This window comes from Cedecea neteri NBRC 105707 = ATCC 33855, from assembly GCF_001571265.1.
GTDB lineage: Bacteria > Pseudomonadota > Gammaproteobacteria > Enterobacterales > Enterobacteriaceae > Cedecea > Cedecea neteri.
This window is the reverse complement of the sequence record NZ_BCTL01000009.1, coordinates 1-57395: the sequence shown is the minus strand read 5'-3', so window position 1 is coordinate 57395 and position 57395 is coordinate 1. Positions and strand designations below refer to the sequence as shown.

The 57395-nt window shown below is 54.3% G+C and carries 50 protein-coding genes (1 of these 50 running past the window's edge); 20 read left to right on the top strand and 30 right to left on the bottom strand.

What is annotated here, in order from left to right:
* The 3 genes from rsxA to ydgT all read right to left on the bottom strand — a co-directional run.
* A protein-coding gene (rsxA, locus tag CNE01S_RS04950; protein WP_008456422.1) for an electron transport complex subunit RsxA crosses the window boundary here: on the bottom strand, positions 1-5 show its beginning. The gene continues 577 nt to the left of window position 1, outside the view; 5 of the gene's 582 nt are visible here — the first part of the coding sequence; the start codon lies at positions 3-5; its stop codon lies beyond the left edge, outside the window.
* Positions 6-82: 77 nt separating this feature from the next.
* A complete protein-coding gene (locus tag CNE01S_RS04945; RefSeq protein WP_061273970.1) occupies positions 83-523 on the bottom strand; it encodes a DUF2569 family protein in 441 nt (146 codons plus the stop codon).
* A 78-nt stretch (positions 524-601) separates the two neighbouring features.
* Entirely contained in the window at positions 602-835 is a 234-nt protein-coding gene (gene ydgT, locus CNE01S_RS04940) for a transcription modulator YdgT (RefSeq protein ID WP_045782289.1), read from the bottom strand.
* 338 nt (positions 836-1173) lie between these two features.
* Between ydgT and CNE01S_RS04935 the strand changes: the two genes are divergently transcribed.
* Entirely contained in the window at positions 1174-2214 is a 1041-nt protein-coding gene (locus tag CNE01S_RS04935; protein WP_061273968.1) for an oxidoreductase, read from the top strand.
* Positions 2215-2250: 36 nt separating this feature from the next.
* Here the strand turns inward: CNE01S_RS04935 and CNE01S_RS04930 are convergent, their stop codons facing one another.
* Both CNE01S_RS04930 and CNE01S_RS24290 read right to left on the bottom strand, forming a co-directional pair.
* The gene (locus CNE01S_RS04930; RefSeq protein ID WP_061273966.1) at positions 2251-3969 is read right to left on the bottom strand and encodes a ShlB/FhaC/HecB family hemolysin secretion/activation protein; all 1719 of its coding nucleotides are present in this window, start codon (positions 3967-3969) and stop codon (positions 2251-2253) included.
* Between the two features lie 89 nt (positions 3970-4058).
* The gene (locus tag CNE01S_RS24290) at positions 4059-5294 is read right to left on the bottom strand and encodes a collagen-like triple helix repeat-containing protein (RefSeq protein WP_072279103.1); all 1236 of its coding nucleotides are present in this window, start codon (positions 5292-5294) and stop codon (positions 4059-4061) included.
* A gap of 446 nt (positions 5295-5740) precedes the next feature.
* On the opposite strand from CNE01S_RS24290, the gene CNE01S_RS04920 reads away from it, so the two are divergent.
* Positions 5741-6739, top strand: a complete 999-nt coding sequence (locus CNE01S_RS04920) for a bile acid:sodium symporter family protein (RefSeq protein WP_039292565.1) — start codon at positions 5741-5743, stop codon at positions 6737-6739.
* A 19-nt stretch (positions 6740-6758) separates the two neighbouring features.
* Here the strand turns inward: CNE01S_RS04920 and add are convergent, their stop codons facing one another.
* The 7 genes from add to malX all read right to left on the bottom strand — a co-directional run bounded on the left by add (position 6759) and on the right by malX (position 15623).
* Positions 6759-7760, bottom strand: a complete 1002-nt coding sequence (gene add / locus CNE01S_RS04915) for an adenosine deaminase (RefSeq protein WP_061273964.1) — start codon at positions 7758-7760, stop codon at positions 6759-6761.
* 119 nt (positions 7761-7879) lie between these two features.
* Positions 7880-8341, bottom strand: coding sequence for a GNAT family N-acetyltransferase (locus tag CNE01S_RS04910; RefSeq protein ID WP_061273962.1), 462 nt, complete (start codon positions 8339-8341; stop codon positions 7880-7882).
* Between the two features lie 260 nt (positions 8342-8601).
* A complete protein-coding gene (locus CNE01S_RS25180; RefSeq protein ID WP_138089274.1) occupies positions 8602-9102 on the bottom strand; it encodes a hypothetical protein in 501 nt (166 codons plus the stop codon).
* 487 nt (positions 9103-9589) lie between these two features.
* Complete coding sequence (locus tag CNE01S_RS04905; RefSeq protein ID WP_061273960.1) at positions 9590-11065, bottom strand: peptide MFS transporter; 1476 nt, start codon at positions 11063-11065, stop codon at positions 9590-9592.
* A 190-nt stretch (positions 11066-11255) separates the two neighbouring features.
* Positions 11256-12686 (bottom strand): CehA/McbA family metallohydrolase, encoded by a 1431-nt coding sequence (locus CNE01S_RS04900; protein WP_061273958.1) that lies wholly within the window; start codon positions 12684-12686, stop codon positions 11256-11258.
* A 131-nt stretch (positions 12687-12817) separates the two neighbouring features.
* On the bottom strand, positions 12818-13990 hold the full coding sequence (locus tag CNE01S_RS04895) for a MalY/PatB family protein (protein ID WP_061273956.1): 1173 nt from the start codon (positions 13988-13990) through the stop codon (positions 12818-12820).
* A gap of 43 nt (positions 13991-14033) precedes the next feature.
* Positions 14034-15623: a maltose/glucose-specific PTS transporter subunit IIBC gene (gene malX / locus CNE01S_RS04890; RefSeq protein WP_061273955.1), complete on the bottom strand. Its 1590-nt coding sequence runs from the start codon at positions 15621-15623 to the stop codon at positions 14034-14036.
* A 186-nt stretch (positions 15624-15809) separates the two neighbouring features.
* Between malX and CNE01S_RS04885 the strand changes: the two genes are divergently transcribed.
* Positions 15810-16844 carry a Mal regulon transcriptional regulator MalI gene (locus CNE01S_RS04885; RefSeq protein WP_061273953.1) on the top strand — a complete coding sequence of 345 codons (1035 nt, stop codon included), beginning with the start codon at positions 15810-15812 and terminating at the stop codon, positions 16842-16844.
* A 16-nt stretch (positions 16845-16860) separates the two neighbouring features.
* Positions 16861-17448, top strand: a complete 588-nt coding sequence (locus tag CNE01S_RS04880; protein WP_061273951.1) for a GNAT family N-acetyltransferase — start codon at positions 16861-16863, stop codon at positions 17446-17448.
* 78 nt (positions 17449-17526) lie between these two features.
* Here CNE01S_RS04880 and CNE01S_RS04875 read toward each other — a convergent pair whose 3' ends face one another.
* The 4 genes from CNE01S_RS04875 to manA all read right to left on the bottom strand — a co-directional run bounded on the left by CNE01S_RS04875 (position 17527) and on the right by manA (position 22257).
* Complete coding sequence (locus tag CNE01S_RS04875; protein ID WP_061273949.1) at positions 17527-18066, bottom strand: hypothetical protein; 540 nt, start codon at positions 18064-18066, stop codon at positions 17527-17529.
* Positions 18067-18108: 42 nt separating this feature from the next.
* Positions 18109-18675 carry a hypothetical protein gene (locus CNE01S_RS04870; protein ID WP_138089273.1) on the bottom strand — a complete coding sequence of 189 codons (567 nt, stop codon included), beginning with the start codon at positions 18673-18675 and terminating at the stop codon, positions 18109-18111.
* A 537-nt stretch (positions 18676-19212) separates the two neighbouring features.
* The gene (locus CNE01S_RS04865; RefSeq protein WP_061273945.1) at positions 19213-20796 is read right to left on the bottom strand and encodes a YdgA family protein; all 1584 of its coding nucleotides are present in this window, start codon (positions 20794-20796) and stop codon (positions 19213-19215) included.
* 285 nt (positions 20797-21081) lie between these two features.
* Positions 21082-22257: a mannose-6-phosphate isomerase gene (gene manA / locus CNE01S_RS04860; protein ID WP_061273943.1), complete on the bottom strand. Its 1176-nt coding sequence runs from the start codon at positions 22255-22257 to the stop codon at positions 21082-21084.
* Between the two features lie 206 nt (positions 22258-22463).
* Between manA and fumA the strand changes: the two genes are divergently transcribed.
* The gene (fumA, locus tag CNE01S_RS04855) at positions 22464-24110 is read left to right on the top strand and encodes a class I fumarate hydratase FumA (protein ID WP_008456390.1); all 1647 of its coding nucleotides are present in this window, start codon (positions 22464-22466) and stop codon (positions 24108-24110) included.
* Positions 24111-24163: 53 nt separating this feature from the next.
* Positions 24164-25561 carry a class II fumarate hydratase gene (gene fumC / locus CNE01S_RS04850; RefSeq protein WP_061273941.1) on the top strand — a complete coding sequence of 466 codons (1398 nt, stop codon included), beginning with the start codon at positions 24164-24166 and terminating at the stop codon, positions 25559-25561.
* A gap of 3 nt (positions 25562-25564) precedes the next feature.
* Here fumC and tus read toward each other — a convergent pair whose 3' ends face one another.
* Positions 25565-26494: a DNA replication terminus site-binding protein gene (tus, locus tag CNE01S_RS04845; RefSeq protein ID WP_061273939.1), complete on the bottom strand. Its 930-nt coding sequence runs from the start codon at positions 26492-26494 to the stop codon at positions 25565-25567.
* Positions 26495-26614: 120 nt separating this feature from the next.
* On the bottom strand, positions 26615-27910 hold the full coding sequence (gene rstB / locus CNE01S_RS04840; protein WP_061273937.1) for a two-component system sensor histidine kinase RstB: 1296 nt from the start codon (positions 27908-27910) through the stop codon (positions 26615-26617).
* 274 nt (positions 27911-28184) lie between these two features.
* Here rstB and CNE01S_RS04830 point away from each other — a divergent pair, with 274 nt between their 5' ends.
* Positions 28185-28532 carry a hypothetical protein gene (locus CNE01S_RS04830; RefSeq protein WP_061273933.1) on the top strand — a complete coding sequence of 116 codons (348 nt, stop codon included), beginning with the start codon at positions 28185-28187 and terminating at the stop codon, positions 28530-28532.
* 58 nt (positions 28533-28590) lie between these two features.
* On the opposite strand, the gene rstA is transcribed toward CNE01S_RS04830, so the two are convergent.
* The 4 genes from rstA to ydgH form a co-directional block, all read right to left on the bottom strand.
* Complete coding sequence (rstA, locus tag CNE01S_RS04825) at positions 28591-29319, bottom strand: two-component system response regulator RstA (protein ID WP_061273931.1); 729 nt, start codon at positions 29317-29319, stop codon at positions 28591-28593.
* A gap of 77 nt (positions 29320-29396) precedes the next feature.
* Positions 29397-30107: a dihydromonapterin reductase gene (gene folM, locus CNE01S_RS04820; RefSeq protein ID WP_061273929.1), complete on the bottom strand. Its 711-nt coding sequence runs from the start codon at positions 30105-30107 to the stop codon at positions 29397-29399.
* A gap of 45 nt (positions 30108-30152) precedes the next feature.
* Positions 30153-31535, bottom strand: coding sequence for an amino acid permease (locus tag CNE01S_RS04815; protein WP_061273927.1), 1383 nt, complete (start codon positions 31533-31535; stop codon positions 30153-30155).
* A gap of 186 nt (positions 31536-31721) precedes the next feature.
* Positions 31722-32666: a DUF1471 family protein YdgH gene (gene ydgH / locus CNE01S_RS04810; RefSeq protein WP_061273925.1), complete on the bottom strand. Its 945-nt coding sequence runs from the start codon at positions 32664-32666 to the stop codon at positions 31722-31724.
* 544 nt (positions 32667-33210) lie between these two features.
* On the opposite strand from ydgH, the gene pntA reads away from it, so the two are divergent.
* A complete protein-coding gene (gene pntA / locus CNE01S_RS04805) occupies positions 33211-34740 on the top strand; it encodes a Re/Si-specific NAD(P)(+) transhydrogenase subunit alpha (protein ID WP_169799397.1) in 1530 nt (509 codons plus the stop codon).
* A gap of 10 nt (positions 34741-34750) precedes the next feature.
* A complete protein-coding gene (gene pntB / locus CNE01S_RS04800) occupies positions 34751-36139 on the top strand; it encodes a Re/Si-specific NAD(P)(+) transhydrogenase subunit beta (RefSeq protein ID WP_061273921.1) in 1389 nt (462 codons plus the stop codon).
* Between the two features lie 3 nt (positions 36140-36142).
* Here the strand turns inward: pntB and CNE01S_RS04795 are convergent, their stop codons facing one another.
* A complete protein-coding gene (locus tag CNE01S_RS04795) occupies positions 36143-37066 on the bottom strand; it encodes a DMT family transporter (RefSeq protein ID WP_061273920.1) in 924 nt (307 codons plus the stop codon).
* A 225-nt stretch (positions 37067-37291) separates the two neighbouring features.
* Between CNE01S_RS04795 and CNE01S_RS04790 the strand changes: the two genes are divergently transcribed.
* The gene (locus CNE01S_RS04790) at positions 37292-38206 is read left to right on the top strand and encodes a LysR family transcriptional regulator (RefSeq protein WP_061273918.1); all 915 of its coding nucleotides are present in this window, start codon (positions 37292-37294) and stop codon (positions 38204-38206) included.
* Between the two features lie 59 nt (positions 38207-38265).
* Here the strand turns inward: CNE01S_RS04790 and uspE are convergent, their stop codons facing one another.
* From uspE to ogt, 3 genes are all read right to left on the bottom strand, one after another.
* Positions 38266-39216 carry a universal stress protein UspE gene (gene uspE, locus CNE01S_RS04785; protein ID WP_061273916.1) on the bottom strand — a complete coding sequence of 317 codons (951 nt, stop codon included), beginning with the start codon at positions 39214-39216 and terminating at the stop codon, positions 38266-38268.
* 133 nt (positions 39217-39349) lie between these two features.
* A complete protein-coding gene (gene fnr / locus CNE01S_RS04780; protein WP_039292628.1) occupies positions 39350-40102 on the bottom strand; it encodes a fumarate/nitrate reduction transcriptional regulator Fnr in 753 nt (250 codons plus the stop codon).
* A gap of 192 nt (positions 40103-40294) precedes the next feature.
* Positions 40295-40810, bottom strand: a complete 516-nt coding sequence (gene ogt / locus CNE01S_RS04775) for a methylated-DNA--[protein]-cysteine S-methyltransferase (protein ID WP_061273914.1) — start codon at positions 40808-40810, stop codon at positions 40295-40297.
* A 446-nt stretch (positions 40811-41256) separates the two neighbouring features.
* Here ogt and smrA point away from each other — a divergent pair, with 446 nt between their 5' ends.
* On the top strand, positions 41257-41820 hold the full coding sequence (gene smrA, locus CNE01S_RS04770) for a DNA endonuclease SmrA (protein WP_061273912.1): 564 nt from the start codon (positions 41257-41259) through the stop codon (positions 41818-41820).
* 28 nt (positions 41821-41848) lie between these two features.
* Here the strand turns inward: smrA and CNE01S_RS04765 are convergent, their stop codons facing one another.
* Positions 41849-42772: a LysR substrate-binding domain-containing protein gene (locus CNE01S_RS04765; RefSeq protein WP_061273910.1), complete on the bottom strand. Its 924-nt coding sequence runs from the start codon at positions 42770-42772 to the stop codon at positions 41849-41851.
* Between the two features lie 378 nt (positions 42773-43150).
* Between CNE01S_RS04765 and hglS the strand changes: the two genes are divergently transcribed.
* Together hglS and CNE01S_RS04755 are read left to right on the top strand one after the other, a co-directional pair.
* Positions 43151-44494 carry a 2-oxoadipate dioxygenase/decarboxylase HglS gene (gene hglS / locus CNE01S_RS04760; RefSeq protein ID WP_061273908.1) on the top strand — a complete coding sequence of 448 codons (1344 nt, stop codon included), beginning with the start codon at positions 43151-43153 and terminating at the stop codon, positions 44492-44494.
* A gap of 41 nt (positions 44495-44535) precedes the next feature.
* Positions 44536-46038, top strand: coding sequence for a carboxylesterase/lipase family protein (locus CNE01S_RS04755; protein ID WP_061273906.1), 1503 nt, complete (start codon positions 44536-44538; stop codon positions 46036-46038).
* On the opposite strand, the gene CNE01S_RS04750 is transcribed toward CNE01S_RS04755, so the two are convergent.
* Complete coding sequence (locus CNE01S_RS04750) at positions 46025-46876, bottom strand: LysR family transcriptional regulator (protein WP_061273904.1); 852 nt, start codon at positions 46874-46876, stop codon at positions 46025-46027. The two genes, CNE01S_RS04755 and CNE01S_RS04750, sit on opposite strands and share 14 nt — an antisense overlap.
* A 118-nt stretch (positions 46877-46994) precedes the next feature.
* Between CNE01S_RS04750 and CNE01S_RS04745 the strand changes: the two genes are divergently transcribed.
* From CNE01S_RS04745 to rimL, 4 genes are all read left to right on the top strand, one after another.
* Positions 46995-48164, top strand: coding sequence for a pyridoxal phosphate-dependent aminotransferase (locus CNE01S_RS04745; RefSeq protein ID WP_061273902.1), 1170 nt, complete (start codon positions 46995-46997; stop codon positions 48162-48164).
* 12 nt (positions 48165-48176) lie between these two features.
* A complete protein-coding gene (locus CNE01S_RS04740; protein WP_061273900.1) occupies positions 48177-48953 on the top strand; it encodes a transporter substrate-binding domain-containing protein in 777 nt (258 codons plus the stop codon).
* Positions 48954-49207: 254 nt separating this feature from the next.
* A complete protein-coding gene (locus CNE01S_RS04735) occupies positions 49208-50863 on the top strand; it encodes a glucan biosynthesis protein D (protein WP_061273898.1) in 1656 nt (551 codons plus the stop codon).
* 194 nt (positions 50864-51057) lie between these two features.
* Positions 51058-51612: a 50S ribosomal protein L7/L12-serine acetyltransferase gene (gene rimL / locus CNE01S_RS04730; protein ID WP_245874263.1), complete on the top strand. Its 555-nt coding sequence runs from the start codon at positions 51058-51060 to the stop codon at positions 51610-51612.
* Here rimL and ydcK read toward each other — a convergent pair.
* Positions 51609-52535 carry a YdcK family protein gene (gene ydcK / locus CNE01S_RS04725; RefSeq protein WP_061274070.1) on the bottom strand — a complete coding sequence of 309 codons (927 nt, stop codon included), beginning with the start codon at positions 52533-52535 and terminating at the stop codon, positions 51609-51611. The two genes, rimL and ydcK, sit on opposite strands and share 4 nt — an antisense overlap.
* 113 nt (positions 52536-52648) lie before the next feature.
* Between ydcK and tehA the strand changes: the two genes are divergently transcribed.
* Together tehA and tehB are read left to right on the top strand one after the other, a co-directional pair.
* The gene (gene tehA / locus CNE01S_RS04720) at positions 52649-53641 is read left to right on the top strand and encodes a dicarboxylate transporter/tellurite-resistance protein TehA (RefSeq protein WP_061273894.1); all 993 of its coding nucleotides are present in this window, start codon (positions 52649-52651) and stop codon (positions 53639-53641) included.
* Positions 53638-54231, top strand: a complete 594-nt coding sequence (gene tehB / locus CNE01S_RS04715; RefSeq protein ID WP_061273892.1) for a tellurite resistance methyltransferase TehB — start codon at positions 53638-53640, stop codon at positions 54229-54231. The genes tehA and tehB overlap by 4 nt, the downstream gene beginning before the upstream one ends.
* A gap of 107 nt (positions 54232-54338) precedes the next feature.
* On the opposite strand, the gene pepT is transcribed toward tehB, so the two are convergent.
* Positions 54339-55568, bottom strand: coding sequence for a peptidase T (pepT, locus tag CNE01S_RS04710; protein WP_061273890.1), 1230 nt, complete (start codon positions 55566-55568; stop codon positions 54339-54341).
* A 119-nt stretch (positions 55569-55687) separates the two neighbouring features.
* Here pepT and CNE01S_RS04705 point away from each other — a divergent pair, with 119 nt between their 5' ends.
* A complete protein-coding gene (locus tag CNE01S_RS04705) occupies positions 55688-57283 on the top strand; it encodes an ABC transporter substrate-binding protein (protein WP_061273888.1) in 1596 nt (531 codons plus the stop codon).
* The last annotated feature ends 112 nt before the right edge of the window (positions 57284-57395 follow it).

Sequence of the window (57395 nt, the reverse complement as noted above, 5' to 3'; positions counted from 1 at the left end):
GACATGATTCGACCTGAAACAAAAAAAGCCGCCTATTATCGACTAATCGGCGGACGGCGACAACGGGCTATCTATAGGGTTATTACGAGTTGATGAAGGTCTGCTTCACTCGCTTCGAACGCTTCAAATAAGGCACCAGTAACGCAGCCGCAAGCAGGGAAGGCAGCAGCAACTGAACCGCAATCTTGTCGCTGACCGGCGAAAACGCGAAGGATTTAATCGCCAGCAGCACGGTGAGCAAGAGCCACAAAATATAATGGCGAACGACATTCTGGCGGCGCTTAAAGAACGCGATGGTCAGCCAGAGGGTATAAGCCCACATCGCCATTGCGCAGCCAACGGACAGGCTGAACAACAGCGTTGTTTTTGCGTCCGCACTGCCCAGCGCCTGGCGGGCTTCCGGGGAAAGAATCATCATCAGGAAACTTAACAGCGCCACCGAGCTGCTGAGCAACGACATCAGTAGCCAGGCCAAAGGGGCAAGAAGCCAGCCGGCAATGCGCGGGGGTTGGGGCGTCGTCATGTGTCCTCCCGATTTTAAATAAGGTGAATAAAGCGGGGGGATTATAAGGGTTTTTACCGCTAATGCTACCGGCAGCGGCTAGAGAACGTAACGCCAGACCGTTTTCGGCACGCAACCGAGGTCAAACAGGCGCCCGCCTGAGGCCAGTTCGGCCCTGCGGTGATCGGCCGCGCGGTACATATTCATGATTTCCTGGCTGTCGGTCAGGGTGTAATTCAGGTGGTCAAAGAGCTTTTCCAGATTTTCCTGCGAGCTTATTTTGCGGAATTTCATCAGATAATCCAGGGCACTGAGAGGTGTTGCATTTTCCATGGTGTCTATCAATTAATCACGGTCGGCGGATTGAGAGGCGATGATAATCGCAAACGCGGTCACGGCTTAGCGCTATCATTAGTCGACCGAACAATTAGGAGTTTTCTTTGCAACGGCCAGGAATATCGCCCCCAGGAATACATAAAATCTCCTTAATTTTACTTTACCCTGGCCGTTCGGACTCAATGAATACTGTTATTTAAAGTCATAATAATGGTCAGGTTTATTAGCAATAATGGCGGTCTTATGTCTGCGAAATGCGCAATCCAGAGACTTGCGGTTGCCGCCCGCCGGGCGATAAGGTGAAATGCCGGAGTTCATTAAAGAGAGGAAAACACATGAGTGATACCATCCGCGTCGGGCTTATCGGTTACGGTTATGCCAGTAAGACTTTTCATGCGCCGCTGATTTCCGGTACGCCAGGAATGATCCTCGCCGCAGTTTCCAGTAGCGATGCTGAAAAAGTGCACGCTGACTGGCCGGGAATGACTGTCGTGTCCGATCCTCAACACCTGTTTAAAGATCCCGCTATCGATCTCATTGTCATTCCTACCCCGAATGATACCCACTTCCCGCTTGCCAAAGCGGCGCTTGAAGCGGGAAAACACGTCGTCGTTGATAAGCCTTTTACCGTCACGCTGTCCCAGGCGCGGGAATTGGATGCGTTGGCTAAAAAGCTCGGTCTGCTGCTGTCCGTGTTCCACAACCGTCGTTGGGATAGCGATTTCCTGACGGTGAAAAATTTGCTGGCGGAAGGGACGCTTGGCGAAGTGGCTTATTTTGAATCCCACTTTGACCGCTACCGCCCGCAAGTGCGTAACCGCTGGCGTGAACAGGCGGGCGTAGGCAGCGGTATTTGGTACGATCTTGGGCCGCATCTGCTTGACCAGGCCATTAACCTGTTTGGGCTGCCGGTCAGCCTGACCGTCGATCTCGCTCAGCTTCGCGCAGGCGCGCAGGCGACCGACTATTTCCACGCCGTGCTCGCTTACCCTCAGCGCCGTGTGGTACTGCACGGAACGTTGCTGGCGGCGGCAGAAACTGCACGCTACATCGTGCATGGCACGCGTGGCAGCTACATTAAATACGGCCTGGATCCACAGGAAGATCGCCTCAAAGCTGGCGAACGACTGCCGCAGGAAGACTGGGGTTACGATATGCGCGACGGCGTGTTGACCCTGGCACAGGGTGAGCTTATGGAGGAGCAAACGCTGCTGACCGTGCCGGGTAACTATCCGGCTTATTATGCGGTGATCCGTGATGCGCTGGCCGGTAAAGGTGAGAACCCTGTCCCGGCAGCCCAGGCGATTCAGGTCATGGAGTTGATTGAGTTGGGCATCGAGTCTGCTAAAAAACGCTCGACGCTCAATCTTGCCTGAGAATAGCCCTCACCGCGAACGGTGAGGGTTTTATCTTTAATGCAGATTATTGAAGTTGTAGGTAAAGGTCAGGCTGAAACGTACGTCCCGACGGCTGCTGTCGCTGGGTAAATCAGCCAACGGCCTGGCCGCCTCAACGGAAACAGAATAGTGCCGGCTGTCGCCCACCGTTACCCCGGTTGCAATAGAGGCCAGGCGCTGGTGGCGAAAGCCCTGCTGATTGAACCAGGTCTGGGCGGTGTCGGCCACGACGTAGGGCTGTACCGTATTAATCCAGGCGCCTTTATCGAGGCTATGGAGATAACGCATTTCAACTTGTCCTCCGTAGCCGTAATCCCCGCTGGCTTCGCCGTCAGGGTATCCACGGCCATAGCGTTGAGCACCAAAGCTTACGCGTTCGGCTTCAGGCAAATTATTGTTCGACCAGTCCCCCTCTATCGACGTACTCAGCCGCCATTTCGGCGCAACCAGCCAGGCGGCATCGACGTTGCCCTTCCAGCGCGTAAAGTTGAGAGAAGTATTTGATCCCGGCGAGGTGCTGGCACCAAAGGCATCAATGCCTTTTCGCAGGGTCAGGCGGGTACTCCAGTTGGCGGTGTCGTACTCGCGGTAGCCCCAGGCCGAAAACTCTGCGGCCGGGTAACGGGTGCGTTGACTCACGCCGGGTAAATCAATGGTATTGCCGAAGCCCCTGGCACGCAGCGCATAATCGTCGCGCTTATCGATATAATCCAGCCCTCCGCTGACCGAAAATTGCTTCTTGCGCTCAAGCAGCAGCGGGTAGCTGAAGGCTATCCCTCCGGTGTACTGGGTGGTTTTTTCCTTCGCATCGATAGCAATGTTCTGCGGCAGATAAAGCAGCGGTGTGTAATCGCTGGGATTTTCACGATAGAAGCTGCCTTTCAGCTGCATCAGCAGCCCATTGTCGGTGAGGTATTGCTGATAGTTGGCCCCGAAGTAGGTTTTTTTCGTGCTGCTATCCAGCGGAACAAGCGTGGCAAGCCCCAGTTGATCGCCGTGGCTGGTGAGGTTGCTGAGCGTGCCGTTAATCAGCGCCAGATTTGAGCCTTTGCGCATGTCTATCGTGGAGGAAATGTCCCAGATATGAGGCTGCGTGGCGTCAACTTTCATGTCGGCTGCACCGTAAATGTTATTGGGTAGCGCGGCGTTGGCTTCCACTTTGGTGGCCGGTGTGCGCTGCATCAGCAGGCTATAGCGGTCAAACGTAGCCTGACTAAGGGGTTTTTCATTCATCATCAACGCCGACAGACGACTCAAACGTTCGCTTGTATTGGCATTGTCGCTATGGATGTTGCTGTGCGCGATATACCCCTCAACCAGCACAATACGCACCGTGCCATCATGGAAATTGTCGCTTGGCAGGTAAGCGTAGGACAGCGGCAGGCCATCCTGCTGGTAGCGCTGGGTAATGCCGTTGGTTAACGTTATTAACTGTGCCAGCGGCACGGTTTTTCCCACCAGCGGCATAAATGGTTGGGCCAGCGAGTCAAGTTTATAGCGCGTGCCGCCAATAAACTGCAGATGTTTTACCGTAATCGGCGTCTGTGGCGTGAGCTGCGGCACCGGCAGCGTGGTTTTGGCCTCCTGTTTTTTTTGTGGCGCAGCCACCGGAATGGCAAGAGAACGAGCGGCTTTAGCGGGGTTATTGGGATCGATAAGCGTGGGTGACATATCGGCGTAGCTGATGCTCAGTGTTGCACCATACAGCAGCAGTATACCCAGACGATTGTCCATAATGAGCTCCCTTAACTGCGCAGCGAAGAAAATGCTGTGAAAAAAGTGCTCCCGCCGTTACCACGGGAGCACATGTGCTATAGCGTGCACTATTTGGTTTTCAAAAGACCGCCGACCGCGCCGGTAAGCCCGACTTGCTGGCCTGAGCTTGTGTTACTTCCTGAAGCACTCGCGCTAACGTTGGTGGTTAACGAAGACGTCAGGCCGTTAACGGTGGTGCCAAGGTTGGTCACCAGGCCATTACCGCCGACGCCGAGCGAGCCGGATGCGCCAGCCGAAACGGAGCCTGAGCTGCCTGAGCTGCCGGTTTGCACCGGTTTCACCAGCGCGCCGCTATCCGTTACCACCTGGCCGGTATTCTGGACTACCTGACCGAGGCCGCCGAGAGAAGGGTTACTGCTGCTGATGTTAGTGCCCAGGCCGCTGACTGCTCCCCCGGTTGACGTCAACAGGTTGCTGACCGGCGTGCCTAAACCCGTTGCGCCACCGACGGCCTGAGTCGCTTTCTGGGTGTCGGCAAGCGTGGTATTAACCAGCCCCGTCGCGCCGGTCGTCAGGTTAGAGACGCCCGGACTTTGCACCGTTTGTGTCAAAGCATTCCCTGTACCTGTCACGACTTGCCCTGCAGTATTGACCAGCCCACCTGCTGCGCCAGTTAACCCGCTGGCTGGTGTATTGGATGTTGAACTTGCAAGGTTGGTCCCTACCGCTGAAACCGTTGTTCCGAGGCCTGATACGGCATTGGTGGCGCCGCTCACAGTGGTGCCCAGCCCGTTAGGGTTGTTAGCATTGCCAAGCCCGTTGACGACGCCATTGCCGACGGTTGATATGGCGCTGCCGGTGCCGCCCACGGCCACGGCAACCGTTGAAGTGACTGGATTATTCACCGGTAGCTGAGACGCTACGCCGCTGACCGTGCTGCCTACGCCGCCCACGGCACCGCCCACGTCTTTAACGACGTTATTCCCGGCGCTGTTAGAAACGGTTGTGCCGCCGCCAGTTCCTCCGCCACCGGTACCACCACCGCCAGTACCGCCGCCAGAGCCTCCACCGCCAGTGCCAGTGCCAGTGCTGGTTCCGGTGCCTGTTCCGGTTCCGGTTCCTCCACCGGAACCTGTGCCTGAACCCGAACCTGAGCCGTCACCGCCAGAACCCGAGCCGCTGCCGCCGTTGCTTGCGGTGTCTGTGCCCGTAGTACCGGCAGACCCGGCCGTTTTCGCGGTATTGTGAGAACTCCCGCCGCCGCCGCTACAGGCAGACAGGGAGAAGGCAAGAAGTACCGCCATCGCAATAGCGCTGAGGCGGCCAATGTTATTTGAGCGCATAGCAATACTCCACTATTAGCACGCCGGACGGCGTATTAATAAGTGTATGGCGTATTTTAATCACTGCCACATCACGGCTCATATAATATGAATTTAAATTTCTAAATGAGATTTTTGTCTTATTTTTGCACTTCATTGCTGAGTGATTTTTTCATTAAGGTGTTTTTTATCATGTGGTTATGTTTTTACCAAAAGGTAAAAATATTTTCATGGGAATTGGCTTGATTTACACTGGGATCTCTCCGCTAAATAATTTTAAATTAAGCCGGGCTGTATCCATATTTTAGTTTTAGTTACGCTAAATACCTCGCGTTCCGCTTCAGGATAAAAATATGACATTACTGGCGAGTATTTTTTTGGAAGTTTGCAAAATTGTTAACTCGCCAGCGCGGCCAATTTGTAGCAAAGTAACAGCCAAAATGATGTCTGGCAGGTAGAGGAACAGGATGGGTTGGTTACAAAAACTAAAAATTGATAACTTTTTACTGATCATGATTGGTGTGGTGATCGTCGCGTCGCTGTTCCCCTGTGAGGGAATAGTGAAAACCGGGTTTGAATACCTGACGACCTTTGCCATCGCGCTTCTCTTCTTTATGCATGGGGCAAAGCTCTCCCGCGATGCCATTGTGGCGGGGATGGGGCACTGGAAACTTCACCTGGTGGTGTTCCTCAGTACCTTTGCGCTATTCCCGCTGCTGGGGCTGGCGATGGGCTTTCTCTCACCGGCTATTTTGAGCCAGCCGCTTTATATGGGCTTCCTCTATCTTTGTGCGCTGCCCGCGACGGTGCAGTCGGCCATTGCCTTTACCTCGGTTGCCGGGGGCAACGTGGCGGCGGCGGTGTGTAGCGCTTCTGCATCCAGTATTCTGGGGATCTTCCTCTCGCCTGTTCTGGTTGGGGCGCTGATGCAGACTCAGGAAGGGTCTACCGATACGCTGCACGCCATTGGCAAAATTATCATGCAGCTGATGGTGCCGTTTGTTATCGGCCACCTTTCCCGGCCGCTGATTGGCAAATGGGTCGATCGCCATAAAAAGCTGATTGGTCTGACCGACAGATCGTCCATTTTGCTTGTCGTCTATGTCGCGTTCAGCGAGGCGGTAGTCGAAGGGATTTGGCATCAGGTTAACGGCTTCTCGCTGCTGATGGTGCTGGTCTGCTCGCTGGTGCTGCTGGCGATTGTGCTGGTGGTGAATACCCTGGCGGCGAGGCTGTTAGGGTTTAATACGGCCGATGAGATTACCATCGTGTTCTGCGGGTCGAAGAAAAGTCTGGCCAACGGCGTGCCGATGGCAAATGTGCTGTTTCCCGCCAGTGCGGTGGGGATGATGGTACTGCCGCTGATGATTTTCCACCAAATCCAGCTGATGGTTTGCGCCGTCCTGGCTCAGCGTTATGCCCGCAAAACGGCCGAACAAAAACGGCAGCTGGAATCCGCGTCCTGACGCCAGCTGCCGGGATTGATTACGCCGCCTTAACCTTAGCGATAAGCGCCTGTTTTTCGGCGTCGCTCAGGAAGGCAATCTTCAGGCCATTTTCCTGCGCGGTGCGAATGTGCGCCGCGCTGAGGCCGGCCTGAGGTGCCGCGACGTTATACTCGTGAATAATATCGATGCCCTGAACCGCCGGGTCATCGGTATTGATCGTGGCCAGCACGCCGTGATCGAGGAAGGCGATCAGCGGGTGTTTGTCCAGAGCCGCAACGGTGCTGGTCTGAATATTCGAAGTCAGGCAGGACTCAATCCCGATTTTATGCTCGGCCAGGAAATCCATCAGCGCCGGGTCTTCAACCGCTTTTACGCCGTGGCCGATACGCTCAGCGCCCAGCTCACGAATCGCCTGCCAGATACTTTCTGGCCCGGCTGCTTCCCCTGCGTGGACGGTAATGCGCCAGCCCGCATCACGCGCGCGGTTAAAGTGATTCAGGAACAGGCTTCCTGGGAAGCCGAGTTCGTCGCCGGCTAAGTCCAGCGCGGTAATGCTGTCGCGGTGAGCGAGCAGGGCGTTCAGCTCGGCTTCACAGGCGGCTTCACCAAAGGTACGGCTCATAATGCCGATCAGGCGGGCTTCAACGCCAAAGTCGCGGCAGCCCTGGCGAACGCCTTCGATAACCGCTTCAACTACGCCGGCGACCGGCAGGTTATGGCTCATCGCCATATAGCCCGGAGAGAAGCGCAGCTCTACATAGTGCAGGCCGTTGCGGGCGGCATCTTCAATATTTTCCCAGGCGACGCGGCGGCAGGCCTCGAGATCGCCCAGAACTTTCACGCCCCAGTCCAGCTTTTGCAGGAAGCTGACCAGGTCTGGCGCAGTTTCAACGACCTGAACGTGTGGGCGCAGGGTTTCGAGGGTATTGGCAGGCAAAGATAAATTAAACTGGCGGCCGAGATCGAGGATGGTTTGCGCACGAATATTGCCATCAAGGTGGCGGTGCAAATCGGTTAACGGCAGGGTGGTATCAATCATGGTCGCACTCTTTTTTTGATTAAAGTGCGGCGTATTATAAAAAGAAACTGGGGTGAAATGCTATGGAGATAAGTATTTTGTTGCGCAAACGTCCCTGTCGCGCCGTTTACTGAGAAAAATTATTGCAGCGTCAGCTTGTAGCCAAGATGGCTGGCCTCCAAGCCAAGATTGTCATAAAAGCGGTGCGCATCCGTCCGTGTTTTATCGGTCGTGAGCTGTACGAGGTGGCACCCTCGTTCTTTGCACTGTTCGATAGCCCAGGCAAACATCTGTTTGCCAAATCCTGTCCCTCTCTGCGAACGCGCAATGCGTACCGCTTCGATCTGGCCGCGCCACGCGCCTTTGCGTGCTAAACCCTGGATAAAAGTCAGTTGTAATGTCCCGATGACCTCATCACCGCAAATGGCCACGGCAAGTAGCTGATTCGGGTCGGCATCGATGGCATGAAAAGCCTCAATATAACGCTGATCTAAGGGGAGACCAGGGTCTTCTCTCAGGCGGCCCAAAATATCGTCGGCTAACAGAGTGATGATGGCGGGGACATCGGCAAGCTGTGCTTTACGAAACAGTATTTCGGTCATTGACGGGCTTCCATAGGCTGTTTGTAGGAACGGTTGTGGACTTAAAATCCTATCACATGCCTTTGCGATGCGTATTTTTCTTTATGATGAAATGTAAACCTGACTATAAATTAAGCCAGTGGGCTCGCTTGATTTCATATTAAAGAAAGCAAGCGAGCTTTAGTTATAATTTGAATATCATTCCAGAGATATATGTAAGTGCAGTTTTAGAGCCGCAGCGGGTTAATTGATTATTGGTTTTAAATATTGATGCAGTAATATTAATACCCCCCCGGCCTTGCTTCAGCCGATCTGGCCCCACATGAGGAACCGTCGGCCGCAGTATTACTTGAAAACTCACAGTTGCCTTTATAAGTCGCTGGTGGTGGAGACGTGTTATTTGAGCCGGCAAGAGCAGCCGCGACAACCACGGCAGCCACGGCAGCAACACCTAACACTTTGCCACCGATGTCACCCCAGTCTGTATCAGAGCCGGCTTGAGTGCCGGATGAAGAGTTGTATGCGTCAGCCCGTGCCTTGCATTCTGAGATTGAAGTCCCGCCATCCCTGCAGTATTTGTACATCAGGTCGCTACTTGGTGAAGAAGATGCACAGCCGGTTAATAGCGTCATCACCAGTATCCCAGAAATAATTCTCATTTTAATGCCTTGCCAGTTTTTGTTATTAATCTCATTCGATGGACATTCTACAAGCGAGATAAATGAATTTCTTTGATTCAGGCAGATATTTTCAGGAAAAGCCAGGGTTGAATAAATTATCATCCTCTGAAGGCGATTGGTCTTAGCTGTGTAAGAAAGGCGGGAATCATGACAACCATCTCAGAACAATAAAAAGGCGGCTCGTGCCGCCTTTTCTATTAATAGCAGGTTCCGCCTTTATGATGCGACCCTGTACCACCATGTGGATGTGTACCCGCAGGGCAGGCCATTGCTGTGGAGGACATCATGCCAAAGGCTGCGACAAGCAGCAGTGCAATTATTTTTTTCATATTTTAACCTTACCGGAATGTATTAATGCGGTATGTATCATCCGCCCTAATGCGGAAATGATTATTTTAGATGGTTATTTTTTGTTGATGACAACCAATCATTTTCGCCCGCATATTGTATGCCTGCATCAGATAATTGGAAGGCGATTTTCTATATTTACGCATTAAAATGAAAAAGCGAATCTGTATCAAATTCCTGCAGTATTGAATGAACATGGATTGATGAAATGGAGGGCGCGAGTCTCCCCGCGCCCTGTGAATCAGGCCTGAGCCGTGTTTTTTTGCTCTATCAGGCGGCGCAGCAGAGGGATCAGCAGCAATAAAATAACGCCGGTCGCGACGGAGCCCCAGCCCAGTTGGCTAAAGACCTTGCTGTAACCCGGATCGGTCAATACCGGCGTGCTGCCGTTATTTTGCGGCATACGGCCTGAAACATAGCCCGCCAGCACGGAGGCTACGCCGGTCACCATCATCCAGCAGCCCATCATCAACCCTTGCAGGTTAGCGGGAGCCAGTTTACCGATCATCGAGTAGCCGACCGGGGAAATCAGCAGCTCGCCGATGCTCTGCAGAATGTAGCTCAGCACAATCCATTTCAGCGCCACCATCCCGTCCGCGCCGGCCAGGGAAATACCCAGCGGCAGCACCAGCATGCCAACGCCCATGCAAAACAGCGAGGAGGCAAACTGGGCGGGAATGTCGATGCGCACGCCGCGATCGCGCAGGCGTTTGAACAGCCAGGCCATCAGTGGGCCGCCGATCACGATGACGATAGTGTTAATGTTTTGCAGCCACTGCGGAGAGACCTGCCAGCCGAAAGCGCTCAGGGTGACGTTATGCTCTGCGAACAGCGTCAGCCCCATCGGCGCCAGCTGGTATAGCGACCAGAAGACCAGCGAACCTGCGGCCAACAACAGGTAGGCAGTCATGCGGCGGCGTTCGTGCTTGCGAGGGTGGCGGGCGGTCATTACGCACAGCGACAGGAACACCAGCGCGCCCAGCACGATGACGAACGTACTGCTAAATTCGGTATGGCCGAGCAGCAGACGCAGAACGGGAACCAGAAGAATCAGGATCAGCAGGCCAAAAGCCATACGCAGATAAAACCCTTTCCCTTTGATGTGCTGTAGCGGCGTGCTGATATCTGCCAGCACCGGCCAGCGGAGCAGGGTAATCACCACTGCAGCCACGTTGCCGAGGGTGGCAAACAGGAATAGCGCCCGGTAGCTTTCGGTCAGTTGATAGTAGCCCGCCACGGTAAAGCCGATAAAGAAGCCCAGATTCATCCCGGCGTAGTTCCACAGGAAAGCGGCCTCGCGGCGGTCGTCATCCGGGGCAAAACGCTGGGTCAGCATCATATTCAGGCAGGTAACGTTCAGCCCGCTGCCGCTCAGGAACATGGCTAACCCCCACCACAGGCCTGTCAGCCCCGCATCGGCAATCAGATAGCAGCCCGCGACCTGCAGCAGCATCCCCAGCACAAACAGATTACGGTTGCTAAGATAGCGGCCCCCGAGGCAGCCACCAAATAAGTGCAGCCCGTAGTTGAAAGCCCCGAAGATCCCCATCATGGCATCGGCCTGACCTTCGCTAAAGCCCAGTCGCTTGGTGACGTAAAGCACCAGCGTGGAGTAAAGGACCGCAAAGCCCAGGGTGGCGAACATCTGAATAAAAAACAGTGCGCCCGAGCCGGGAGGAATGGCCTGATGTGAGGCGTGACCGGAAGATAAACTCATATTGTCTCTCTCAACAACAAAAAGACCCGGGAAGCAGGGCGTCACCGGGTCTTAATTTCTATGACTATGATGAGGGAGCATTTTCGTCGTTTTTAGCGGATTTATGCAAAGCAGAACGACTAAATATTCACATTAAATAATTTCAAAATTTTACAAACCAAAAAGATAACCAGACGAAAGTGCTTAAAAATCACTCCGTGTCGGGGCTGCGAGGAAAGTCAAGGTGGCCGGTCACCTCGCCCCAGGTGGTACCGACAGGCGAGAGAAACAGCGGATGCCGGGCGCAGTAAACCGGGTTGATCATCCCTTCCAGCGAGCCGTTCTCACGGCGAATATCCCAGCGAATCCAGGCATGTTTTGTCATATCGGCGTGAATATCTTGCGGAGCATTATCCAGGGAATATTCAGCCAGAATGCCCGCGTCCGACACGACCTGGAGCGTGTAACGCTGTTCGCTATCTTTTACCGCCACGGTCAATGCGATCTGTTTGCCGTCGGCGGCGTCACCCGGCAGCAGCGCGCCGTCGTTCAGGCTGAAAGTCAGGCCGCAGCGGCGTTCGAAATAACAATGGCCGCTTTTGATGGCGGCGAGAATGGCCTCTCCGCTGAGCGCCTCTGCATAAACCCAGGTTGCCGGGTCGCCGTAAATGGACGGTTCGGTAGCCTGCGGATAGCGCTCGTGGGGTTGCATATGGCAGTCGCTTCCACCGACGGCATAAACCCTGTGCCCGGCGTTCCACAGCGTGGTGAAGATCTCGACCACCTGCTCGTTCGCGGTGGTGGCGTTTTTCCAGGTCGGATCGTTGAGGACTTCCAGCACGTCAATATCCGCCATCGGCATATCGTTATATAGCCAGCTCCACGGATGCAGCATGGCATGGTTCACGCTCAGCACGCTTTCCGGGCGCTTGAGCGCAATACCCTGAGTGAGCAAACCGTGGCTGCTGTAATCCGCATTGAACATATTCAGCGTGGCGGCCGGGCCATGAACGTTCAGGTGGCCTTTGTCGGCGGTGACTTCAATGCTGGGCAGCATTAGCACGCTGTCGTGGCGCGGCAGGCAGGCGTGGGACAGGTTGTGCTCGGTCAGGAAGAAGAAATCCAGCCCCTGCGAAGCCATGATATCCAGCGCCTCAGGCAGCGTGTTGTTGCCGTCGGACAGCGTAGTATGGCCGTGCAGGTCGCCGCGATACCAGCCGGGACGGTCGCTGAGCGAGCTCTGGTAGTCAAAAATGACCTGATGATCCGGGCGCAGCACGTCTTGCTTTTCAAAATCGACGGGGGCAGCCAGCGCGTTAAAGCTGATGTCCAGTCGGTAACTCATGGGCTGCGGCGAGCGGCTTTCACCGATGACGTTATAGATATGCAGCTGCCACTCTCCTGAGGGCAGTTCGCCGGGCAGGGCACCCACCGAAGCCCAGTCTGCGCAGACTGTCAGCACCTTCTCCGGTTTTTGCAGCATCACCGAGGCCCGCAGCTGCTGCCGACTGTCGTAAAGGTAGCAGTAAAGGTGCCCGGTACGCAGCGTTGTGCCCGTCAGGCTAATCGCCGGAGTGTTTGGGGCAACATCGAAGGAATGGACAGCATGACCGAAGGGAATTTCACCGGAAAAAACGTGCATGAGTTGCTCCTGTTCTTAATTGTCACGAGCTTAAGGGGAGCGGGTGAAGATTGTATGTCGATTGGGTGTCGGAAAGATGACGAAGCGATGAACGAACAGGGAGAAGAAGGGGAGCTGGCTCCCCTTAATGGTTATAGCAGTGACTGGATCCCGGCGATAAGCCGCTCAACACCGGCCTCAAGCTTGAGGCGCGGGCACCCGGCGTTCAGGCGTATAAAGCCGTTACCTTCAACGCCATAGGTGTAGCCCGGCATGATGGCAACTTTCTGCTGCTCAATAAGCACCTTCTGCAATGCTCTGTCGTCCAGCCCTAGCGGGCGTAAATCAATCCAGGCCAGGTAAGTTGACTGCGGCGGTTGCCAGTTCAGTTCAGGGAACGCCTGGTTTAGCCTGTCGGCGACGAACTGCAAATTGCTTTGCAGGTAATCGCGCAGTGCGTCAAGCCACGAGGCGCCTTCACGGTAGGCGGCGATATGGGCCACAATTGCCAGCACCGCCGGAGAAGAAAGGCCATCCTGCCCTTTGAGCACGTTCAGGTACTTCTGGCGGTCGTCCGCATCATTAATCAGACCGTAAGCGCCGGTAAGCGCCGGGATGTTGAAGCTTTTAGAGCCTGAAGTGAACAGCGCCCAGCCGCCGCGCCCGATGTCGCACCACGGAATATGCTGATTTTCGCCCCACACCATATCCATATGGATTTCGTCGCTGATAACGCACACGCCGTGGCGTTCGCACAGTTTAGCCATCAGCTCCAGTTCTGCGCGAGTCCAGACTTTACCCGTCGGGTTATGCGGGCTGCAAAGCAGCATGATTTTACATTCAGGCCGGGCGAGCAGGGCTTCCAGCTCGGCCATATCACAGTGCCAGCCTTCCGCTGTTTTTTGCAGCGGCGCGCTCAGAACCTGACGCTGGTTGCCTTCAATTGCTTTGTAGAATGCATCGTAAGCGGGGGTGTGAATCAGTACGCCGTCGCCCGGCTGTGACCACTGGCGTATGAGCTGTGAAACCATGTAAATCACCGAAGGGCCATAAACTACGCTTTCCGGGTCGATGGCGCTGCTAAAGCGTTGCTGATACCAATGGGCGATAGCGGAGAGAAAATCGTCGTTCTTCCAGCGGCTATAGCCGAGTACGCCGTGGGTTAGCCGTTTTTGCAGGGCATCAAGGATGCAGGGCGCAGTAGGGAAATCCATGTCGGAGATGGTGAAGGGCAGCAGGTCAGCGGCGCCAAAGCGATCGGCCACGTAGTCCCACTGGGTGCACCAGGTGCCGTGGCGGTCTACCGGAACAGAAAAATCAAACATAAAGCCTCACAGCGAAAAGAGCGCCGAAGCGCTCTTTGATAAATTAAGCCTCGACGGTGCGCATCAGGCCGACCATCTCATCTTTTACCGACTGAACCTGCGGCCCGATAACCACCTGCAGGTTGTGCTCGTTAAGCTTCACCACGCCGATTGCGCGGTTGGCCTTCAGGGCTGCGGTATCGACCAGCGCCATGTCTTTAACCGACAGACGCAAGCGGGTGATACAGTTATCCAGCGTCGAAATGTTATCGCTGCCGCCCAGCGCTGCCAGAATAGCAGGCACGTTATAGCCGGATTTGCCCGTGTGGCCGCCAACCGGTTTTTCTGCGGTGGTGGTTTCAATATCGCGCCCTGGGGTTTTGATATTGAAGCGGGTAATGGCGAAGCGGAAGATAGCATAGTACCCAGCGAACCATACCGCGGCCACAACCGGCACCATATACCATTTGGTGGACAGGCCGTGCAGCACGCCGAAGACGAAGAAGTCAATAATGTTGCCGTCGGTGTTGCCGATAGTCACGCCCAGCACGGACATCATGGTGAAGCCAATCCCGGTCAGCACGGCGTGAATGAGGTACAGCACCGGAGCGACGAACAGGAACAGGAACTCGATAGGCTCTGTGGTGCCGCCCACCACGCAGGCAATCACGCCGGAAATTAACAGGCCTTTAATTTTATGACGGTTTTCCGGGCGGGCACAGTGGTACATCGCCAGCGCTGCACCCGGCAGGCCGCCGAGGAACGCCGGCATTTTACCCTGTGACAGGAACTGCGTTGCGCTTTCAGAGAAGCCGTGGGTGGTCGGGCAGCTCAGCTGCGCCTGGAAGATAGTCAGCGCGCCGCTCACGGTATGGCCGCAAACGTCCATGGTGCCGCCCGCCTCGGTGAAGCGAATCAGGGCCACCAGAATGTGCTGCAGGCCAAACGGCAGCAGCAGACGTTCGCCGGTACCGAAGATCATCGGGCCAAATACGCCTGCGCTTTGGATCATGTAGCCCAGGGCGTTGATCCCGGCGGCAAAAATCGGCCAAATCAGCGGGATAACCAGGCCAACCAGCCCCATCACCACGGTGGTAATGATCGGCACAAAGCGTGTGCCACCGAAGAAAGCTAACGCGTCCGGCAGGCGAATGTTGTGGAAACGCTCGTGCAGCAGATAAACGATGATCCCGGCAATGACCGCGCCGAGAATACCGGTATCAATCGACTGAACGCCGAGCACGCTTTGAATGTTGTTGGCTTTGAGGATAGCCGCATCGGTCGTCGGCAGGATGCCTTTGGCGGTCAGCCAGAAGTTAACCGCCAGGTTCATCACCATATAACCGACAAAACCTGCGAAAGCAGCCACGCCTTTGTTTTCACGCGCCAGGCCCAGCGGGATGGCAATACAGAACATCACCGGCAGGAAGCTGAACGCGAATGAGCCCATTTTGCTCATCCAGTTAAAGATCAGCTGTAAAACCGGGTTCCCCAGCCAGGGGATCTCGGTAATAACGTCATGGCTGCTCAGCGAGCTGCCGATCCCCAGCATGATGCCGCAGAATGACAGCAGCGCCACCGGCAACATAAAAGTTTTGCCGAGGTTCTGGAAAAACTCCCAAAGCGATTTTTTTTGTGGTGTATTAGCCGCCATCACGACTCCTTGACCCGGTTAAAATGAAGTGTTGTGTAAGTAAAGTTTGAAAATGATAAAACGTTTTACCCAATTTTATCGTGAGGACGATCGCAGAATTACCGCGCATAATGAAGTTGAATATGCCAGCATAAGTAAAACGTTTTATCTTTATATTTATCGATTCACGGAGGATCTGACTTAACGATGTCGACGCTGACCAAAAGAATCACTATCAACGAGGTTGCCGAGGCCGCAGGTGTCTCGGTGACCACGGTATCGCTGGTGCTTAGCGGTAAGGGCAGGATCTCCACCGCCACCGGTCAGCGGGTGAATGAGGCTATCGAAAAGTTGGGCTTCGTGCGTAATCGCCAGGCCGTGTCGCTTCGTGGCGGGCAGAGTGGGGTGATTGGCCTGATTGTCCGCGACCTCTGTAATCCTTTTTATGCGGAGTTGACCGCCGGGCTGACGGAAGCCCTGGAGCAGCAGGGGCAGCTTTTATTTCTGACCCAAAGCGGAAGCAACGGTCAGCATATGCAGCGCTGTTTTGACACGCTGGTGGCGCAGGGCGTAGACGGCATTATTATCGCCGGCGCGGCAGGCCAGGGTGCCGACCTGCGGGATATGGCGATGCAGAATAAAGTACCGCTGGTTTTTGCCTCGCGAGCAAGCTATCTCGACGAGGTTGATATTATCCGGCCGGATAATATGCAGGCGGCGCAAATGGTGACCGAACATCTGATTAAGCGCGGGCACCAGCGGATTGCGTGGCTGGGCGGAAGAAGCTCCTCTCTTACTCGTGCTGAACGGCTGGGCGGCTTTTGCGCCACCCTAATGCAGCATGGGCTGCCTTTTCACAGCGACTGGATCCTCGAATGCGAGCCCAGCCAGAAGCAGGCGGCGGATGCCATCACGGAACTGCTGCACAACTTCCCGACCATCAGCGCGGTAGTTTGCCATAACAGCACCGTGGCGATGGGGGCGTGGTTCGGTCTGACCAGGGCGGGCTGGCAGATGGGCGGAGGCAGCGTAGATAGCTACTACGATCGGCACATCGCGCTGGCGGCCTTTGCTGAAGTCACTGAAGAAGAGTTAGACGATGTGCCGATGACCTGGGTGACAACGCCTGCGAGAGAAATTGGCCGCAGCGCGGCGCAGCGTATTCTGCAGCGTGTCCAGGAAAGTGACATCGTTTTCAGCAACCAGATTATGCCCGCGCGCCTGATAACCATTAAAAACTAACTTTTTCAGGAACAACATGAGCGAATTCCCTACGCTTATCGGCCAGCGTATCAAACTGAGGCCGCTAGAACTGAGCGATGCGTCGCTGCTGGTGGAGGCTGCCGCAGACGGTGAACTGTGGAATTTGCCGTTCACCGTTGTCCCGTCGGCGCAGACGGTCAACGACTATATTCAGCATGCATTGAACGGGCGACAGGCGGGCACGATTCTGCCGTTCGTGACGGTGGATATTGAGTCTGGAGAGGTCATTGGCTGCACGCGGTTTTGGAAAATAGATATGAAAAACCGCAAGCTTGAAATCGGCAGCACCTGGCTTGCCGCCCGCTGGCAGAGAACCTGGGCCAATACCGAAGCCAAATTTCTGATGCTGCAATACGCTTTCGAGACGCTGGATTGCGTTCGGGTACAATTCACCACGGATGTGATTAACGAAAAGTCTCGCCGCGCCATTCTAAGATTAGGCGCGAAGCAGGAAGGGATAGTCAGGCACGAACGAATTATGCTGGATGGCCGCAAGCGTGACTCGGTGAGATTTAGCATTATTGACGATGAGTGGCCGGAGATTCGGGCAACGCTTGCGGCGCTACTGGCAGGCAGAAGATAAAATCACGGGTGCGCTCGGGGTGTTACCCACAGAAGGCTGCATCTGATTGAGGTGCAGCCTTCTGTGATTATTGCCTGGTTACTCGGTATAGGCCTGGGCGACAAAATTAAACGTATACTGACCGGGCATTACGTTTTGTGAGACGTCAGCACCATTAATATCCAGAAGATACACTGTACCTCCAGGGATTAGCACCGCGCTGGCTCCGGTAGTCTTATTTGCCGTAGCGGGTAAGTAAAGCGGGTCAGTTTCGATATTTCCCAGATATTTATCTTCCACCACTCCAATAAGCTTCGTCCCGTCCTCCTGACGGGGAGCACTGTATACGGTTCCGTCCCCCTGAATTAGGGTTTCACCGCCGCCAGCGAGGGATACTTTGACGTTAGAATCCAGGGAGCTAATCTCAAGCCGAAAGAACTTCTTGCCCTTTAGCTCACCCCCATTTTCCGGAAGTTTTCTACTAATATTCGAGGCTCGAATCATGACTTGACTGTCCTGTTTCACCGTCACCTTCGCCTGCGCCTCTGCCCGGAGATTATCAATAAATGTGACGGCCGAAGCATTACCGGCGAAGACGAGCCCTAAAGTACCTAATGCGATGAGAGATTTATTCAACATAATATCACCTAAAATTTAAATTCTGACGAATGTCGGAGGAGGTTATTCTGTATATGCTTGTGCAATAAAATTAAAAATGTACTCTCCTGGGGGGTTGTGTTTACCATCCGTTCCATATGTTGAGTCAGTCGTCACATCAATAGTGTAGGACTCCGTTCCCTTTAAGAGTATCGCTGCTGAATTTCCGGGGACATTTAATGCATTTTCCGGGAAATATTCCGGTGAGGTAGTCAGTTTGCCTTTATATTCGTCAGAAATATAGCCAGAAATACCCGAGCCACCTCCATTCAAATTCTTACTAGCTACCCATCCGTCAGGTCTCAATTGGGTTCCCCTATAGTCATTGGTGGGATTCTCAGCTGCTACAACAACGCTGGTTTCCGGGGTTGTGCTAACGTTGAGCGTAAATAAGCGTTGATTAGGCCCGATATCCCCGTCTGAGGTAAATTCATTAGTGACGTTCATCGCCAGCGTGCTGGTTTTGATTACCGTAGGTGTAACATCAATTGAAAAAACATCCTCGTCAATAAATTTTGGTTCGGCAAAAACTCCTGACGTAAATGCTGCCCCTGCGGCAAGCAGGCAAAATGTGGCAATTTTTTTATTCATCGTAAAACCCCTATGGTTCGTTATGTATAGCGTAATGGTGCGCGGTAGATTTTGAGTGCAAGCGTCAAACATGAAAGCTTGATTTCGCTGGCACATTATTCGCGAATCCTCAGCAAAAACTGATTAAAATATGTTTAATTAAAATTTTGAAAAAGGAATTAAGATTAATTGCATTGTTAAAGAAGTGTTTATTTGCAGATGTGTTGATCGCTGTCAATGCAGTGCTTCTGGGTGGGGTATTTATATTTTATAAGAGGGTGGTTTTTCTTGGCTTATAAATCGTTATTTTAATGGTTGCTGTATTTTTCACGGCGGGGTTATGAATAAATGCGTTTTTACTCAGCCTATTTTACTGGTCGCTGCATCAGTCATTCACCGTTGTATTGAAAATAAATCATCATTGATAGGCTGCCGGGAAATAATGTGTCGATTTAACCGGGGAAGAAATAAAGGCATAAAAAAGCCTCATCTGCGTATTGATGAGGCTAATGTTTTACGCCGACCCTTTAACTGAAGGGTATTAAGTGGCTATTTGGCTTACTGCTGAGGTGCCGGGTCGGCGTCCGGAGAAACATCATCTCCCGGCGCTTCGTCCTGTGGCTGCGGTACGGCATCGCTGTCGTTATCCTGCAGCGCCGGGCCGCCCATGCCTGCCGGCAGGGCGAACATGCTGAACAGCTCACCCAGCGACATCTGCTCGCCGTTCAGAGAGGCTTTCCCGCTGCCGTACTGCAGGCTGGTGGTGATGTTATCGCCGTCGACCTTGGTGACGCGGAACATCTGGCCCATCGCGGCCAGGCCTTTGATCTGCTGGCTGGCGAGTTTGTCTGACTCTTCCGGGCTGTAGCCTTCCAGCTGCGCCACCTGGGACATCAGCCCTGTGGCCATCGGCATCGGGATAACCAGCTTCGCGTCGAGAGATTTCACATAGCGATCCAGCTGTTCTTCCGGCGTGTTGGCCGGGCCGGTGGCGCCCTGCGGATCTTTCATGAACAGCGACAGGTTAAAGGTTGATTCACCTTTCGCGTTCTTCCAGCTTAGCGGCGCGACGGTAATGGTTGGATTACCCTTCAGCAGCAGCGGCAGGTTAGCGCTAATCAACTCCACGGATTTTTGCTGGTAGAGTTCAGGGTTTTGCTGCAGCGCCGGGTCGGCCATCAGCTGCTGTACGCCAGCGTTGTATTTCTGAGTAAACTCGCGCAGCGCGGCGGCATCAATATTGCCAAGCTTAAGCGTCAGCTTGCCGCTGCCCATATTCTGGTTCTGTACTTTCAGCGCGTCCAGGCTGTAGTCGAACTGGCCGGTAAAGTGCTTTTTATCGTCCTGTACGTCAGATTTTGCGTTCAGGTTAAAGCCTTCCACAACGGCAATTTCTTTGCCGTCCACGACCATGGACAGCTTATCGATGGTCGCCTTCTGCGAGCCTACGCGCTGGTCAAACAGGCTGCGTTTGCTGTCGCCGTCGGTTTTGATCCCGTTGAAAGAGAGCTGTACGCGCTGGCCGTATTCGTTCACGGTGTTCACAAGGCCGCTGTCGGCCGAGCCGGAAAGGGCGATTTCATTGCCCGCGCCGTCAACATCGGCGGTAAACTTGCCGCCGCTGAAGCTGAACTTGTCTTCACCCTCGGTGGCGTCAATGGCCGCCAGCGCAATGTCGGAAGAGGTTGCGCCACTGTAGCCGACGCGGGTTTCGACGCCGATGAGGGGCTTATCTTTGGTCAGCGTGAAAAGATGTTTGGTCACATCGTTATTCACCAGTTCGGTGTGGATCGACGCCATGCTCGGGATCAGGTTGAATTTCTTCAACTGGGCGAACGGGAAAGGACCATGATCGATGGTTTCGTTGAACAACACGCTTTGTTCCGGTGTGAGCAGGGCATTTTTCGTTCCGGCTACCTGCTTAATAACCAGCTGTACCGTACTGTGGAAAAGCCCACGTTTGTAGTCCTGATAGCTGAGGACCAGGCCTGATTCCGGCGCTGAGCTTTTGATTTCAGCATTGGCGTTATCAATCATTTCGGCCATACGGCCTTCGAGCTGTTTACCTGTAAACCAGGCTCCGCCGGTCCATACCACGCCCAGCGCAACAATTACCCCAACCGCAACCAGAGATTTTTTCATCGTGTCATTTCCATGTATAGAAGCCGGCAGCCGTCCCCCACCGGGCGAAAGAAAAACGCCTGATAACAGGCGTCTTAGATTGCTGACAAAGAGGGAAAAAGCGTGGTTTTTCCCTCTTTGTGGTTATCAGCCGAAAATCAATGAATTGATTTTCCAGTTTTTTAACGAACCGTCTGGTCTCTCTTCTCTCGCCAGAGGTTTGTTAGTCGTTTGAAACGCCTGATAACAGGCGTTTTCGTCAACATGCTTACTAGCTTAGCAATACGCGCTAAAAAGATCAGTAAGTTAAAGTTTATTAAACACTCGTGCTACCCGGCCAACGCCGCTGACGGCAATCGGCGACTCGGCGGCGCTAATAAACGCAGACTCACCCGGCTTCAACACCAGACGCTGGGCGTCTTTGGTTAGCACGGCTTCACCTTCAACGCAGAACACAATGGCCGCGCTTTGCTGCGCCAGCGTGGCTTCTTGCGTGCTCAGGTCGTGCAGGGAAAAGGCAAAGTCATCGACAGGAATCGGGAAGTCCAGTTCGCTGCCGTTTTTCTGCGGCTGCGTCAGCAGCTGGTTAGCGGGTTTTGGCTCAAATTTAACGTTGGCGACCAGTTCCGGAATATCAATGTATTTCGGCGTTAATCCGGCGCGCAGGACGTTGTCAGAGTTGGCCATGACTTCCAGCGCTACGCCGTTCAGATAGGCATGTGGTGTTTCGGCGAACAGGAACATCGCTTCACCGGGCTCAAGCTTAACCACGTTCAGCAGCAGCGGGGAGAAGAGGCCGCTGTCGTCCGGGTAGAACTCGGAAATCACGCGAATGGTTTCCCACGGCTCGCCCTGCTGGTTATTCAGGGCCGCTTTCAGTACGCCAAGCGCCAGGGATTTTTCCTCGCCCTGCATGTTAAGCAGACCGGCAAACAGCTGCGCCAGGCTTTCTGCCCCAGGTTTCTGCAGGAAATGAGCAATCAGCGGGTGCGCGCCGGAAACCGGCTGCAGCAACGACACAATGTCAGAGAACTCGCGGAAGGCATTCATTGCGAGGAACGGCGTTAGGGCAAAGACCAGTTCAGGTTTGTGGTTAGGATCTTTGTAGTTACGTTCTGCGGCATCTAACGGAATACCAGCGGCGTTTTCTTTAGCAAAGCCGATTTCAGAGGCTTTTTTATTAGGGTGAACCTGAATCGAGAGCGGCTGGGCGGCGCAAAGCACTTTGAACAGGAAAGGCAGCTCGCCAAAACGCTCGGCAACCGCTTTCCCCAGCAGCGCAGGCTGGTCTGCGTCAATCACATCACGCAATGTGTGCTGTTGCCCGTTAGCATCGAGCACTTTTGAGCTACTCTTTGGGTGAGCGCCCATCCACAGTTCGGCCATGGGCTTATGCTGCGGGTTGGCGATGCCGTACAGTTCTGTTAACGCCGTTTCACTTCCCCAGGCATAATTTTGTACCGCATTGATCAATTTTTGCATCTCAGGTCCCTGTCATCATTGAGTCGAAGTTTCAGTTATTAAACCAATTATCCGCCGTGAAGTAACCAGGGCAACAAAAAGTCGTATTAGTCTCAGTTTCTGTTAAAAAATTGTGTAGCATGTTATGACTTGTTTTTGGAACGCAGCGTAAGATCCTGCGCTGAAATAAAAAAATTAACGTTACTGTTGTCGCAAGTGAGAGAAATATGTCGAATAAACCCTTCCATTACCAGGAGCCTTTCCCGCTCCAGAAAGACCCGACCGAATATTACCTCCTGAGCTCCGACTATGTTTCCGTCGCCGAGTTTGACGGCCAGCAAATCCTCAAGGTTGACCCTCAGGCCCTGACGCTGCTGGCCCAGCATGCCTTCCACGACGCTTCGTTTATGCTGCGCCCGGCGCATCAACAGCAGGTGGCGGACATTCTGAGCGACCCGGAAGCCAGCGAGAACGATAAATACGTTGCGCTGCAGTTCCTGCGTAACTCAGACATTGCCGCCAAGGGCATTCTGCCGACCTGCCAGGACACCGGCACAGCCATCATCATGGGTAAAAAAGGCCAGCGCGTCTGGACCGGTGGCGGCGACGAAGAAGCGCTGTCTCGCGGCGTCTACAACACCTTTATTGAAGATAACCTGCGCTACTCCCAGAACGCCGCGCTGGATATGTACAAAGAGGTGAACACCGGCACCAACCTGCCAGCGCAAATTGATCTCTACAGCGTGGACGGCGACGAATATAAGTTCCTGTGCATCGCCAAAGGCGGCGGCTCTGCCAACAAAACTTATCTCTACCAGGAAACCAAAGCGCTGATCACCCCGGCGAAGCTGAAAGATTACCTGGTTGAAAAAATGCGCACGCTCGGCACTGCGGCCTGCCCGCCGTATCACGTGGCGTTTGTTATTGGCGGGACGTCTGCCGAGGCCACGCTGAAAACCGTGAAGCTGGCGTCAACCAAGTACTACGACGGCCTGCCGACCGAAGGTAACGAATACGGCCAGGCGTTCCGCGACGTGCAGCTGGAAGAAGAACTGCTCAAAGAAGCGCAGAATCTTGGCCTGGGCGCGCAGTTCGGCGGCAAATACTTCGCCCATGACATCCGCGTCGTTCGTCTGCCGCGCCACGGTGCATCCTGCCCGGTCGGGATGGGCGTGTCCTGCTCTGCGGACCGCAACATCAAGGCAAAAATCAACAAAGACGGCATCTGGCTTGAGAAGCTGGAGCACAACCCGGGCAAGTACATCCCGGAAGAACTGCGTCAGGCGGGTGAGGGGGAAGCCGTGAAGGTGAACCTGAACCGCCCGATGAAAGAGATCCTCGCCCAGCTGTCTGACTTCCCTGTGTCCACCCGTCTGTCGTTAACCGGCACCATTATTGTGGCGCGTGATATCGCTCACGCTAAACTCAAAGAACGTCTCGATAACGGCGAAGATCTGCCGCAGTACGTGAAAGACCACCCGATTTATTACGCAGGCCCGGCCAAAACGCCGGACGGTTACGCTTCCGGCTCCTTAGGGCCGACGACTGCGGGCCGTATGGATTCCTACGTGGATCAGCTGCAGGCCAACGGCGGCAGCATGATCATGTTGGCAAAAGGTAACCGCAGCCAGCAGGTGACGGACGCCTGCCACAAACACGGTGGGTTCTACCTCGGCAGCATCGGCGGCCCGGCTGCCGTGCTGGCGCAAAACAGCATCAAGAGCCTGGAGTGTGTGGAGTACCCTGAACTGGGTATGGAAGCCATCTGGAAAATTGAAGTGGAAGATTTCCCGGCGTTCATCCTGGTGGATGACAAAGGCAACGACTTCTTCCAGAAAATTCAGGCCTCACAGTGCTCTCGATGCGTTAAGTAATACTCAAGCCGCCGCCCATAGTGGCGGCTTTTTTTATCGCAAAGGAGAAAGGCATGACATCCAGTCGCAGTGAAAAAGACTCAATGGGCCCGATCGACGTACCTGCAGATAAACTGTGGGGCGCGCAGACCCAGCGTTCACTTGAGCACTTCCGCATCTCTACCGAGAAAATGCCGACCGAGCTGATTCGGGCGCTGGCGCTCACCAAGCGCGCGGCGGCGAAAGTCAACGTTGATCTTGGCCTGTTGCCCGCAGAGCGCGGCACGGCCATTATCGCCGCCGCAGATGAAGTGCTGGCCGGGAAGCATCCCGGTGAGTTCCCGCTGGCTATCTGGCAGACCGGCTCAGGCACCCAAAGCAACATGAACATGAATGAAGTGCTGGCGAACCGTGCCAGTGAAATTCTGGGTGGCGTGCGTGGGATGGAGCGACTGGTACACCCGAACGACGATGTTAACAAAAGTCAGAGTTCGAACGACGTTTTCCCGACCGCCATGCACGTGGCGGCCATTATCGCGGTACGTGAGCATCTGCTGCCGCAGCTAAATGTGCTTAAGCAAACGCTGGCACAAAAGGCGGATGCCTTTAAAGATATCGTCAAAATCGGCCGTACTCACCTGCAGGATGCCACCCCGCTGACGCTTGGCCAGGAGATCTCCGGCTGGGTGGCGATGCTTGAGCATAACCTGAAGCATATCGACCATAGCCTGCCGCACCTGGCGGAATTGGCGCTGGGCGGTACGGCGGTGGGGACCGGGCTGAACACCCATCCTGAGTATGCCGTTCGGGTGGCAAAAGAGCTGGCTGACTTCACGAAGCAGCCGTTCGTCACGGCGCCAAACAAATTTGAGGCACTGGCTACGTGCGATGCCCTGGTCCACGCGCATGGCGCGCTGAAGGGCCTGGCTTCGTCGATGATGAAAATTGCCAATGACGTTCGCTGGCTGGCTTCCGGCCCGCGCTGCGGCATTGGCGAGCTGTCCATTCCCGAGAACGAGCCGGGCAGCTCCATCATGCCGGGCAAAGTGAACCCGACCCAGTGCGAAGCCGTCACCATGCTGTGCTGCCAGGTGCTGGGGAACGACGTGGCGGTGAACATCGGCGGCGCGTCCGGTAACTTCGAGCTGAACGTTTATCGCCCGATGGTTATCCATAACTTCCTGCAGTCCGTTCGCCTGCTTGCTGACGGCATGGAAAGTTTCAACGAGCATTGCGCGGTGGGCATCGAGCCTAATCGCGACCGCATCAGCCAGCTGCTGAACGAGTCTCTGATGCTGGTGACCGCGCTCAACACCCATATCGGCTATGACAAAGCGGCAGAGATTGCCAAAAAAGCCCACAAAGAGGGACTGACCCTCAAGGCATCGGCGCTCAAGCTCGGTTACCTGACCGAAGAAGAGTTCGACGCCTGGGTTCGTCCTGAGGATATGGTCGGCAGCATGAAGTCGTAATTTTTACGCTTCGCAGTAAAGGTGCAGCCGCGGGATGACCAGTCTCAGCGGCTGCGCTTTAGGCTTATGGCGGTGCTGGATGTTTTCGGCATCGTAGTTCAGCAGTTCTCCCGTGTCGGGTGGCGTTTCGCCGCTTTCCTGCTTACACAAAACTATCAGCGGAGAAGGGCAGGCATATTGCACTTGTTTCTGCTGTGCCTGATACCACACCCGCGCTACGGGCTGGACCTTGACCGGCCGCTTGATCTTCAGCCGTATGCTTTCAGGCAGCCGTTGAACATCATCGATTTCCTGCGCGACGCGTTCAGCCCACTGTTCTTTGGTCCACGGCGGCACGGCCCGCCCGGCCTTCAGACTTTTTTCTAACATCTCGAGCACTTGCTGGCGGCTAAGATTTTTAACAATCTGTTTATTAGCCCAGCCAAAACGTACCGTGTCCGGCGTTTCAAGCAGGGTGATGGCGCGGTAGGCATTCAGGGTGAGCAGGCCGGGGATATGGTGGTGAACCCATTCAAAACGCTGGGCGGAGGGGAGTTCTGACTCAACGCTGATGATATGCTCCAGCGAGTGCTTCAGCCGGTTGATGCGTGCCAGGAGCTCGAAAATTTGTTGGTGTTGCTCTTCGTTAACCGAATAACAGAGCACGCCCGGCAAACGCACGGCGGCCTTGGTGCTGGTTTTTTCCGACTGTTGCTGAATAAACAGCCGGGTAAAGTGGGCGACCGCAGCCAGATGCGCTTCCTGCCCGACGCGCTGGGTGACTTCGATAGCAGAGAGCGGATCGTGCTCTTTATTTTTTTCTATCTCCGGCAGCGTAAAGACGCGCCCGCTGAGCAGCCGGAGCTGGCCGAGCTGTGCCCTGAGCACCGCCAGCTGCTGTTCCAGTTCCCGGCAGGTGGACGTTAAGCGTTCAATAAGATCGTAGCGCGGCATAGCATCTCACTTTAGTTACAACATACTAATTAACTTTAGCAACAGGAGATCACATCAGCAATAGCGTTGTTTGTGTTCAATAGGGGGAAAAAGGCCCGACAGAACGTTCGGGCCTGCTGTTCAGGAGAGGTACGTGGTGTTTACCGGCCACGAAAAACGGAAGCTGGCGCCGCCCAGCGGGCTGCTTTCAATGGTAACGTGTCCACCCATCGCTACGGCAATCGAGTGAACTATCGCCAGGCCAAGACCGCAGCCACCGGTTGCTCGATCGCGACTGGGATCAAGGCGAACGAAGGGTTCGAATACTCGGGCTCGCTCTTCCTCGGGAATGCCGGGGCCGTCATCTTCAACCTGTAGATGGGCAATATCGTCTTCTCGCCACAGGCTGATGCGCAACTGCTGCTGGCTGTAGCGCAGGGCGTTATTGATCAGGTTATCCGTGACGCGTTCCATGAGACGTAGATCCAGCGCGCCATAGTCAATGGCGGTGATGGTGTCCGTCTCCAGCGTAATCCTGCGCTGGCGGTGAATAAGCTGAACGTCGGCAATATGCGTTTCCATCCAGCTGGCAAATTTGACGTGCGCCAGATGAAGCTCAGTCTGCGGCCGGTCGAGGCGGGCGTAGGTCAGCAGCTCGTCAATCAGCGCTTCTAACTGGCCAATATCCCGATTGAGCGCCAGAGACTCCTCTTCGCTAAGATTGTCGCTCATTTCAAGGCGATAACGCAGACGAACGAGCGGGGTGCGAAGCTCGTGCGCAATCCCGTCAATCAGCTGTTTCTTACTGGCAATCAGGGCGTTGATGTTATCGGCCATTTGGTTAAAAGCAATGCCAAGTCGTTCAAAGCTTGAGGCGTTATCAAAATGAATGTGCTCATCAAGATGCCCTTTACCAAACCGCTGGGCGGCACTTTCAAGTTTGAGCATGTCCTGCCAGTGCGGCCGCATCCAGATAAAAACCGGGAAAGCGAGCGAGATGGCAATAAATGCTATCAGACCAATATCCAGCAGACGCATCTGGTGCAGATAAAACAGATACGGAATCGGGCCGACGGCCAACACGTAGTGGCTGCGCGGAATGCGCTGTATAAACGTATATTCTTCGTCCAGCGCCACAATCTCGCCTTCACGCAGATGGCGAGCGGCAACGTCATCGAGTTTGAACTTGCTCATCGGCTCAATATTGAGCTTGAAAGAGAGGTTCAGGTCGAGATCGTTGATGGTTTTATTCCAGTCCCGGGGCGGGATTTCGCGGAGTTCACTGCGCATCAGGTACAGAGAACTTTTCATTAAATCATCCAGCGACTGGCGGCCTGCACGCTCGGCGGTGAATTTATACACCAGCCCGACCAGCATGGTCATCACCAGGAAGCAGACAAACAGCAGAAGATAAAACTGTACAAACAGCTTTTTCATTAAGTTTTACCATAAAATCAATTGGTTGATTGTGTCGCCTTCATCCTTGCAGGCGCTATGGGGCATTATATCTCCCTCGCCGCTGATTGCATTATTCAACGTGATTTTATGTTCAAGCGCTTTGCCAGCGAGGTGGATAAGGCACAAATACATTTAATGCTAGTTTTTAAGCACTTTATTGAAATAAATTCATCCTTATCTAAAATCAATGCGGTTTACCATAAGTTATTTCTTATAAATTTATTTTGAGTGTTGGATCACCAGGATCATGAAAATGACAAAAAAATGGGGTTTCGCTGTTGTAGCGGTTCTGGCTGCTGCCGGCGTGGTTATGCTTTCTGGGTTTACTGCTTCCGTTCCTTCTTATGTTTCTGCTGCACAAGACCGGGTCGAATCCTATCTTTCCTACAGTTTCGGGCCACAGCATTGCACAAGTAACAAACAGCAGAGTGGGGTGTGGAATATTAGCTGTGCCGCCCAGGATGGTTCGAGTCAGTTTGTTTACAGCGTCAATGATGCGAGTGATAAAGCCTATGGCTTCACGCTCACCGCGCTGAATGACAGAGCCAGGGAAACACAGAACGTCGATCTGCTGACTTACCTGGAAATAAAATCCAGCTAAACCAAATAGTTATCTAAAAAAACCGCGAAAGCGGGTTTTTTTATCTCTAACGCGATTATTAAGCTTCGCTTTCCCAGGCATGGGGGGCAAATAAATAGCCTTTGTTGCGAACGGTTTTTATACGGAAAGGCTCAGTCGCATTATCAAGCAACTTTTTACGCAGGCGAGAAATGGCCACATCAACGCTGCGATCCATTCCATCGTAGGTTACGCCGCGCAGGTTTTTTAACAACGCATCGCGATCCATTATCTGGCCAGCATGCGTCGCCAGCTCCCACAGCAGATCGAAATCCGCGGTAGACAGCACGACATTGTCATCCCCCAGCGTCACCTGGCGGTTAAGCGGGTCAATGCACAGCGTGCCAAATCGGATAGCTTTATGCGGCTTGAGATTACTGGCGGTTGTCTCAACGGTTTGTTGCGCTGAAACGCGCTGGCGCAGATGCAGACGAAGTCGTGCCAGGAGCACAGCAGGCGGCGTCGTTTTCAAAATATAGTCATTAGCACCCATCTCAAGTGAGAGGATGTGGTTCATATCACTGTCTAATGACGTCAGCAGCACAATCGGGCCATCCCACTGCGGGCGAAGATCGCGACATAGCGTCATCCCATCTTTTCCAGGGAGCATGATATCCAGTAGCACCAGGTCCGGCTGCTGTTGCTGGATAACGGCTTCGGCGCAATCGCCGCGGGTTTCGACAATAACGTCAATGTCATGTTTCCCAAGATAGGCGGCTATCAGGCCACCGACTTCAGGATCGTCTTCCACGTAAACTATTTTGCTCATAATCCGCCGCGTCGGCTTTTAAAATTTGAACATACAATGATGCAATAGATTACACCATTAATGGTTGGTAAACAGCGTTAGCGTAGGTGTCGCCCGCCGTCTACAGCGTGGCTTCTGCCGGTGACATAGCGACTGGTCAACAGATACTCAACCAGACTCACAATTTCCTGTTCGCCGGGGGCGATTTTCATCAGTGATTTGTTCAGCGAGCGTTGGCGATAGTCGGCATCATCCTCGTCGTTAAACATAATTAGCGCAGGCGCGATGGCGTTGACTTTAACTTCCGGCGCCAGTTTTAGCGCAAACGAGAGCGTCATATTTTCTAGCGCCGCTTTACTGGCGGCGTAGGCGATGTGTTTATCGCTGCCGCGTTCTGCGACGTAGTCTGTCAGATGGATAATGTCGCTGCCGGCCTGTCCGTGCCCGCGAAGTAAGTTTTCCAGTTCATGATTAAGTAAGTAGGGCGCAGCAACATGAATCTGCATCATTGCCTGCAGTGTGTCGCCGAGCGCAGTATCGCGGGTTTCCGGCTTCCATTCACTGGCATTATGGATGATAGCGCGCAGGCCAGGCGTGTGCGACTTCACCCGTTGAGCGAATTCAAGGATGCCTTCGTTCGTTGAAAAGTCGGCATACAGGCAAGTGGCGCCCGCCTGTTCGAGTTTATCGACAGCAGGGTGGCGCTTGCGGTAACTGACAATTAACGGCTGAGATTTAGCCAGAAAATGCTGAGCCAGTGCCAGGCCGATTCGCTGGCCTGCACCGGTGATAAGAATGGGTCGGTTAATAGCTTGGCTCCCCTAATCCAGAATAGCTGCCGGGGAAAGGAAGGCTTACCCCACCAGCATCCACGTTGCCGGAAATGCTGCCAGCAGCATCAGGCAAATCATCGTTCGTTCCTTTAAATTTAGCGACTTTTCGTGCGTATGGGTACGGCGCGCGTAAATAAAGACCAGTAATCCAGGCGCATACAATACGACCGAAAGCAGCAGATGCATCGGGCCTGACGCGTAAAGCAGCCACAGGCCATAAAGACAGGCGCCAAAACCAATCGCCCTGTGCAGAGGACGAGTAGCGATTTTCAGCAGGTAGGCGCCGACCAGGAAATAAGGCACCAGAATCATTTCTGAGGCAATGGTCAGCAGCGTGTTGTAGTCTGACCCGGTCAGCCAGATCAGCACGAGGCACACCTGTACGCTGATGTTCGTCAGCCAAAGCGAAGCCGACGGTGCGTTGTTTTTATTTTGCCGGGCAAACATTTTTGGGAAAGCTTTATGGGTCGCTGCCAGCAACGGCACCTCTGCAGCCATAATCGTCCAGCTCAGATATGCGCCGCACACGGAAACAATCAATCCGGCCGCAATAATCACTTCCCCCCAGGGGCCCATCATTTCGACCATCAGACCCGCCATAGACGGATTGCGCATTGCGGCAAGTTCAGGGCGTGCTACGACGCCGAGAGAAAGTAAGGTGACCAGCAAATAGACGCTGAGTGCGGCAATAACGGCTAGCAGTGTTGCTCTCCCGACGTCCCTTTTATTTCTTGCTCGCGCAGACACCACCACGGCACCTTCCACGCCGATAAATACCCAAAGGGTAATCAGCATGGTGTTTTTCACCTGTTCCCAGACGGGAACGCCGAGCTCAAGCCCGGTAAAATCGAGAGAGAAAGTGGATAGCTTAAAGGCAATTATTGCCAGTACCACAAACATCCCTAAAGGCAGTAGCTTTGCAAGCGTTGCAACCAGGTTAATGCTGGCCGCAGTTTGTACGCCTCGCAGCACCAGCCAATGCACCATCCATAACAATACGGAAGCACCGACGATGGATTGCCAGGTATTGCCGTCACCGAACAGGCGTAACTCAGGGGTGTCAGTAAAGAAGCTAAGTGCAGAGAAAACAATGACAAGGTAAGAAACGTTGGCGATCACCGCGCACAGCCAGTAACCCCAGGCCGAGAAAAAGCCGATAAGCTCACCGAAACCTTCGCGCGCGTAAGTGAATATTCCGCCGTCTAAATCGGGACGTAGCCGGGTGAGTACCAGCATAGCCAAAGCCAGCAGGAGAATACCTACGCCAGTGATCGTCCAACCGATCAGCAACGCAGCCGGACTCGCAACGCTCGCCATATTCTGCGGCAGGCTAAACACACCCGCGCCGAGCATGGAGCTTAATACCAGCGCGGTTAGCGCTGCGAGGCCAAGTTTCTTTTCCATAGGTATCCTGTTGAGGTTTGAAGTGAACCAGCATAATTATTTTGCTTTTACGCATATAAATGGAGGATCACGCTAAGGCGCGGGATTTTACGGAGTGTGTACACTGCTTGCAATGAGTGTGGTGCGATAAAATGATTTGTGCATAAAAAAAGGCAGCTTTCGCCGCCTTTCTCGATGTGGTGTATCTTATTTAAACAGGTCTGCGCTAATGGTGATGTTGCCACCACGTTCCTGCCACTGGCGCGTAATGTGGTAGAACTTAGCCCCTTTCTTAGCGGCGCGTTTCGCAACCTGATAAGAGATCTCAGTCATGTTGCCGTAGTTACCGGTGAACTGAACGTTGTCGAACGGTACCATCTGCGCGGCAGTGATTTTATTCACTTCTTCAATTTTGGTGCCGTCCGGCAGCGTAACGGTGTAACGGCCACCTTTAGACGATTGGGTTTCAAAGAAGCGGCCAACATCACTGGACGGCGCTTCAGAAGAGGCAACACCCGGAATTTCTACCTGCTTAGCGGTAGCACCACCGGCGGCCAGCGCCGCTTTACCTGCTTCAGAGTTAGCCGGCAGTAAATCCGGGCTCTGCACCACGCGCTGTTTGGCATCCGCTTTATAAATGAATGCCGTTACGCGCTGGTTGCCGCCCTGGTTCGCGTCGACCTGGCGAACGATAAAGAACGAAGCTGCCCCTTTGTCACGCGCGGCTTTGGTGATGGCGTCATTTACTTCCGGCTGGCTGCGATAGAAGCCCTGGACGGTGACGGTATCAAAAGGTTCGAGTTTGAACGCCTGATCTTTTGGCAATTCAACAACACCATTAATGACGCGATTTTTTACCGCATCGGCTTTTGGTGCATCGGCTTTGTAGACATCTGCAACCACACGGGCATTGCCACTTTCGCCGATGAAGTTTGTGTCCAGAACATAGAATGATGCTGCTCCCATGTCATCTGCACGGCGAGAAACGGCAGCCACGGCATCACCGATGGCGTTGAAGCGTCCCGTGACGGTAATACGCTCGTACGGCTTGAAAGCAGCAGCTTGCTCTGGCGTCAATTCGGTAGCCGCCTGAGCGGACAGTGAGGTGACAGAAATAAGAGCTGACGCCAGAAGGGTGTTCTTGAGATTCATAAAAATAATCCTTCGCCTTGCGCAAAATGAATACAGGTACTTCTCTGATAAAGACCGATTAGTCGCCGATTATGGCTGGAAATAACGTCCTTGTCTGCGCCATTTTTCACGCCTTGTGCCTTCGCGGTGCGGAATAAGAGTGGCAAACGTTATTAAGTTAAAAAAAGAGACGTTCACCGGTAAAACTGATAAAGCTTATGACTTATTTAGTTAATATGTTGTTAAAAATGAGTTTTATGGTGGCGCAGAATCATGTCATACCGTCTCGCTTAAGCGTATTATCAGGCCTCTGAGTGTAAATAGAGTTTAAAATGACTGCCTGGGCCTGTGATGGCTGAATTTTTGCGATAAAAATACAAATACCCGGATGCGGATGTAGATCACAGTCGTTATTTTCAGTAGGTTATAAAAAGTTTGTTACAGATGTATTTTTTGTTGAAGTGGTAATGGAACAGATATCTGCCTGCATATGCTGGCGGATGCTTGCGTCTGGCCATGGCAAGGTCTGGCAAACCATCATCAAAAACAGATGGAAGGGAATACTATGCGTATTGGTGTACCAAGAGAGCGGTTGGCCAATGAAACCCGTGTAGCAGCCACGCCGAAAACGGTAGAGCAGCTGATTAAACTGGGGTTCAGTGTCGCCGTTGAAAGCGATGCGGGAAAGCTGGCAAGTTTTGACGACGAGGCATTTGAGCGCGCGGGGGCGATTGTTGCCAGCAGCGCTGATGTCTGGCAGTCGGACATTATTCTTAAAGTGAATGCGCCGCTGGATAACGAAATTGAGCTGGCTCGTGCAGGTTCGACGCTTGTCAGCTTTATCTGGCCGGCACAGAACCCTGAGCTGCTTGAAAAGCTGGCGGCGCGTAACATCACCGTCATGGCGATGGATTCCGTGCCGCGTATATCACGCGCACAGTCGCTGGATGCGCTTAGCTCCATGGCTAACATCGCCGGCTATCGTGCCATCGTAGAAGCCGCGCATGAGTTTGGCCGCTTTTTCACCGGCCAAATCACCGCTGCAGGTAAAGTTCCTCCGGCCAAAGTGATGGTTATCGGTGCAGGTGTTGCGGGGCTGGCAGCCATTGGCGCGGCCAATAGCCTCGGGGCAATTGTTCGCGCATTTGATACCCGCCCGGAAGTGAAAGAGCAGGTGCAAAGTATGGGCGCCGAATTCCTGGAGCTGGACTTCAAAGAAGAAGCCGGCAGCGGGGATGGCTACGCGAAGGTGATGTCCGAAGCCTTTATTAAAGCCGAGATGGCGCTGTTTGCCGCTCAGGCGAAAGAGGTGGATATCATCGTCACTACGGCGCTGATCCCGGGCAAACCAGCACCAAAGCTGATCACCCGTGAAATGGTGGATTCCATGCAGCCGGGCAGCGTGATTGTCGATCTTGCGGCACAAAACGGCGGCAACTGTGAATACACGGTGGCGAACCAGGTTACCGTGACGCCTAACGGCGTGAAGATCATTGGTTATACCGATCTGCCGGGCCGTTTGCCGACCCAGTCCTCCCAACTTTACGGCACTAACCTCGTTAACCTGCTCAAACTGCTGTGCAAAGAAAAAGACGGCAACATTACCGTCGATTTTGATGACGTGGTGGTGCGCGGTGTGACGGTTATTCGCGAAGGTGAAGTCACCTGGCCTGCACCGCCGATTCAGGTTTCCGCCCAGCCTCAGGCGAAGGCAAAACCTGCTGCAGAACCGGTGCCAGAGAAAAAACCAACCTCGCCGTGGTTTAAATTCGGCCTGATGGCGCTGGCCATTATCCTCTTTGGCTGGTTCGCAAGCGTGGCGCCAAAAGAGTTCCTTGGTCACTTTACCGTCTTTGCGCTGGCCTGCGTGGTGGGCTACTACGTGGTGTGGAACGTTTCCCATGCGTTGCACACGCCGCTGATGTCGGTGACTAACGCTATTTCGGGGATAATCGTGGTGGGTGCGCTGCTGCAGATTGGTCACGGCGGCTGGGTCAGCTTCCTGAGCTTTATTGCGGTACTGATCGCCAGTATCAATATTTTTGGTGGTTTCACCGTCACTCAGCGCATGCTGAAAATGTTCCGGAAGAACTAAGGGGTAACAAATGTCTGGAGGATTAGTTACAGCTGCATACATTGTTGCCGCGATCCTGTTTATTTTTAGCCTGGCTGGCCTGTCCAAACACGAAACCTCAAAGCAGGGCAACCTGTTCGGTATCGCGGGGATGGCGATTGCGCTGGTGGCGACCATTTTTGGCCCGGAGACCGGCAACGTGGTGTGGATTATCATCGCCATGGTTATCGGCGGGGCGATTGGTATTCACCTGGCGAAAAAGGTCGAAATGACCGAAATGCCTGAGCTGGTTGCCGTGCTGCACAGCTTTGTTGGCCTTGCGGCGGTGCTGGTGGGCTTTAACAGCTACCTGGATCACGGCCCGGGCCTTGAGCCGATCATGGAGAATATTCACCTAACGGAAGTTTTCATCGGGATCTTCATCGGGGCGGTCACCTTCACCGGGTCCATTGTCGCCTTCGGCAAGCTGCGCGGCAAAATTTCGTCTAAACCGCTGATGCTGCCAAATCGCCACAAACTGAACCTGGCTGCGCTGGTGGTTTCGTTTGCGCTGCTGCTGGTGTTTGTACGTACCGAAAGCGTTGGCATGCAGGTTCTTGCCGTGCTGGTGATGACGATCATTGCGCTGGCCTTTGGCTGGCACCTGGTCGCTTCCATTGGTGGGGCAGACATGCCGGTTGTGGTGTCGATGCTTAACTCGTATTCCGGCTGGGCCGCAGCGGCTGCGGGCTTCATGCTCAGTAACGATCTGCTGATCGTCACTGGCGCGCTGGTAGGTTCTTCCGGTGCCATCCTGTCCTACATCATGTGTAAGGCGATGAACCGTTCTTTTATCAGCGTCATTGCCGGTGGTTTTGGTACCGACGGTTCCTCTACCGGTGAAACGGAAGAAGCGGGTGAACACCGTGAAATCAGCGCGGAAGAAACGGCTGAAATGCTGAAGAATTCCACGTCGGTGATCATCACCCCAGGCTACGGCATGGCGGTGGCTCAGGCACAGTATCCGGTGGCGGAAATTACCGAGAAGCTGCGTGCGCGTGGGATTAAAGTTCGTTTTGGGATCCACCCCGTCGCGGGGCGTTTGCCAGGACATATGAACGTGCTGCTGGCTGAAGCCCGTGTGCCGTACGATGTCGTGCTGGAAATGGACGAAATCAACGACGACTTTGCCGATACCGACACCGTGCTGGTTATCGGCGCGAACGACACCGTTAACCCTGCCGCCCAGGACGATCCGCGCAGCCCAATCGCCGGTATGCCGGTGCTGGAAGTGTGGAAAGCGCAGAACGTCATTGTGTTTAAACGTTCGATGAACACCGGCTACGCGGGCGTGCAGAACCCGCTGTTCTTCAAAGAGAACACCCAGATGCTGTTTGGCGATGCCAAAGCCAGCGTCGAAGCAATTCTGAAAGCGCTGTAAGCGTCAGCTATCTGGTGAAAGCCGTCCGAAAGGGCGGCTTTTTTTTGCCTGCGTCGAGCAAAGGGCTATCCCGGCCGCAATCAACAGTGCGCTTATCAAATGAAAAGCGTGCAGCGGGACATTCAAAAACAGAATGCTGAACGCGCCGCCGCTGAGCGGGATCAGATGCGAATAAATCTCTCCGCGTGTCGCGCCAATCGCCAAAATCCCTTTGTTCCAGAGCAGGTAAGCCAGCCACGAAGGAAAAATAACCAGCCAGGCCAGTCCAGCTAAAAAACCGGTGTTCAGGTAATGGCTACCAGGCGGCTGCGGCTGATGCATAAGCGTAAAAACAAGCAGCGGAATGAGCACCAGCGCGCCAATCACCGCGCTGACGGCGACAAAGGCATTGCCGCCGATGGTTTTGGGCTTAAGCCGTAAAAATGAACAATAGAGCGCCCAGCTTGCCGCCGACCCCATTGTCCATGCATCGCCCCGGTTCAGGTTTTTCAGTGTGTCGAGATGCAGTAAATCGCCCTGCATCACCAGATAAAGCACGCCTGCGGAGCTCAGTAAAACCCCCGCAATGTTGCGGCGCGAGATGATCTCTTTGAATACCAGCTTATTGATAAGCAGCACCAGCGCTGGCGTGGTCGACAGATAAATGGCGGCGTTGAGCGAGGAGGTGTACTGCAGTCCCACATACAACGTCACCGGAAACAGCACCTGGCCACACAGCGCCAGAAAAAAAACCGTGCCTCTGGCCTGCATCATCTCTGGCCACTGCTTTTTAACCTGCGCGCCGTAAAGCGCCATTAACAGCAGCGCGGTCAGTAACCAGCGGGCTTCAGAGAGAACAATCGGATCGGCCTGGGCCACCAGCAAATGTCCGACAACATAGTTACCACCCCAGAACAGGGCGGCGAGGCTGAGTAATAAATACGGCATAGATTGATTTCCATCGTATGATGCTGGCAGGATCCGTATAGGTATCGCTTTTATCTATAATTACGATGAGGCATGCGGCCAGCGCGGTAAATTAACGTGGGCTCAGGCGCCTGATGGCTTGAGTTTAAAGGCATGTAACGCTTTTTAAGTCGACAGGAAAAGGATAAACACCAGCGTCGTGCAAAGCGAATTCATCTTTTTCATTTCAAGGTATCGTTTTTATCTATGAAGTTTACTTTGCGGCAACTTGAGTTTTTCATCGCTTTAGCACAGACGAAACAGATCTCTAAGGCGGCCACCCGCTGCCATATTTCGCAGTCATCAATGACGGTGGCCATGCGCAATCTGGAAGAGGCGCTTAACAGCCAGCTTTTTCTGCGTCAGCCTAAGGGCGTGCAGCTCACGCCGTCCGGCGAGCGCTTTTTACTTCATGCCCGCAAAATCATCAGCGACAGCCAGCATGCCATAGAAGATCTGCAGTACCAGCCTGAGCTGGCCAGCGGAGAGCTAACCATCGGCATTGCGAAGACGCTTTCCGCCTATCTGCTGCCGGCAATTATCAGCGAGGTCGAACAGCACTTCCCGCTGATGACCATCCACTTTGTTGAAGACGATCCCGCTGAGCTTATCGAACAGCTTCGGGACCAAATGTTGGCGTTTGCCCTGGTGCTTACGTCGAATATCAGCCACGACGCAGGGCTGAACGTTGAGACATTTATTCGCTCGCAGCGCCGCCTGTGGGTTGCGCAGGGGCATCCGCTTTTGAACCAGCCCACGATAAAACTGGCCGATATCGCAGGCGTGCCGTTTATCATGCTGGATACAGACAAATACCCGGACGTGATTTGCCAGCACTGGCAGGAGAAAGGCGGGCAGCCAAACGTTACTTTTACCACCACGTCTTTTGAAACCGTGCGCAGCCTGGTGGCCAAGGGAAGGGGTGTCACCATTCTGTCCGATCTGGTTTATCGTCCCTGGTCGCTTGAGGGGCTGCGGGTGATGAGAAAAACGATAGAGGATAGCGCAACCTATATGGATGTCGGCGCCGTGGCGGTAAAGGGGAAAATGCTGGCGGAGAGTGAGCGAATGGTGCTCGATTATCTGCGGGGCATCATCATTCGCCTCGATGATAACGCCTGAGCGACAAATAAAAATCCCGCCGGTATTCAGCGGGATTTCTGTTTAAGATCCTGGCGACATCAGTCGTCTTCCGGGTCATCCATCTCAACCGGCGTCTGGTAATCGTCCGGTTTTATAACCAGTAAATCACAGCGTAAATGGTCGATCACCTGTTCGGCGGTATTGCCCAGAAAAGCTGCAGAAAGGCCCGTGCGACCCACTGTGCCAAGTACCACAATCCCGGCCTGTAGATGCTCGGCCATGTCTGGGATCACTTCTTCAGGCAGCCCTTTCTCGACGTGGGTCATCTTCTCATCAATGGAATATTTCTGGCGCAGCGCTTTCATGGCAACAAGGTGCTGGCCGCGAATCGCGTCGTTATACACGCTCGGGTCGAAATCAGGCAGCTCGATAGCAATATTGATTGGCGTGACCGGATAGGCACCGATCAGGTGAACTTCGGTGTGGTTGACATCATCCGCCAGCTTCAGCGTTTCCTTCACCAGTTTTTCATTCAACGCGTTGTGGTAAAGCTCTTCGCTGGCAAGATTTACCGCCACCAGCGCTTTACCGCCTTCAGGCCACGGCTGATCTTTTACCATCCAGACCGGGCAGGGGCATTTACGCAGCAAATGCCAGTCGGTTGGGGTGAAGATCACGGCTTCCAGTTTGTCATGCTGGTGGGCCATTTTTAGCAGCAGATCGTGCCCGCCGGCGATCACTTCCTGGATGATGGCTTCGAACGGGCGATTATGCCACACCACCTTAATATCAATAGGGATCCCGGCTTCGATGTAGTAATGCGCCTGTTGTTTAATCCAGGCCGTTCGCTGGCTGATAACCCCTTTGCGCATGGCGGTGCGTTCATCGGGTGACAGAAGCGTGGTCATTTCGTAGGAAAAATCATAGATAGGCAGGAAGGCTTTGATCCTGCCGCCAATCCGTTGATGCAAATAAACAGCACGCCGCAGGGCAGGTTGATCGTCCTGGTTAGGATCAATCGCGACTAGCATGTTTTGGTAGTTTGCCATACAGGTCTCCTTACAACTGCTTAACCACAGTCTGTGAAGTAAGATTAACCCATAAGGAAGGAATGAAACAGGTGGAGAGCCCTTGCCGGATCAATAAAAGGGATAAAAGGCGATCCGGCAAAGGAGAAGGTTATCAGGCAACGTTCCGTGACTGGCCCGCGAGATCTGATAACAGATCGATATTCTCGATGGTGATGTACTTGCCTTTCACCGCCAGCATACCGTTTTTCTGGAAACGTCCCAGCAGGCGGCTGATGGTTTCTACCGTCAGACCCAGATAGTTACCGATGTCGCCGCGGGTCATGGTCAGGCGGAACTCACGCGGTGAGAAGCCACGCTGCGCAAAACGGCGAGAAAGGTTGTAGATAAAGGCCGCCAGGCGTTCTTCGGCATTCTTTTTCGATAACAGCAAAATCATGTCCTGGTCGCCTTTAATTTCGCCGCTCATCAGGCGCATCATCTGCTGACGCAGGCTTGGCATTTTACCGGACAGGTCGTCGAGCGTTTCAAACGGGATTTCACACACCATCGAGGTTTCGAGCGCCTGAGCGAAGCTCGGGTGATGGCCGGTGCCGATTGCGTCAAAGCCGACCAGGTCACCCGCGAGGTGGAACCCGGTGATTTGCTCATCGCCCTGCTCGGTAATGGTGTAGCTTTTGATGGTGCCGGAGCGAATAGCGTACAGCGATTTCAGTTCATCTCCTGCTTTAAACAGGGTTTGTCCCTTTTGAATCGGCTTTTTACGCTCGATGATATTATCAAGCTGATCGAGTTCATGCTCATTAAGCGTGAAGGGGATGCATAATTGACTGATGCTGCAATCCTGGCAATGGATAGCACAACCGCCAGACTGAATTCGTCGAATAATACGCTTTTCAGGGATCATAGATATGCTCGGACCGTAATTGATATTGGTCAATTTTAACATCTTTTTCGCGATCAGGTAAGTCTGGCAGAACGTTATTCGGACAATAATAAAGGTAGGAGGTTAAAAAAGGGCCTTCATCTTGTTGAATTCCCTAAAACATTAAAATGCAGCTACTCTTTTTTGGAATAAATAGCCGCACTTTTGGCACCATTACAGTAATAAATAACCTTCATGGCGCAGCAGCCACTCTTTTCTCGCCACGCCGCCTGCGTAGCCGGTCATTGTCCCGTTTCGACCAATGACGCGATGGCACGGCACCACAATACTCACCGGGTTCGAGCCGTTTGCAGCGCCGACCGCGCGTGCCGCCCCAGCACGACCTAGCTGTTCCGCCAGTTCGCCATAATGCATCACCCGCCCGCAGGGAATATCACGCAGGGACTGCCAAACCTGGCGCTGGAAATCCGTGCCTGCGGTCGCCGTGGGCAGCGTATCAATCACTGCCAGATCTCCGGCAAAATAGTCACGCAGCTTGTCGCTAAGGTTACCCGGGTTACGGCTGCTAACGCGTTGAAATCCTTGCTTCCCATAGTGAATGTTCAGCAGCTGTTCCATGCGCGTGCTGTGTTCCTCCCATTCCACGGCCCGAAGCCGGAACTGTTCATCACACAGGATCCACAGCGGCCCAAGCGGGGTGTCAATCTTATCTTCCAGTATTGTCAGCACGGTATTACTCCGTTTTTTGTCGGGCCTGAGCGAATGTGCGGCCCATTTTGAGGCTGAAAAGATAACATGCCGCCAACGGCACCAGCCAGACCTCAAAAGGATTATCACCGGATGTAAATAGACGGCCGAAGACTAAAGAAAGCGAAAATAACAACCGGAAGAGGAGAAAAAAGATTGATAATTTCCCTGACGCATCGCCAGAAATAGTTGGCCTCTGGTCGTCTGATTGCGGCGGTGATTATTTCCCCGGTGAAGAGAATAATCATTTCCTACGCGGCCGTTTGATTTACCTTTCTTTAACGTAAATGCAAACTATTAAATTTCCTTTTAAAGAAATGATGACACAAATACTTCGTTATTATTTCCAAAATAAGCCCACTGCTGCCTCGTTGAGCCTCAGGCGGGGCGAGGTTATAGTAGCCGCAGTTAACTCAGGAGGATTGACCGTGAACCTTGACGACAAATCGCTGTTTCTTGACGCCATGGAGGATGTCAAACCGCTGAAAAACTGTGCGGACAGCCTGTGGATCAAACCTCAGAAAGAGAACATTGCCGTAAAGCCAGACACCACCCAGCTCGACAACTTTCTCACCACCGATTTTCTGGACATCATTCCCCTCGGCACGCCGCTGGAGTACAAGCGGGAGGGGCTGCAGAACGGCGTGCTGGACAAGCTCCGACTCGGAAAATACAGCCAGCAGGCAAGCCTGAATCTGCTCCGTCAGCCCGTTGAGCGCTGCCGGCAGATGCTGTTTGCCTACATTATGCAGGCAAAGCAGGATGGTTTGCGCAATCTGCTGATCGTGCACGGCAAAGGGCGAGAATATAACTCTCATGCCAACGTGGTGCGCAGTTTCCTTGGGCGCTGGCTGGCTGAGTTTGAGGAAGTGCAGGCTTTTTGCGTGGCTATGCCGCACCACGGTGGCAGCGGGGCCTGCTATGTCGCTTTAAAAAAATCAGAGCAGGCCAAACTGGATACGTGGGAAAAACATGCCAAACGAAGCCGTTAAGCGTGAGGCCGCAGGATGGCGGCCCCTCTCAGGACGGCATTGATTTACGAATTGAAGACAGCAAAATTCGCGCGGCCGTTGAGAGCTGAGTGTCCACCCGCGTAAGAATACCGATAGGTTCCCCGACGCCCGGGATCGGGATCGGAAGCGCGGTAAGCGTGCCCTGGCGCAGATCGTCCTTCACCGCACCTGAAGGCACAAACCAGACATAGTTGTACTCTACGGTCAGCTGGCGTGAGAGCGAGGCCGAAAGCGTTTCGATGCAGGTTGAAGGCAACTTACAGCCCTGTGACGCGAGCAATGTCTCTGCGTTGTCGCGCGGCACCGTGCCCTGAGGGGAGACCACTGCGGGCCATTCCATCACCCGGCTAAGGGTAATATTTTCATGCAGTAACGGGTGATTAGGGCGGACAACCAGTTTGAGAGACTCAAGAAACAGCAGCTCATAGTTCAGGCCCGTCATCAGCTCAGGATCGGACATACGCCCAATCCCTAAATCCAGTTCCCCGGACTTCAGCCCCGCCAGCAGCATGGTGTTATTCATGGTGCCCACCTGCAGGGTGACATCGCTCTGCTGCTTATGAAACTCGCCGATCACCGCCGGTAAAATACCCAGCGCGGCGGTAGGCAGGGCGCCAATCCGTATCACATCAGAAGGCTGGTCTTCCCGGCGAACAAACGACTGCCCGGCATGATTCAGGGCATCAAGCACTTTCACCGCATGGGTTAAAAACTGCTCGCCGGTGAGCGTCAGCTGGGCGCCTAACCGCCCGCGTTCAAACAGGCGTGTGCCGGTAAGCTGCTCTAGCTCATTGAGGGTTTTGGAGAGCGCCGGTTGGCTCAGATTAAGGGTTTCAGCCGCGCGACCCAGTGTTCCCTGCTGAGCGACGGCCACGAAAGTATGTAAATGGCGCAAGCGAATGCGCTGACTGAAGAGACCATTTTTTTCCATAAGCGATGTTAAAAACAGTCCGGCTTCGCTGACAAGCCCTGTTGTTGAATTTTGATAACTTGATTGCAAAATATTATTAACATTTCGCTATGGCCAGGCACATAACCGATTTAAATCAGAGAAGATTTTTCGGCAATGGTGATGCTAATTTGCTGAAAAGTGACGCCGCTCAGCAGATTTTAACGCGGCCTGTTTTAGTTAATTTTTTGTTAATTTATAATGCGGGGGATAGCCATTCTTCATAACGCAGTGTTATGTAATGTGCTGAAAAAATTACTTTTTAGGCGCTGCAAAGCAGATCACAAAATGGAAATTCTTCCTGATAAGTGATCCACCAGGTTCTACGCTTTCAGCACTATCCACTGGAGGCATGACATCATGGCGAACACCCTCACGGCTGATGAGATTCGGGACAAATTTTCGCAAGCTATGTCGGCGATGTACCAGCAAGAAGTTCCGCATTATGGCACGTTATTAGAGCTTGTGGCCGATGTGAACCTGGCGGTGCTGGAACACGATCCTGAACTGCATCAGCAGTTGGAGAACGCCGACGAGCTGGCCAGGCTTAGCGTGGAACGTCACGGTGCCATTCGCGTTGGCAAAGCCGAAGAGCTGGCGGTTTTAAAGCGGATTTTTGCAGTCATGGGCATGCATCCGGTGGGCTACTATGACCTGTCCCAGGCCGGAGTGCCGGTGCATTCCACCGCCTTTCGCCCGATTGATGACCAGGCGCTGGCCCGCAACCCCTTCCGCGTGTTTACCTCTCTGCTGCGCCTGGAGCTGATTGATAACCTGGAGCTCAGGGCGCGTGCCGCCGCGATTCTGGCTCAACGTGACATTTTTACTCCACGCTGCCGCGAGATGCTGGATCTTCATGATAAGCAGGGCAGTTTTAGCGAAGATGAGGCCAACATGTTCGTGGCCGAAGCGCTGGAAACCTTCCGGTGGCATCAGCATGCTACCGTGGACGCTGAGACTTACCGTGCTCTACACGACGAACATCGCCTGATTGCTGACGTGGTTTGCTTCCGTGGCTGCCACATCAACCATCTTACGCCTCGCACGCTGGATATCGACCGCGTTCAGGCGCTAATGCCGGAGCGTGGCATCTCGCCCAAAGCCATTATTGAAGGCCCGCCTCGCCGTGAGCGGCCGATCTTGCTGCGTCAGACCAGTTTTAAAGCGCTGGAAGAACCTATTTTGTTTGCCGGCGAGCATCACGGTACGCACACCGCACGTTTTGGCGAAATCGAGCAGCGTGGCGTCGCGCTGACGCCTAAAGGCCGGGCTCTGTACGACGAGCTGCTGCTGGAAGCAGGCAACGGCACCGACAACCTTAGCCACCAGCAGCATTTGCAGGAAGTCTTTAGCCGCTTCCCGGACAGCGACGCGCTGCTGCGCCGTCAGGGGCTGGCCTATTTTCGCTACCGTCTGACGCCGGTGGGCGACATGCATCGCCAGTCCATCAAACCGGGCGACGACCCGCAGTTGCTGATTGAGCGCGGCTGGCTTGTCGCGCAGCCGATAGTTTATGAAGACTTCCTGCCGGTCAGCGCTGCAGGTATTTTCCAGTCAAATTTAGGCAGCGACGGTGGGCAACGGCAGCACGGTCACTCCAGCCGCAGCGAATTCGAAACGGCGCTTGGCGCGGCGGTGGCCGATGAATTCAGCCTTTATCAACAGGCGGAGGATCGCAGCAAACGCCGTTGCGGTTTACTGTAAACACGTTACCCTGCTGGGATGTCAGTTACAAGGAACAGCAGATGGAACACGTTGTTAACGTCGCTCAGGGTCAACTGAGCGGCGTCCTCCAGGGGGATATTGCGGTGTATCGCGGTATTCCCTTTGCCATGCCCCCCATTGGAAACCTGCGCTGGCGAGCGCCTCAGCCACCAGAAAACTGGCAAGATATTCGCGTCGCCGATACTTTCGCCCCGGCCTGCTGGCAAAGCCTTGAATACTGTAAAGCCGTCGGCGGCGGCGATCCGGGCCAGTTCTCAGAAGACTGCCTCTACCTCAATATCTGGACACCGGCCAGGCGCGCAGACAAACTGCTGCCGGTGATGGTCTGGCTGCACGGCGGCGGTTATACCATCGGCGCTGGTTCGCTGCCGCCTTACGATGGCGCGGCGCTGGCTTCGCGCGGCGTGGTGCTGGTGACTGTCAACTATCGTCTCGGGCATCTGGGCTTTTTTGCTCACCCTGCGCTGGATGAAGAAAACCTGGATGGCCCAATCCATAATTTTGCCTTACTCGATCAGATAGCCGCGCTGAAATGGGTGAAAGATAATATCGCTGCTTTTGGCGGAGATGCGGCCAACGTTACGCTATTTGGTGAGTCAGCAGGCGCTCGCAGCGTGCTTTCACTGCTGGCGTCGCCTTTAGCCAACGGCCTGTTCCACAAAGGCATTATACAAAGCGCCTACACACTGCCTGATGTCGAACGCCGTAAAGCGCTGAAGCGTGGGGTGGCGGTGGCTGAACATTTTGGGCTGCAAAACGCCAGCGCCGAAGCGCTGCGTTCGCTTCCCGCGAGCGAGCTATGGGCTCTGGAGGCGCCGCTAAACATCGGCCCGACGCCCGTTAGCGGCGATATCGTCCTGCCCGAACCGATGCTGGATACTTTCTTTGCCGGACGGCAGCACCGCATGCCGCTGATGGTCGGCAGCAACAGCGACGAAGCGAGCGTGCTGAGCTACTTCGGCATAGATCCCGCCGGGCAGGTTGAGCTGCTGCGCCGGGAAAAGCGTCTTGGCCTGGAGCTTATCAAACTGCTGTATCCTGGCGTTAAAGGCGATGCTGCGCTGGGGCGTCAGGTTTGTCGGGATATGGCGTTTACCACGCTGGGGTTTGTGGTGATGCAGGCGCAGCAGCGAGCAGGCCAGCCCTGCTGGCGTTATTATTTTGACTACGTGGCGGAGGCCGAACGTGAAACTTACGCCAACGGGACATGGCACGGCAACGAAGTGGCGTATGTCTTTAACACGCTGCAGCTTTCCCCGCCGGCCAGCGAATATGTCAATGAACGGGATCTGCAGTTTGCTGACCATATCGGCGACTACTGGGTAAGTTTTGCCCGCGGCGCCGGAGCGCACGGCAAATCGCTACCTGGGCCAGTGAGCTGGCCCGCCAGCACCAAAGGGCGGGACCGCACGCTGCGGCTGGGCGTTCATCTGCGGGCGCAGTTTAAGGTAGAGAATCGTTTTATGCGGCTGAGAATGCAGTTATTTAAGCGGGTGATGAAACACCATGTCAGCCTGGACTGAGTAACTCATTGCAAAATGCCTCCAGCCCGGCGGCACCTTCGCTGCCGGGTTTGACTGCCAGCCGGTAAGCAGCGCCGGTTTTTACGCTACCGGCAAAAGGCCGTATCAGCCGTCCGGTACGCAGATCCTCGGCCACCAGCGTTTCGTCTGCTATCGCAATGCCAAATCCCTGAATGGCGGCGCTGATCGCCAAATCCATCGTGTCAAAATGCTGATTTTTAGTCATGGCCTGCCACGGAGCCGTGTTAGCGGACAGCCACAATGACCAGTCGGTACGATCGCGAGTGGGGTGCAAAAAGGTTAGCCGCTCCCAGTTGCTCGCCTCCGGCGGCAGCAGCGCCTGACTGATAACCGGCGTCAGCCTTTCTTCAAACAGCAGCGTGCCGCTTTTGGCCTGCTGACCAAACACAATGGCGGCATCAAACGGCTCGTTTTTGAAATTGACGCCGTGCTCCACGGTCGTGGTCAACGCGACCTGAATATCCGGCATACTCTGCTCAAGCTGTATCAGTTTCGGCACCAGCCAGCGCATGGCGCAGGTGGGGGCCTTGAGACGGATAATTTCAGGCTTATGGCAGGCGCGGTCGGCCACGTCCAGCAGCGTGTGGAAGGCGCTCTGGAGATCGGGCAGCAAAGCGCTGCCCTGGGGCGTGAGGCGTAGTCCGCGCGCATGGCGTTCAAAAAGCGCGAACCCCAGCCACTGTTCAAGTGCGGCGATTTTACGGCTGACGGCGCCCTGAGTCAGGCACAGCTCTTTCGCCGCTCTGGTGAGGTTCAGGTGCCTGGCCGTCACCAGGAAAGCATCGAGGGTATTGAGGGGGAAATTACGCCGGGTCATAACGCTCTCCGCTGAGCTATGCATTTTTTGCATGGCTATTATGACAACAATTCGATTGTCGTGGCAATCGCATCCGGATTGAATAGTTATGCAAATCGCATAATGTTCAGGAGCGGCTATGGCCATGCAAACCCCGGTACAACATCGTTCAAAATTACCGGACGTAGGAACCACGATTTTCACGGTGATCGGCCAGCTTTCCGCGCAGCACCAGGCGATAAATCTTTCTCAGGGCGCGCCCAACTTTCCGTGCGACCCGAAATTAATTGCCGGCGTCACCAAAGCCATGCAGGAAGGGCATAACCAGTACGCCCCGATGACCGGTCTGGCATCCCTTAAGCAGCTTATTGCGGAGAAAGTGACGAGCCTTTACGGCGCCGTGTACGACCCTGCAGACGAGGTGCTGGTTACCGCCAGCGCCAGCGAAGGGCTTTATTCCGCTATCAGCGGGCTGGTGCATCCCGGCGATGAAGTTATCTATTTCGAGCCTTCTTTCGACAGCTACGCACCGATTGTCCGCCTGCAGGGGGCCAAACCTGTGGCACTCAAGCTCAGCCTGCCGGATTTCACCGTTAACTGGGACGAAGTGCAGGCGGCTATTACGCCACGCACGCGGATGATTATCGTTAATACGCCGCATAACCCAAGCGGGCAGGTGTTCAGCGCCCATGATCTGGAAATGCTGGCGGCGCTGACTCGTAATACCGACATCGTTATCCTGTCTGATGAAGTGTACGAACACATCGTGTTTGACGGCAAAAAGCACCACGGCATGGCGACGCATCCGCAGCTTGCCGAGCGCAGCGTGATTGTGTCGTCCTTCGGTAAAACCTTCCATGTCACAGGCTGGCGTGTCGGCTATTGTCTGGCGCCGGCGGCGCTGATGGATGAAATCTGCAAGGTGCACCAGTTCCTGATGTTCTCCGCCGACACGCCGATGCAGTATGCGTTTGCCGATTATATGAGCGATCCGCAAACTTATCTTTCACTGGCGGCGTTTTATCAGCGCAAGCGTGATTTAATGCAGTCTCTGCTGGCCGAATCACCGTTTGAACTGTTGCCGAGCGGCGGATCATTCTTCCTGCTGGCCCGCTTCGGGCACTTCAGCGCTGAGTCCGACAGCGAAATGGTGAAGCGATTGATCACCGACTATGGTGTGGCGACGATTCCGCTTTCCGCGTTTTATACCGACGGTACCGACAACAACATTATCCGGCTTTCATTTGCCAAAGATGAAGCCACATTACGGGCGGGCGCTGAGGCGCTGTGCCGGGTTAAGCCACGCTGAAAAGGGGTCATGATGAAAAAAATTTATGCGCTAAGTTTGCTGATTGGGCTGTGTTCTTCGTTTTCTGCGCTGGCCGCCGGCGAGCTGCGCTATGGCCTCGAAGCGGAGTATCCCCCGTTTGAAAGCCGCAACAGCGCGGGCGAACTGGAAGGGTTTGATGTCGAGCTGGGGAAAGCCATTTGCCAGGCGGCCAGCCTCAAATGTACCTGGGTTGAAACGTCGTTTGATTCGCTGATCCCGGGGCTGGTAGCCAAGAAGTTTGATGCGATTAACTCGGCGATGAATATCACCGAACAGCGCCGTAAAAGCATTGATTTTACTCAGCCAATTTACCGTATTCCGTCTCAGCTGGTGGGCAAAGAAGGCAGCGGTCTTGAGGCCACGGCGGAAGGGCTGAAAGGCAAAACCATCGGCGTGCTTCAGGGCTCTATTCAGGAAACCTATGCCAAAGAGCATTGGGAAAAGCAGGGCGTGAACGTTGTCTCCTACAAAGACCAGAATATGGCCTGGGCTGACTTGCTGAATGGCCGCATTGACGCCTCGCTGGTGATGTCCGCTGCGGGCCAGGCGGGCTTCCTCAGCACGCCGCAGGGCAAAGGCTTTGGCTTTATCGGCAAACCGGTGAGCGATGACACCATCCTTGGCAGCGGGATTGGCTTTGGTTTGCGTAAAGGTGACACTGTCACGAAAAAAGAGCTTGATGCGGCCATCGATAAGGTGAAAGCTGACGGCACCGTGACTAAACTTGCGCAGAAGTTCTTTCCTGGCATCGACGTCAGCGTGAAGTAACGCTTAACAGGGCTCGTCGGCATATTGTCTGACGGGCCTTTAGCGCTTTTTTCATCAGGTCATGACGAATTTTTCGGTGATATCTGGTTTCCTGAAAAAAAACCTTCGTTCCTCCCCCAAACGCCTTCTCCGCCCATTGGATTCAATGTGAATTTTGTCTAGAGTGTGCGGTCGTACAGGTAGCAGTCTCTTGCCGCTGTTCTTCCCGTTGGGAGGAACGAAACACATCGACACATAAGGACGATTTCTCAGGCATGAATCGCAGACGTTTTATCCAGGCCTCTATGGCTCTCGCCGCTGCCTGCGGCACGCCAACCCTTGCCACGCTGTTCTCCCGAAGCGCCTTCGCAGCCGAGTCCGGCATTGCGGACGGGCACTCCACCGCCTTTGATTTTGCGGTGCTTCAGGGCATGGCACACGACCTGTCGAAAAAACCGTGGGGAGGCGCGCCGCGAGCGCTGCCGAACACGCTGGCTAACCTGACGCCTCAGGCTTATAACGCCATCCAGTACGACGCCGATCATTCGCTGTGGAACAACATCGAAAACCGCCAGCTTGACGTGCAGTTCTTCCACGTCGGCATGGGGTTCCGCCGCCGCGTCAGAATGTTCTCGCTGGATTCCGCCACCCATCAGGCGCGCGAAATTCACTTCCGCCCGGAATTGTTTAACTACAACAATGCCGGCGTAGACACCAAACAGCTCGAAGGCCAGACGGACCTCGGCTTTGCCGGCCTGAAAGTCTTCAAGGCACCGGAACTGGCGCGCCGTGACGTCGTGTCCTTCCTTGGCGCGAGCTACTTCCGTGCCGTAGACAGCACATATCAGTACGGCCTTTCCGCCCGTGGCCTCGCGGTAGATACCTTCACCGATACGCCGGAAGAGTTCCCGGACTTCACCTCGTTCTGGTTTGAAACGCCGAAGGCCTCCGACACCACTTTTGTGGTCTACGCGCTGCTGGACAGCCCAAGCGTGACCGGGGCGTACAAATTTATTATCAGCTGCGAAGCCGAGCGAGTGGTGATGGAGGTGGACAACCACCTTTATGCCCGTAAAGACGTCAAGCAGTTGGGCATCGCGCCGATGACCAGCATGTTCGCCTGTGGCACCAACGAACGCCGGACCTGCGACACCATTCACCCGCAAATTCACGACTCCGACCGCCTGGCCATGTGGCGCGGTAACGGCGAGTGGATTTGCCGCCCGCTGAATAACCCGCAAAAGCTGCAGTTCAACGCCTTTATGGACGAGAACCCGAAAGGTTTTGGCCTGCTGCAGCTGGATCACGACTTTGCCAGCTACCAGGACATCATGGGCTGGTACAACAAGCGTCCGAGCCTGTGGGTTGAGCCGCGTAACAAGTGGGGCAAAGGCACCGTTGGCCTGATGGAAATCCCGACCACCGGCGAAACGCTCGATAACATCGTCTGCTTCTGGCAGCCGGAAAAACCGGTTAAAGCCGGGGATGAGTTCGAGTTTAAATACCGTCTCTACTGGAGCGGCCTCCCGCCGGTCACCACGGACCTGGCCCGCGTTTACGCCACCCGCACCGGTATGGGCAGCTTCCCGGAAGGCTGGGCGCCGGGCGAGCACTTCCCGGACAAATGGTCCCGCCGCTTTGCCATTGACTTTATCGGGGGCGATTTGAAAGCCGCCGCGCCGAAGGGCATTGAGCCGGTTATTACGCTCTCCAACGGCGAAGCGAAGCAGGTAGAGATCCTCTATGTCGAACCGTTTGACGGCTACCGCATTCTGTTTGACTGGTACCCGACCAACGACTCCACCGACCCGGTCGAGATGCGTATGTTCCTTCGCTGCCAGGGCAAAGCCATCAGTGAAACCTGGCTCTACCAGTACTTCCCGCCGCCGCCGGATAAACGTAAATACGTCGACGACCGCGAAATGCGTTAATCATCCAGCCCCGCCGCCTAAAAGCTGCGGGGCTTTTTTATGCCCGTTTCACCATCTCATTCTCTTATTGCATAAATACTCTTTCATAATGAATTTCTATATATTCACTTTTGGCGCTGTTTTAAATCTCGTGCGTTGATCCAAAAAAGTGACATAAGATGGCTGTCACCTCTAAGCAAAAACGGGAGTCACGAGTGGAACAACAGCAGGCCTGGCAGGATGAAGTGATTGCGGTTAATGATGAAATCGAGCTGCATTCGGTGAACGAGCGGTTTGTTAAGAATGTTTTTGCCCTGGTGCAGCGCAACAAAAGCTGGCTGCAAAAAGCCATGAACTGGCCGCAGTATGTTGTTTCCGAGGACGACACCCGCAAAACGCTGCAGGGGAACTATGTTCTCCATCATAAGGGCTACGCGAAGATGTTTATGATCTTTTATCGCGGCGAGCTGGTGGGCGTCTTTTCCTTCAACCAGATAGAACCGACCAACAAAACGGCCTACATCGGCTACTGGCTAAGCGAAGATATGCAGGGGCAGGGAATAATTTCTGCCGTGATCGAAGCCGCGATTAGCACGTACGCGCGGGAAGGGACGGTGCGCCGGTTTGTTATCAAATGCATTGTCACTAACCAGGCCAGCAACCGGGTGGCACAGCGCAACGGTTTCACCCTTGAAGGCTGCCTGAAGCAGGCCGAATTCCTGAACGACGAGTTCCACGATCAAAATATTTACGGGCGCATCGTCGATTAAAATATCCCGTAAAACGGCGTGCGGGTGATTCGCTGCACGCCGTTAATATCTTTCATGCCGCGCAGATGGATCGGTTCGCCGCCAACACCTTCCACCGCCGCCTCGTCATAAATTTGCACGTTGTTTTCGATTAGCACGTTACCCATCACTTTCGCCTGGCCGTAGATCTGCACGTTGTTGTCCAGTAGAACAGGGCCACCGATGAGTACCGCATCACCGTATACCTGAACCCGATGCTTTAGCACGCAGTCGCCCTCGATAATGGCGTTGCCGTAAACCCGCGAAGAGTAGCGAATCGTGGGGATCTGGCTGTCGCCGCTGCCGGCAATAATACGTGCGTTACCGGACACCTGCGCACAGTCGCAGATCCAGACGTTGTTCTCTGCATTACCTTCAATAATGGCGTTATCGAAAATGGCCGAACGATGCTCGACAAAGGCATTGTTCACGTGGGCGTGGCCGTAGATTTGCGCCTGGTGAACGATGCGCGAGGCCAGAACCGTGGCGCTCCCGTAGATTTGCAGCCGCATTTCTGTATCTTCGGTCAACCCCAGGACGGCAATCACCTGGCTCTGCTGCAACACGCGGGCCGAGCCGGAGACAGAGCATTCGCCGCTAATGTGGGAATCCTCGACCTGTGCGTTGCCTCCCACTTTTGCACGATGGCAAATTTCAGACTCACCGAGAATTTTCGCGTCATCTTCAACCCGCGCACCGTTCCAGACCAGGGCGTCAGGCTCAAGCCAGCAGGTTCCCGCGTGACTCAGGTTCGCCTCTTCTTCAATCCAGCCGCCGCATTGCCCGGTCTCGACGTTGCCAAAAGCGTAAAGCGCCTCAATTTGCCAGAGCCGAACTTGCCGCTGTTCGCCGTCGTGCGGATAATCATGAAGCCGTGAGTTTTCCGTTAGCCGGTATTTTTTCATCGCCGTTTCTCGCTGTGTCCTGCTGATAAACGTAGCAGGTAATTCACCGGCATAGCGTTCGGCGGCGTAATCGCATAAAATGCATTTAAAATGCATTTTAAAAAATAAACAAAATGAATAAACCGACCGCCGGCAGCTTTATCAATCTTCCCGCAGGCTACTTTGGCATGGTGCTGGGCACCATCGGCATGGGGTTCGCGTGGCGCTATGCCGCTACGATTTGGCCGGTGCCGTCGGCCGTGGGCGAGACACTGGTGGCGCTTGCGGCAGGCATCTGGCTGCTGCTAGCAATAGCGTTTCTGGCGCGTCTGATGCGCTACCCGCACAGCGTGATTGCAGAAATTCATCATCCTTTAATGAGCAGCTTTGTCAGCCTGTTCCCGGCGACAACCATGCTGGTAGCCATCGGCGTGTCGCCTTATCTGCGCCCACTTGCGGTGGTGATGTTTGGTTTTGGAGCCGTGGTGCAGCTTTGTTATGCCGCCTGGCAATCGGCGGGATTGTGGCGGGGCACGCACCCGCAGGATGCCACGACGCCGGGGCTTTATTTGCCTACCGTTGCCAATAATTTTATCAGCGCGATGGCCTGCGGTGCGTTGGGTTATCACGACCTGGGGATCTTGTTCCTTGGGGCGGGCGTTTTTTCCTGGCTCAGCCTGGAACCGGCGATTTTGCACCGTATGCGCAGCGCCGGAGAGATGCCCACGCCCGTGCGCACCTCGCTGGGCATTCAGCTTGCACCCGCGTTGGTGGCCTGCAGTGCTTATCTGGCGGTGAACGGCGGCGTGACGGATTTCTTTGCCAAAATGCTGTTCGGCTACGGCCTGCTGCAGTTGATCTTCATGCTGCGCTTAATGCCCTGGTACCTGGCGCAGCCGTTCAATGCCTCCTTCTGGAGTTTCTCATTCGGTATCTCTGCGCTCGCTACCACGGCGCTCCACCTGAGCGTGGGCAGCGAAGATGGCCTGTTTCACCTCATTGCCGTACCGCTTTTTATTTTTACTAATGTGATTATTGGCCTGCTGCTGGCTCGTACTTTTGTCCTGCTCATGCAGGGAAAATTGATTCTGCGTACCGCACGGCCTGAAAAAAAGGATCTGTTATGACCGAGAAGTCTGAAAGCTACTACAGTGAAAAATACGGCCTGACCGCCACGCATTCTGACGTGCTGAACGCCGTGAAGTACGTTGCGCCGGGCAAAACGCTGGATCTTGGCTGCGGCGGCGGGCGCAACAGCCTGTACCTGAACCAGAAAGGGTTCGACGTCACAGCGTGGGATAAAAACCCGATGAGCATCGCGCGGTTGAACGAAATCATTGAGGCCGAAGGGCTGAAAAACATCGTGACCGCCCAGGTCGATCTTAACCAACTGAGCTTTGACGGCGAGTACGACTTCATTCTCTCCACCGTGGTGATGATGTTCCTGGAGCGCAGCACGATCCCAGGGCTTATCACCAATATGCAGCGCTGCACCAAACCCGGTGGCTACAACCTGATTGTAGCGGCGATGGATACCGAGGATTTCCCGTGCACGGTGGGTTTCCCGTTCGCCTTTAAAGAGGGGGAACTGCGGAACTACTACGAAGGGTGGGAACTGGTGAAGTACAACGAGGACGTTGGTCAGCTGCATAAGACCGATGAGAACGGCAACCGTATTAAGCTGCGTTTTGCCACGATGCTGGCGCGGAAGAAGTAAAGGTTAACCCTCACCCCGGCCTCTCCCTGGAAGGGAGAGGGGGAAATATAGCGTTTTCTGTATGAATTCCCTCGCCCCATTGGGGAGAGGGTTAGGGTGAGGGGAAATTACTTCGCCGCCAGCAGGCAAAGCTTCAGCGCCACATTGTAAGAAGCCTCAAACGCCCGCAGCGGTAAAAACTCAAATCGCGAATGGAAATTGTGCGCGCCGGTAAAGAAATTCGGCGTTAGCAGCCCTTTAGCCGAAAGCGCCGCACCATCCGTGCCCCCGCGCATTGGAATCACCTTCGGCTCAATGCCCAGTTCATCCAGGGCGGCAAAAATCAAATCAATCGCCCGGCGGTCATCGGTAATCGCGTTACTGATGTTGCTGTAGGTATCGCTGAGGCTGAACTCCACGCGCGCGGTCGGATATTGAGCGGCAATCTTCTGCGCCACTTCGCCAATTTGTCGTTTGCGGCGCTCAAAGCTTGCCAGGTCAAAATCACGGATATTCGCTTTCAGCAGCGCTTCGCTTTGTGTAGCCTGAATTCCGTTAAACCAGACGTAGCCTTCACGGCCTTCGGTGTGCTCTGGCGTCTGCTTGCGGTCGAAGTGGCTGATGTAATCCATCGCCATCAGCAGCGGGTTCACCAGCACGCCTTTGGAGGACATCGGATGGCTCGTCACGCCGGTGAACTTCAACTCCGCGTGGGCAGCGTTGAAGTTTTCATACACCACTTCGCCCAGTTCGCAGCAGTCGATGGTCCAGGCGAAGTCCACGTCAAAACGCGCCAGATCCAGCGCTTTTGCGCCACACAGGCCAATTTCTTCATCCGGGACGAAGGCCACCACGATGTCGCCGTGCTGGTGCTGTGGGGTCAGGTTTTCCAGCAGCGTCATCACCACCGTGACGGCGGCTTTATTATCCGCGCCCAGCACGCTGGTGCCGTCGCTGAAGATAATTTCCTCGCCAGGCCAGGCGTTGATTTCAGGGTGTTCCACTGTGCGCAGCCAGATGTCCTCTTTGGCGTTCAGGCATAAATCTTCGCCGGTGAAGCGCAGGATCTGCGGATGAATATCCGGGGAAAGGCCAACGTCGACGGTATCTATATGCGTAATAAAGCCCACGCGCGGCGCGCCAGCCACGTTGCCTTTCTTCACGGCGGTGACCGTGGCGTGCTCATCAATCACAATATTTTCCAGGCCCAGCGTACGCAGTTCTTCCGCCAGCATGCGGGCCATTTCATGTTGTCCGGGGGTGCTGGGCAGGCTGCTGACGCGCGGATCGCTTTGGCTGGTCACCGCCAGATAACGGAAGAAACGTTGGGTCAGCTGCTCGCTGAGCGACGAAGGCATAGTGTTTCCTTATTGTTCGATGTTGTTTGTTGGCAATGTAAATTTAATGTTATTTATTAAGACGCTTTGCACAAGCTTTATTCATTCAGGGTCAGGACAAACACCACAGGAAGACAGCGATGAAAACAAAGATTACAACGCTTGCACTTGCCGTAGCGGCGCTTTCCCTCAGTACCAGCGTGGCGGCCAGCACGTTGGTTTATTGTTCCGAAGGTTCGCCGGAAAACTTCAACCCCCAGCTTTACACCTCGGGCACTAGCGTGGATGCCAGCGCGGTGCCGGTCTACAACCGGCTAGTGGATTTTAAAGTCGGCACCACCGAGCTTCAGCCCAGCCTGGCGGAAAGCTGGGACGTCAGCGAAGACGGCAAAGTCTATACCTTCCATCTGCGCAAAGGCGTTAAGTTCCAGAGTAACAAGTACTTTAAGCCCACCAGAGATTTCAACGCGGACGACGTGATTTTCTCGTTTATGCGCCAGAAAGATCCTAAGCATCCGTACCACAACGTCTCCAACGGCAATTACTCCAACTTTGAAAGCCTGGAGTTCGGCAAACTGATTACCGCTATCGACAAAGTAGATGACCACACCGTGCGCTTCACGCTGGCGCACCCGGAAGCGCCGTTTGTCGCCGATTTGGGCTGGTATTTCGCCTCGATCCTTTCTTCAGAATATGCGGATGTCATGATGAAGGCGGGCACGCCGGAGCGCGTTGATTCCGACCCCATCGGCACCGGGCCGTTTGAGCTGAAGCAGTATCAGAAAGATTCCCGCATTCTGTATACCGCTTTCCCTGATTACTGGCAGGGCAAATCGAAGATTGACCGCCTGGTCTTCTCCATCACGCCGGATGCGTCGATTCGCTACGCCAAACTTGAGAAAAATGAGTGCCAGGTGATGCCGTTCCCGAACCCGGCAGACCTGCCACGGATGAAGGAAAACAAAGACATCAACCTGATGCAAAAAGCGGGGCTGAATACTGGCTTCCTCGCGTTTAACACCCAGAAACCGCCGCTGGATAACGTGAAAGTGCGCCAGGCGCTGGCTATGGCAATTAACAAACCGGCCATTATCGAAGCGGTGTTCCACGGCACGGGCATTGAGGCGAAAAATCTGCTGCCGCCGGGCGTGTGGAGCGCGGACGACAAGCTCAAAGATTACGATTACGATCCTGAAAAAGCCAAGGCGTTGCTCAAAGAGGCCGGGTTTGCCAACGGCATGAGTATCGACCTGTGGGCGATGCCGGTGCAGCGTCCTTATAACCCGAATGCTAAGCGTATGGCGGAAATGATTCAGGCCGACTGGGCGAAAGTTGGCGTCACGGCGAAAATTGTCACCTACGAGTGGGGCGAATACCTCAAGCGGGTGAAGGGCGGTGAGCACCAGGCGGCGCTGATGGGCTGGACGACGGCAACCGGCGACCCGGACAACTTCTTCGGGCCATTGTTTACTTGTACCTCGGCCAACGGTGGCTCTAACTCATCCAAATGGTGCTACCAGCCGTTTGATAAGCTGATTCTTGAAGCCCGCGCGGAAGGCAACCACGATAAGCGCGTGGAGCTATATAAAGAAGCGCAGCAGATGATGCACGACCAGATGCCGGCGGTGATGATAGCCCACTCCACGATTTTCGAGCCGGTACGCAAAGAGGTGACCGGGTATGAGATTGACCCGTTCGGGAAGCATATTTTTTATCAGGTAGAGGTGAAGAAGTAGCTGGCGCAGGGGGAACAGGTGACCGGAACATACCTTCTCTGTAAATTTGGGGATTTTCCGTTCACCCGTAAATCTGTTTTCCATACAAGTTTCCAGCACGGTGAACGTGTCC

Excerpts from the sequence above, each read along its gene's own strand:
- CNE01S_RS04920 (WP_039292565.1), top strand. The coding sequence starts at position 5,741 with ATGGGTTGGTTACAAAAACTAAAAATTGATAACTTTTTACTGATCATG.
- add (WP_061273964.1), bottom strand. The coding sequence starts at position 7,760 with ATGATTGATACCACCCTGCCGTTAACCGATTTGCACCGCCACCTTGAT.
- pntA (WP_169799397.1), top strand. The coding sequence starts at position 33,211 with ATGCGTATTGGTGTACCAAGAGAGCGGTTGGCCAATGAAACCCGTGTA.
- CNE01S_RS04875 (WP_061273949.1), bottom strand. The coding sequence starts at position 18,066 with ATGTTGAATAAATCTCTCATCGCATTAGGTACTTTAGGGCTCGTCTTC.
- CNE01S_RS04765 (WP_061273910.1), bottom strand. The coding sequence starts at position 42,772 with ATGGAAAAAAATGGTCTCTTCAGTCAGCGCATTCGCTTGCGCCATTTA.
- rstB (WP_061273937.1), bottom strand. The coding sequence starts at position 27,910 with ATGAAAAAGCTGTTTGTACAGTTTTATCTTCTGCTGTTTGTCTGCTTC.
- CNE01S_RS04755 (WP_061273906.1), top strand. The coding sequence starts at position 44,536 with ATGGAACACGTTGTTAACGTCGCTCAGGGTCAACTGAGCGGCGTCCTC.
- CNE01S_RS04880 (WP_061273951.1), top strand. The coding sequence starts at position 16,861 with ATGAGCGAATTCCCTACGCTTATCGGCCAGCGTATCAAACTGAGGCCG.
- malX (WP_061273955.1), bottom strand. The coding sequence starts at position 15,623 with ATGGCGGCTAATACACCACAAAAAAAATCGCTTTGGGAGTTTTTCCAG.
- hglS (WP_061273908.1), top strand. The coding sequence starts at position 43,151 with ATGGCGAACACCCTCACGGCTGATGAGATTCGGGACAAATTTTCGCAA.
- CNE01S_RS04790 (WP_061273918.1), top strand. The coding sequence starts at position 37,292 with ATGAAGTTTACTTTGCGGCAACTTGAGTTTTTCATCGCTTTAGCACAG.
- CNE01S_RS24290 (WP_072279103.1), bottom strand. The coding sequence starts at position 5,294 with ATGCGCTCAAATAACATTGGCCGCCTCAGCGCTATTGCGATGGCGGTA.
- tehB (WP_061273892.1), top strand. The coding sequence starts at position 53,638 with ATGACCGAGAAGTCTGAAAGCTACTACAGTGAAAAATACGGCCTGACC.
- uspE (WP_061273916.1), bottom strand. The coding sequence starts at position 39,216 with ATGGCAAACTACCAAAACATGCTAGTCGCGATTGATCCTAACCAGGAC.
- CNE01S_RS04705 (WP_061273888.1), top strand. The coding sequence starts at position 55,688 with ATGAAAACAAAGATTACAACGCTTGCACTTGCCGTAGCGGCGCTTTCC.
- CNE01S_RS04900 (WP_061273958.1), bottom strand. The coding sequence starts at position 12,686 with ATGCACGTTTTTTCCGGTGAAATTCCCTTCGGTCATGCTGTCCATTCC.
- tus (WP_061273939.1), bottom strand. The coding sequence starts at position 26,494 with ATGCCGCGCTACGATCTTATTGAACGCTTAACGTCCACCTGCCGGGAA.
- CNE01S_RS04740 (WP_061273900.1), top strand. The coding sequence starts at position 48,177 with ATGAAAAAAATTTATGCGCTAAGTTTGCTGATTGGGCTGTGTTCTTCG.
- CNE01S_RS04750 (WP_061273904.1), bottom strand. The coding sequence starts at position 46,876 with ATGACCCGGCGTAATTTCCCCCTCAATACCCTCGATGCTTTCCTGGTG.
- CNE01S_RS04945 (WP_061273970.1), bottom strand. The coding sequence starts at position 523 with ATGACGACGCCCCAACCCCCGCGCATTGCCGGCTGGCTTCTTGCCCCT.
- CNE01S_RS25180 (WP_138089274.1), bottom strand. The coding sequence starts at position 9,102 with ATGATAATTTATTCAACCCTGGCTTTTCCTGAAAATATCTGCCTGAAT.
- pntB (WP_061273921.1), top strand. The coding sequence starts at position 34,751 with ATGTCTGGAGGATTAGTTACAGCTGCATACATTGTTGCCGCGATCCTG.
- CNE01S_RS04795 (WP_061273920.1), bottom strand. The coding sequence starts at position 37,066 with ATGCCGTATTTATTACTCAGCCTCGCCGCCCTGTTCTGGGGTGGTAAC.
- CNE01S_RS04870 (WP_138089273.1), bottom strand. The coding sequence starts at position 18,675 with ATGAATAAAAAAATTGCCACATTTTGCCTGCTTGCCGCAGGGGCAGCA.
- fumC (WP_061273941.1), top strand. The coding sequence starts at position 24,164 with ATGACATCCAGTCGCAGTGAAAAAGACTCAATGGGCCCGATCGACGTA.
- CNE01S_RS04745 (WP_061273902.1), top strand. The coding sequence starts at position 46,995 with ATGGCCATGCAAACCCCGGTACAACATCGTTCAAAATTACCGGACGTA.
- rstA (WP_061273931.1), bottom strand. The coding sequence starts at position 29,319 with ATGAGCAAAATAGTTTACGTGGAAGACGATCCTGAAGTCGGTGGCCTG.
- tehA (WP_061273894.1), top strand. The coding sequence starts at position 52,649 with ATGAATAAACCGACCGCCGGCAGCTTTATCAATCTTCCCGCAGGCTAC.
- CNE01S_RS04930 (WP_061273966.1), bottom strand. The coding sequence starts at position 3,969 with ATGGACAATCGTCTGGGTATACTGCTGCTGTATGGTGCAACACTGAGC.
- CNE01S_RS04935 (WP_061273968.1), top strand. The coding sequence starts at position 1,174 with ATGAGTGATACCATCCGCGTCGGGCTTATCGGTTACGGTTATGCCAGT.
- CNE01S_RS04815 (WP_061273927.1), bottom strand. The coding sequence starts at position 31,535 with ATGGAAAAGAAACTTGGCCTCGCAGCGCTAACCGCGCTGGTATTAAGC.
- CNE01S_RS04830 (WP_061273933.1), top strand. The coding sequence starts at position 28,185 with ATGACAAAAAAATGGGGTTTCGCTGTTGTAGCGGTTCTGGCTGCTGCC.
- CNE01S_RS04905 (WP_061273960.1), bottom strand. The coding sequence starts at position 11,065 with ATGAGTTTATCTTCCGGTCACGCCTCACATCAGGCCATTCCTCCCGGC.
- CNE01S_RS04910 (WP_061273962.1), bottom strand. The coding sequence starts at position 8,341 with ATGACCGAAATACTGTTTCGTAAAGCACAGCTTGCCGATGTCCCCGCC.
- ydgH (WP_061273925.1), bottom strand. The coding sequence starts at position 32,666 with ATGAATCTCAAGAACACCCTTCTGGCGTCAGCTCTTATTTCTGTCACC.
- CNE01S_RS04885 (WP_061273953.1), top strand. The coding sequence starts at position 15,810 with ATGTCGACGCTGACCAAAAGAATCACTATCAACGAGGTTGCCGAGGCC.
- fnr (WP_039292628.1), bottom strand. The coding sequence starts at position 40,102 with ATGATCCCTGAAAAGCGTATTATTCGACGAATTCAGTCTGGCGGTTGT.
- CNE01S_RS04735 (WP_061273898.1), top strand. The coding sequence starts at position 49,208 with ATGAATCGCAGACGTTTTATCCAGGCCTCTATGGCTCTCGCCGCTGCC.
- ydgT (WP_045782289.1), bottom strand. The coding sequence starts at position 835 with ATGGAAAATGCAACACCTCTCAGTGCCCTGGATTATCTGATGAAATTC.
- fumA (WP_008456390.1), top strand. The coding sequence starts at position 22,464 with ATGTCGAATAAACCCTTCCATTACCAGGAGCCTTTCCCGCTCCAGAAA.
- CNE01S_RS04865 (WP_061273945.1), bottom strand. The coding sequence starts at position 20,796 with ATGAAAAAATCTCTGGTTGCGGTTGGGGTAATTGTTGCGCTGGGCGTG.
- pepT (WP_061273890.1), bottom strand. The coding sequence starts at position 55,568 with ATGCCTTCGTCGCTCAGCGAGCAGCTGACCCAACGTTTCTTCCGTTAT.
- ydcK (WP_061274070.1), bottom strand. The coding sequence starts at position 52,535 with ATGAAAAAATACCGGCTAACGGAAAACTCACGGCTTCATGATTATCCG.
- CNE01S_RS04895 (WP_061273956.1), bottom strand. The coding sequence starts at position 13,990 with ATGTTTGATTTTTCTGTTCCGGTAGACCGCCACGGCACCTGGTGCACC.
- manA (WP_061273943.1), bottom strand. The coding sequence starts at position 22,257 with ATGCAAAAATTGATCAATGCGGTACAAAATTATGCCTGGGGAAGTGAA.